Raw genomic sequence first — 57,671 nt, 5'->3', positions numbered from 1 at the left:
ACAGCCGGATCATCGCCCTGGGAGCCTGCTGGGCGGTCCTGCTGTCCGCTGCCGGTGTGCTGTGCACCCGCACCGCGCTGCGGAGGCTGGTGATCGCCGGTGGCTGAGACCCTGGCCGGGCTGCGGAAGTCCGCCGGAATCGCGCTGCTCGCCACCCGGATGAACTTCAGGAGCCAGCTGGTGCACCCCGGCGAGGTCGTGCTCGCCAACGTCGGAGCCCTGGTCCAGGCAGTCTCCGGAGCGGCCGTCTTCATGCTGGCACTCTCCGCGTCGGGCGGCATCCACGGCTGGACGCTCGCCGAGTGGGCGGCGCTGACGGGATTCACCACGGTCGCCCGCGCGCTGTGGAACACCGTCTTCTTCGGCACCCTGGACATCCCTGACATGGTGCGCAGCGGAGAGCTCGACCACTACCTGGTGCGTCCGACGAGTCCACTGGCGCTGATCCTGTTCTCGAAGGTCGACACGGACGTCTGGATCGAGATCGTCGTCGGCGCGGGCATGCTGGGCGGCGCCCTCCACTTCAGCGGGGCGGACCTGTCCGGACCGGTCCTGCTCTTCATCCCGCCGGCCCTGATCGGTTCCGCCCTGGTCTTCGCGGCCATGCACCTCGCCGTCACGGCCCTCTCCTTCTGGCTGCGCCAGGACGCGATGCTGAGCATGCTGATCTGGCGCCTGGACAGCTTCGCGCAACTGCCGATGAGCTTCTATCCGAGGTGGCTGCTGACCGTGTTCTCCACGGTGGTGCCGTTCGCCTTCGTCGGCTACTTCCCCTGCCTCTACATCCTCGGCAGGACCGAGTCCCCGTTCGTCTGGGCCCTGCCTCTCGCGGGCCCCTTGCTGTTCCTGCCCGCTGTCCTGCTGTGGCGACGCGGGCTCGACCGCTACGCCGGCACCGGTTCCTGAGGAAGGCCCGCGATGAACAACCGCGACGCGTTCGAGCGTGACGGATACCTTCTGGCCGACCTCTACTCCGAGGACGAGGTGGCGGTTCTGAAGAAGATGCTGTCCGGCCTCATCGACCCTCCGGCGTCCGCGCATCCCCGGCTGCACGTCCATGCCGCGTCCGCCACACCCCTGCCGCGCCTCGACCCCTACAACCCGTACGCCGTGTGGAAGATCGTCAATACGCCGCTGGCCGGGGACGACTGGTACGCGCTCATCCACGACGAGCGGGTCCTGGACGTCGTCGGCGAGCTGCTGGGGCCCGACATCAATTTCCACATGGGGTTCGCGCGGCTTCGTCCTTCCAGGCTGTCAGCCGAGGAGGGCTGGCACCGCGACCTCGACACCGATCGGCACACCCGGCCCGAGCTGGTCACGGCACTGATCTACCTGGACGACATGGACGCCGAGTCCGGCGCGACCCTCGTATGGCCGGGGAGCCACCGCCGCCACGAGCCGGTCCCCCCGGACGACGAGGTGGTGCCGGTACGGGCCCGCCCCGGGTCGGTGTTGTTCCTGCACTGCCTCACCGCGCACCGTGCCAGCAGGAACACGACGGACCGCCACCGCTCCATCCTGATCCACGAGTACAAGAGCGCGCGGGCGGTGGAGCTCACCCCCAACCAAGCGGCGTTCGGCGATCTTCCGCTGCGCAGGGCGGGCCGGATTCCGGGCGTCCCCGGGACGGTTCCCGGCGCACCCCGGGTGTGACCGGACGGGAGCCGGCCGGACCAGCGCCGGCCGGGTGTGAACGTGTGCGCGAAGAAACGAATCGGCGGCCCAACTACCCAGCCGGGAAGGAGACATTCACCTTCTTTCGTGTGATGACAGGTGATGTGACGAAGAGGGAGGGTGAGCAGGCGCACCTACAGGAGGGCTGAGAACCACATATGACCGTTGAAGCCGACCGGGAAGCCGTACAGGCACAGGCGTCCGGACAGCAGAGTCTGGCGACATCCGCCGCACGCAACCTGGCGACGACATCGAAATCCGTTCCACAGACGCAGGAGACCTCCTCCCGGTGGCTCCTCCGGATGCTGCCGTGGGTGGACGTCCGGGGTGGAACGTACCGGGTGAACCGGCGACTCAGTCACGCCGTGGGAGACGGGCGGGTGACCTTCGTACAGACCGGCGGTCAGGTCTCGGTCATCCCGGCCGAACTGGGCGAGCTCCCGGCGTTGAGGGGGTACGCCGACGAAGAGGTGCTCGGCGAGCTGGCCCGTCGCTGCGAGCAGGTGGACTTCGCGCCAGGGGCCGTGCTGGCCTCCGCGGGGGACGCGAGGGACCGCGTCCTCCTGCTGGCACACGGCCGCGTCGAGAAGGTCGGCACCGGGGCGTACGGCGGAGAGACCGTTCTCGAAGTCCTCGCCGACGGAGCCTACTTCGGTGAGCAGTCCCTGACCGAGCCGGAGGGCGCCTGGGAGTCCACCTTCCGTGCCACCACCGCGTGCACGGTGCTGGTGCTGCCCAGGAGTGACGTGGCCAACCTCGCGGAACGCGCCCCGTCACTGGGCACGCATCTGGAGACCTTCGCGGCGCTCCCCCGGCAGCGCACCAACAAGTACGGCGAGGCGGCAGTCGACCTCGCGGCCGGCCACGTGGGCGAGGCGCGCATCCCGCACACCTTCGTCGACTACGATCCCTCGCCCCGCGAGTACGAACTCTCCGTCGCGCAGACGGTACTGAAGATCCACAGCCGCGTCGCCGATCTCTACAACGACCCGATGAACCAGACCGAGCAGCAGTTGCGTCTCACACTCGAAGCGCTGCGCGAGCGCCAGGAACACGAGCTCGTCAACAACCCGGAGTTCGGGCTGCTGAGCAACTGCGACTACGCGCAACGCCTCCAGCCGCACGACGGCGTGCCGAGCCCCGACGACATGGACGAGCTGCTCTCCCGGCGCCGTGGCAACAAGTTCTTCCTGGCCCATCCCCGTGCCATCGCCGCCTTCGGCCGTGAGTGCAACAAGCGGGGACTGACGCTGGACCCGGTGGACGTCGGTGGTCATCGCATTCCCTCCTGGCGCGGCGTGCCGATCTATCCGTGCGGAAAGATCCCCGTGAGCGATGCCCGTACGACCTCGATCCTGTGCATGCGCACGGGTGAGGACGACCAGGGCGTGATCGGCCTGCGCCAGTCGGGGATCCCCGACGAGATCGAACCCAGCCTGTCGGTCCGGTTCATGGGCATCGACGAGCAGGCGCTCATCTCCTACCTCGTCACCGCCTACTACTCGGCCGCCGTCCTGGTCCCGGACGCTCTCGGTGTCCTGGAGAACGTCGAAGTGGGCCGCTGGCGCTGACCGGAGCCGACAGGCACCGGACCACTGGTCACATCCCCTCCCCGACGCGGCCGGCCTCGCGCCGTCCGCGTCCGGTCGGGCGCTCCCGGATACGGCGGACGCGCCCTGGCCCGGCTTCGGCATGCCCGAAGGCGCTGCCGCGAGCGGGCGTGCTCCCGTCCTCAGCCGAAGCGCACTCTTCAGCCGAAAGGCACTCTTCGTATGACACCAACCAGTGGTGCCGACGCCCGCCCGTGGGCACGGCACGGGTCCCCGGCCGCCCGGCTGCCGGCCCCGGGGGCTCGAACCGCCGTCCAGGCTCCTTCGCCCCCTCCCCCACCGCTCCTGCTCGAACGCCTGCTGGCCGGACCGGCCGGGCTGGGTACGTCCGCGGCCCGCCCGTTCGACTCCCCCGCCCCACCCGCGACGGCGCGGGGAGGGGGAGAGCAGGAGGGCCCACCGCCGACCGGCCGGGACCGACCCGTGGAGGGGCAGGCCACGACGGTGCGGATCCCGGCCCTGTACTGCCCCGACGCGGTGCGGGACGACCCCGCACTCGGCGAGGAGGTCAACAACCGCCTGGTCGAGTGGGCCGAGGAGACCGGCATCTTCACCGGCCGTCTCGAACGCCTGCGTTCACACCAGTTCGGGCGCCTGTTCATGCTCGCCCACCCCGACTGCGACGACCCCGACCGCGTGCTGGCCGCGGCCCGCTGCGGGCTCGCGGAATGGTCGGTGGACGACCACTGGGTCGACGAGGGCGAGGACACGGAGCCGGAGCTCCTCGGTGCACGCCTCGCCATGGCTCACGCGGTGATCGACCCCGTCCGTCTCCCCGCCCGCTACCAGGCGCAGTTCGAGGACCTCGTCCGGCGACAGCCCGTCCTGCGCGCCTTCCGGTCCAGTCTCGGCCATCTGTCCGAGTTCGCCAGCACCACCCAGGTGGCCCGGCTGCGCCACGAACTCGCCGTCATGTTCGTCGGATACGGGCAGGAGGCCCAGTGGCGCGACAGCGGGCGCAGGCCGGCGGTGTGGGAGTACCTCGTGCACCGCTACGAGAACGCCTTCTACCCGTGCATGGCGCTGATCGACCCGGTCGGCGGTTACGAGGTGCCCGCCCCTGAGCTCGCCGACCCCACGGTGCGCCGCACCTACCTCTACGCGGGCATGGCCAACGTCCTGCTCAACGACATCTATTCGATGGCCAAGGAGGACCCGGGAGACACCAACCTGCCCAACCTCATCGCCGCCGAGGAGAACTGTTCTCTCCAGGAAGCCGTCGACCGGACGGCTGCCATCCACGACGAACTCATGCACACCGTCGAGGCCGACTGCGCCGTCCTGGCAACAGCAGGCTCGCCCCAGCTGCGCCGCTACCTGGCCGGCCTGTGGGCGTGGATGGGCGGCAGCAAGCAGTGGCACGCCACCAGTGCCCGATACCAGCAAGCTCAGTGACCCCCTAGCCATATCCGTGATTCCCGTAACCAAGGAGAACGTCATGACCGTCCAGGACACCGCTGCCCACCCCCTGCGCAGCCTCTACCAGAAGTCCGTCGCCAACTACTGGAACCAGGAGCAGAACCCGGTCAACCTCCGTCTGGGCGAGGTCGACGGCATCTACCACCACCACTACGGCATCGGCGACGCGGACCGGTCCGTGCTCGAAGGCCCTGAGGAGACCCGGGAGCAGCGCCTCACGGCCGAGCTCCACCGTCTGGAGTGCGCCCAGTCCGACCTGCTGATGTCACACCTCGGCGACATCACCCCCGAGGACCGCCTCATGGACTCGGGATCGGGCCGCGGCGGCAGCAGCTTCGTCGCCCACAGCCGGTTCGGCGCGCGCGTCGACGGTGTCTCGATCTCCGAGACCCAGGTCGCCTTCGCCAACGGCCAGGCCAAGGAACGCGGTGTGGACCACAAGGTCGGCTTCCACCTCAAGAACATGCTCCACACCGGCTTCGAGAGCGACAGCTTCCAAGGCATCTGGAACAACGAGAGCACGATGTACGTGGACCTGTCGCTCCTGTTCCCCGAGTACGCCAGGCTCCTCAAGCACGGGGGGCGCTACGTCACCATCACCGGCTGCTACAACGACGCGTACGGACTGCCTTCCCGAGCCGTCAGCGAGATCAACGCCCACTACATCTGCAACATCCATCCCCGCAGCACCTACTTCAAGGAGATGGCCGCCAACCGCCTCGTGCCCGTCAGCGTCGTCGACCTCACCGCGGCCACCATCCCCTACTGGGAGCTCCGCGCCGAGTCCCCGCTGGCCACCGGCATCGAGAAGGCCTTCCTGGACGCCTACAAGGACGGCAGTTTCCAGTACCTGCTGATCGCCGCCGACAAGGTCTGACCGGCGGGTTGCCGCGGAGGGACCGGCCGTCGCGTACCCGGTGGACGGAAGCGGCCCGAGGGGCTCCGCCGCGAGACGGCGGAGCCCCTGAACCGGTCGCGCCCGGCACGGTCAGGGGTGGCGGGCGCGACCACTGAGGCACCGGATCGGGGCGCCCCGCGTCAGGGGGCGCCCCGATCGCCGCCCGGCCCTATGCCGGGGACTCCGTGCCCGTCGGCCGGCGCGACGCCGCCATCGCGTCGTCCAGGTCGGTCAGCGGGCGCAGCCGGTAGGTGTAGGAGTAGTCCTTGTCCGCGAAGAGCTTGTACTCGTCGTGCGTGTGAGCGCCCCAGCTGTCGTCGCCACCCACGCCCATCTGCCGGTGGTTCAGCCGCAGTACGACGTCGGTGCGAGGGGTCAGCTGATAGTCGTGCCGGGCTCCCGCCGACAGGTCCTCCGGGGTGAAGTGCGAGGCGTTGACCTCGAGGAGCGGTTCGCCGCAGGCGAGCAGTCCCCTGCCGCTGCTGTCCGTCAGCGCCACCCAGCGGACATCCGTCTTGTTGCCGTTCTCCTGCGGACGCACGTAGGGGGTCCACTGTCCGGAGACGGTGCCGGAGTGCAGTCCCACATCGGTGCCGTCGTTGCGGTCCCAGTGGTTCTCCTGCGGGCCCCGGCCGTAGTAGTGCAGGTGTTCCAGGCGGCCGGGCAGGAGGAGCAGTGTGCCGACCTCCGGGATGTAGGGCAGGTCGGCGGCGCCCGGATGCAGGGTGTGGTCGACCTTGATCTCGCCGTTGCCGAAGACCGTGTACGTCGTCGTGTAGGCGGACTCCTCCGCGGTGGGAAGGGTGCCGCTGACGGCGATCTCGACGGCTCGGTCGCCTAGCCCGCGCACCTCGATCCCCGTCACGTCCCGGTCGCTGCCGGCGTGGCGCCAGGTGCCGTTCCGGCCGGGCTGGCCGTTGCCGACATCGTTGTCCGTGGGGGCCCGCCAGAAGTTCGGTGCGGGGCCCGACGAGATCAGCTGGTCGCCGCCCGCTTCCCAGGAGGTGATGACACCGCTGCTCCTGTCGACGGTGACGGAGAAGTCCTCGCCCGTCACGGTCACGGAGCCGTCGCCGTCCTGATAGCTCAGCGCCCGTACGGAGTCCAGGGGCCGAGGCGTCACGGCCGGGCTGCCCGCGTCGACGGCCAGCTGCTGCCGGGCCACCTCGAATCCGGCCTCGGCCCACCGGGTGGGCTGCTTGGTGGTGAACGACAGCTGGAGGAAGTACTCGGCCCCCGGCTCCGGCTCGTCGGGCAGGGTGAAGGGGATGGTGATGTCCTTGCTGGACAGGGGGGCGATGTCGAGCTGCGCGCGGGTCAGCTTTCCGTTCTGCACCCTCCTGCCGTCGGCGACCAGGGCCCAGCCGGCGTCGAACTCACGGAGGTTCGTGAACAGGTACTCGTTGGTGACGGTGATCCGGCGGGAGCCCGCGCCCTCGCCGTCGGCGGGCGCGGCATCGATCGCCTGGAGGACCCTTTTGATCTCCGCGGCCTTGCCGGTGAGCCCCCGGTCCGCGGTGACGATGCCGTCGGCGCTGAAGCTGCCGTCGTTCGGGTTGTCGCCGAAGTCGCCGCCGTAGGCGCGGAACGTCGGCTCCGAGGGCCGGATCTCCTCGAAGCCGACGGTGGCGGAGTCGAACCAGAGGCGCACGTCGTCGTCGCCGGGACCCCGGGAGCGGGAGGCGAGCTCGGCCGCGGTCAGGGCCCTGGCGTAGACGCTCGCCCGCCGGATGGTGCCGCTGAACTCACGGGTCCCGTTGTCCGCGTCGGTGGCGAGCGCGAGCGGCGTGTTGTTGCTCCCGGGCCGCCGGGGCGCGGCCGTGGTGGCCTCGGCCCTGCCGTCCACGTACAGGGTCAGCGTGGCCGCCGCCGCGTCGTAGACGCCGGCGATGTGGTGCTCGGTGCCGGTCCAGTCCTGCGGCAGGGGCCAGCTCGCGGTCGTCCACCGGCCGCCGGAGTGGATGAAGAACTCCAGGGCGGCATCCGTCTGCTTCAGCGCGTACTGGGTGTCGCCCTTGGCGAGGATCGGCTGGTGACGGCCGGTCACCTTCTGTGTGACCCAGGCCTCCAAGGTCAGCGAGCCGGTGATGTCGAGTCCTGCGGAGCGTGCGAAGACCGTGCCCCCGTACACGCCCTCGTCGCGGTCGAAGGTGCCGCTGGGGGCAAGGATCTCCCCGCGGACCGAGCCGGGTCCGGACTCCGTGAACACCTTGCGGGTCGGCGTGGGCCAGGTGAGTGCCTGGTCGGCGAAGTCCCAGATCCAGCCGCCCTGCAGGACGTCGAAGCGGCGGATGACGTCCCAGTACTTCTTGAAGTTGCCGCTCGAGTTGCCCATCGCGTGGGAGTACTCGATGAGGACGAACGGCCGTGTGTCCGCGGTGTCTTTTGCCCTCTGCTCGACCTGGGCGGGCTTGGTGTACATCTCCGAACGGATGTCGCTGATCCCCGGGCGGTCGTCGCCCTCGTACTGGATGACACGCGAGGGGTCGTAGGACCGGATCCAGTTGTGCATGGCGACGAAGGCCGAACCGGTTCCGGCCTCGTTGCCGAGCGACCAGATGACGGCCGAGGCATGGTTCTTGTCGCGGTGGACCATGTTCCTGGCCCGGGCCACGCACGCCTCGGTCCAGTCGGCGTGGTCTCCGGGGTAGGTGTCGCGGATGCCGTGGGTCTCGAGGTTGGTCTCGTCCACCAGGTACAGGCCGTACGCGTCCGCCAGCTCCAGCCACAGCGGGTTGTTCGGGTAGTGGGAGGTGCGGACGGTGTTGAGGTTCAGCCGCTTGACGACCTCGATGTCCTTGACCATGTCCGCCCGGGTCAGCGACATGCCGTGCTCGGGGTGCATCTCGTGCCGGTTCGTACCCCGCAGGGAGACCGGCTTGCCGTTGATGCGCATCAGGCCGTCCACGATCGCGAACTCGCGGAAGCCCACCCGGTGGGACAGCGTCTCCGTGACCCTGCCCGCCGGGTCACGGAGCCTCAGTACGGCGGTGTAGAGGTGCGGGTGCTCGGCGGACCACAGCTCCGGCCTGGGCACGGCCCTGCCGGCCCGCACGGTCACGTCCTTGCCTGCCGGGGCGGCGGTGAGGTCTGCGGACTGCCGCAGCGGGCGGGCCCAGACCGGGTGCCCGTCGGCGTCGTAGAGCTGGGTCTCGACGGTGTACTTCCCCTTCCCCGCGGTGCCGCCGTCGCCGTAGGCGCGCACCGAGGCGGTGACGGACAGCTCGGCCGCGGTGTAGCCGTCGCTGAGCGGGGTGTCGAGTTTGAAGTCCCTCAGGTGCACGGTGGGCGTGGAGAAGAGGTGGACCGAGCGGAAGATCCCGCTCAGCCGGATCATGTCCTGGTCCTCCATCCAGTCCCCGTCGGAGAAGCGGTAGACCTCCACCGCGATCTGGTTGCGGCCCGGGACGAGGTGCGTCGTGATGTCGTACTCGGCGGAGGTGTAGGAGTCCTCGCGGTAGCCGACGGGTTCGCCGTTGATCCACACGTAGTGTGCGGACTTCACCCCCTCGAAGTGCAGGAAGACCTGCCGGCCCGCCCACCCCCGCGGGACGGTGAAAGTGCGGCGGTACTGGCCTACGGGGTTGTAGCGGGTGGGTGCGAAGGGCGGCTGCGCCTCTTCGCCCAGGCCGTTGGCGCCCGCCCAGGGGTAGGTGATGTTGGAGTAGATCGGGAAGTCGTAGCCGTGCAGCTGCCAGCAGGACGGTACGGGTATGGAGTCCCAGGAGCGATCGTCGAGGCCGGTCCGGTGGAAGTCGGGGTCGCGGTCGTCGGGACGGTCGGCATAGGCGAACTTCCACGTCCCGTCGAGGTCGAGCCGCCACGGTGATCGTGTCCGGTCGCAGGCCAGGGCTTCGTCGACGTTCGCGTACGGCATGAGCGTGGTGTGGGGTGGCTCGGAGCCGACGTCGAAGATCGAGATGTTGTTGTTCCACTCCGGGTAGCCGTTGGCCGGAGGGCCGCCGGCAGCCGAGGCGGCGTCGGCGTGTGCGGCCGCTCCGGCGGGCACGACGGCCGGGAGGGCGGAGAGTGCGAGCGCGCCGAAACCGGCGGCTCCGCCCTCCAGGAGCCGGCGGCGGCTGACGCTGCGGGTCGGCTGGGCCGGCTGGTGGGGGGAAGACGAGTGCTGCATGGCAGTGGACCCCTAGGGATGGCCGTACCGCGGTGCGTCGGAACGACGCAGGGCGCGTAGGCGTGTCGAGTTCCGTTCGTTGTCGACGACGTACAAGGCGGACCTCATGGCCCGGACCTGCTCCGGTAGCCGCTGTCGCCGCCCCGGCGGTATCCACTGCCGTCATACGTGGTGCTGCTGGTCGTCATGTCGATGCGGCTCCTCACGTGGGAAGTTGCCTCTTCGTCACGTTCGAAATCTCGTCCGATGTCCGAAAAACCTGCCGCGACGGTAGTGACGGGTGATCAGGGGTGTCAACGGGGCGTGCACGACGGGTGTCAGCCCTCGCCGCTCGCGGCCTTCACCCCCCGTCGACTCCCACGACGGCGGCGCCCGTCTGGGTCAGGGGCGTGGGCGTGGGGGGAGAGAGCGCCGGACGCCCGACGGCGCAGGCGAGCGCGGCGGTCCGCTGTCGTCGTCAGGTGGCCTGGTCCATCGGCCGGCCGAGTGCGGCGTCGTGCGCGACCGTGGTGACCTCGTCGCAATGGCCTTCCGGACCGGCGACAGGGGGCGCGGGTGTGCCGCTGCCCGTCGCGACCACCACCACGTGGTCCTCGGCGCTCCAGACGCGCCGCTCCTCCTTCGGCGGGTTGAGGCGGACCCCACGGTTCGTGAGCCCGCCGGAACCGTCGTGGCGGCGGTAGCCGATCGCGCATTCGCCCCGGTCGCGCGCGGCGGCGACGACGGTGGCGAAAGTGGTGTCGGCGCCCGGGCGGACGTACGAACCGGCGGAGCGCAGGCAGATGCTGCTGCCGTCCGCGGAGAACAGCTCGTCGAAGACCGGTGCCAGGTGCCGGTTCTGCGCGATCTGCGCCATGAGGAGTCCTGTCAGCTTCCCGCTGACGATGACGTCGGAGCCGGTGTTGACCGGCGCCAGGGGCCTGTTCCGGTCATCGGTGAGCTCGGTGACGACGGGAACCTCACGTCCGGTGCGGGCCTCCAGCAGCCGGAGGGCCAACAGCGTGACCAGGGTCCAGTCGTCGGGGTGGTCCGGGCCGTCCCCCCGGTCCGGACCGAGGACGACGAGGCCGTCGTACGGGCCGAGGTCGAGGCCCAGCATGGTTTCGGGCCGCGACAGGGGAGCCGACCGGAATCGCACGTCCGGCCACGTCGGGAACCCGCTCTCCGGCTGCGGCCCTCTCGGCCCGGGTACGGCACTGTCGGTGACGATCTCCAGGACGGAGCCGGGCCGGGCCGTGCGGCGCAACTGGTCGACGACGAGGGGGGCCCGGCGGTTCCACCCGAGCAGCAGCAGCCGTGTCGGGCCGTCCGGCTCGGACGGGGCCGAGACGATCACCGAGGGATCGACGAGGTGCCCGCAGTCGTCCGCCCGTGTGCTGTCGTCGTCGAGGGCGAGCATGATCAGGCGGCTACCCGGTTCGACGACGGTGTCGGCGGGCGGGTTCAGCAGCGTACGTCCGTCGGGGGTGAGCATCCCGACCACACAGGAGTCGGGGTGGCCCAGCAGGGTCGTCCCGAAGGGTTCGTGAGGGAACGCGGTGGCGTCGGCGAGATGGAACTCGTCGCCCGCGAAATCGAGGAGGTCGTGGAGGACGAGGGAGAGGCCGGGCCGGCCGACGCACTGCGCGATCAGCCGGGCGGTGACCGTGTCGGTCTCCAGCACCGTGCCCCGCGGACCGGCGGCCAGCCGCGCCGGGGCGCGGTACCGGTCGTCCCGGACCGCGGCGAGCACCGGCGGCCCGTCCGTCCCCTCACCGAGAACCGCTCCCAGCGCCAGCAGGACGCGCAACACCTCGGCGTCGGCGGCCGGTTCCGCCGACGGCAGCACCAGCACGGTGCTCGCTGTCCGCGGGCTGACGAGCGCGAGCACGTCCGGGTCGCTCGCGGGGCCGCTGCGGCAGATGATCCGGGCCCGTACGGCCAGGGGCACCCGGGCGGCCAGGACGCGCTCCATCTCGAGCTTGTCCCGGTCGGCGAGCAGCACGATGGCGCGTGGGCGCCTCGGGGCCTGGGCGGCGACCAGCTCGCTCACCACGGTGGTGACCTGGTCCGACCAGCCGAGCACGACGACGTGCCCCTGCTCCAGGACCGTCGACCGTCCCCGGCTCAGCTCCGCCATCCGTTCGGCCAGCCCGGTCGTGATCACCCCGACCAGGGTCGAGACGCAGAGCAGGGCGAGCAGCCCGAGCACGGCCGAGAGCACCAGCCGGAGCGGCGTGCCGGTGGCGGCGCCCAGCCGCAGCGTCTCCGCGCTGGTCCGCCACGCCGCCGCGAGCCGCCCCGAGAGCGAGGGGGGCGAGCCGGGGTCCGTCCACACCAGGAGCGTGCTCACCGGGACGACGACGGCGAGGCACGTGATCACCAGCCAGCCCATCAGCGTCCCGGTGGAGCGTGCCAGCGTCCGGTCGAACCGGTAGCGCGCACGGCTCCGCAGCGGCACCCGCGGCCGCTCCTTGGCTGTCTCCACTGCCACTCCCCTCGCCCGCCGCGCACGGCACTGCCCGTCCCCCGACGCACAGTGCTGGTTCCCCTACCGGGACACGCCAAGATCGGGGGCCGGTTCATCCTTTCGGGCGGCAGCAGGGGACATCACGGACACCACGGCATACTTCGACGGATCCGAAGACCGGCCGCGCTCCCCGCCGCACTTCCCTGAAGAGCGTCGACGCGCGGGCCGCCCGACCGGGGCGACGCGGCCCCGCCGGCACACGGGCGCCGGCACGTCAGGCCAGGGACAGCTGCATCAGGGTCAGGTCGAGCCAACGGCCGAATTTCGTGCCGGCCTCCGGCACCGTGCCCACGTGCCGGAACCCGAACCGTTCGTGCAGCCGGACGGACGCGGCGTTCCCGGCCTCGATACCGGCGATCAAGCTGTGGTGACCGGCCTCGCGGGCGGAGACGACGAGGGCGCCGAGCAGCGCGGAGCCGATGCCGAGCCCGTGCCGGCCCTCGCGGACGTAGACCGAGTTCTCCATGGTGTGGCGGAACCCGTCCAGCTCCCGCCATGGGGCGTACGCGCCGTACCCGGCCACCTCGCCCTCCACCTCCGCCACGTACGCCGAACCGCGCCGCAGGTGTGCGGCGAGCCAGGCGGCACCCTCGGCCGACGACAGCTGGGTGCGCGTCCACAGGGCCGTCGAGTGTTCCACCGCGTGGTTGCGGATCTCGCGGACGGCTTCCGCGTCGCCTGCGTGCGCCGGGCGCACGGTCACCGTCCCGCCCATCTCGTATATTGGATTCATGTCCAACATAGTAGATCCTCTGGTGCTCCGGATCGCGGCGCGCGTACGCGGCGAGCGGGAGCGACGCCGGTGGACGCTGGCCCGGCTCGCAGAGGTTTCCGGCGTCTCCCAGGCGATGATCAGCCGGATCGAGCGCGGCGAGAGCAGCCCCACCGCCGTCGTGCTCGGCAAGCTGTCCGCGGCCTTCCAGCTCAGCATCGCCTCCCTGGTCACGCCGACGGAAGGAACATCTGAGGACTCGACGACCGGAACGGCGGGGGTGGGCCGCCGGGCCGATGCGTCGGAGTGGCGCGACCCCGGCACCGGCTACACCCGCCGTCAGGTCAGCGGGCCGCACTTCCCCGCAGAGATCGCCGAGATCCGCCTGCCCGCGCGGACCCGCGTACCGTATCCGGCCGCCGCCTTCGCCTTCGTACGGCAGATCGTCTGGGTCCTCGACGGCCACCTGACCTTCCACGACGGCGACACGGTCCACGAACTCGACGAGGGCGACACCATCGAGCTCGGCGCACCCACCCCCCGCGTCTTCGCCAACACCACCGACGCCGAGTGCCGCTACGCCGTCATCCTCTCCCGCGGAACCCGGCCGTGACCCCTCCCCTCTCGCGAAGCGGCACACTCCTCCTCGCCGCAGTGGCCGGGACGGCTATCGCGAACAACTACGCCCTCCAGCCCGCGCTGACCACGGTCGCCGCCGACCTGGGCGCACCGATCTCCGTGATCGGTCTCGTGCCGGCCGCCGCACTCGGCGGCTGTGTGCTCGGCTTCGCCTTCCTGCTCCCGCTCACCGACCACCTGGCCCCCAACCGCCTGATCCCCGCGCAGCTCACCGCCCTTGCAGCCGCACTCACCCTGGCCGCCGCCGCACCCGGCGCGCCCGTCCTGCTGACCGCCTACGTGCTCATCGGCGCGGCGGCCGGTGTCGCGGCTCAGGCCGGCAACATCGCGGGCCGCCACGCACCGCCCGGACGCCGCGGCGCCGGGGTCGCCACCGTGGCGGCCGGGATGTCGGCGGGTATTCTGCTCAGCCGCCTGGCGGGAGGAGCACTCACGGACCTTCTCGGGTGGCGACGCATGCTGCTGGTCTTCTCGGCCCTCGCCCTGCTGGGCGCGTTCGCCGCCGCCAGGTTTCTGCCCGGCCGGCGGCCGCTCGCCCGCCGCACCTACCCCGCCACCCTCGTCTCGCTGCCCCCACTACTGCGACAGCACCCGCAGCTGCGCCGCGCGGTGGCCACCGGCGGGCTCTGGTACTTCGCCTTCAACCTCGTCTGGGTCGCACTGGCCCTGGCCCTGGCCCAGGAGCCCCACCACCTCGGCCCGACCGCCATCGGCCTGTACAGCCTTGCCGGGCTGCTCGGCTTCGCCGTGCTCCCGGTCACCGGACGCTTCACCGACCGGTACACCCCGCACGCCCTGATCCGCGCCGGCATACTGGCCGCCGCCGCCGGCGCCGCCCTGCTGGCCACCGGCCTGAACAGCCCGCCGGTCACAGCGCTCGGGCTCGCCGTCCTCGACGCGGGATGCTTCGCCGCCCAGGCCGCCAACCAGAGCCGCATCATCGCCCTCGCCCCCGAGCAGTCCGGAAGCCTCAGCAGCGTCTACCTCGTCCTGTACTTCACGATCGGCGCCGTCGGCACCTCGCTCGCCGCCCCGCTGCTCAACACCCTCGGCTGGCAGGGAATCGCCTTCACCGCCCTCGCGGCGCTCCTCACCGCCGCCGTCGTCGCACGGCCCGCACCCGTGCGGCTCACCGCGAGCTGACCCGCTCACCACGGGACAGAACCGTTGACACGGCTGCGTCCAGGGCGACAAACTCACCCCAACGAGTGAAGTAACTTTCACTGGGCGAACACGCATGGGAGTGCCCGCCGGCGAACAGGGCGGCGTCCGGGCTTCCGGGCGGATGCGCGGTCGGCCTCAGGGTGTTCATGCCCCCGCACTAAGGAGAACGAGCGGTGCACACGACGGTGGGAATCATCGGGGGCGGCCCGGCCGGGCTGCTGCTGTCGCGACTGCTCCACCGGGCGGGCGTCGACTGCGTCGTCCTGGAGAGCCGCGACAGGTCCTACGTCGAGCGACGCCAACGTGCGGGCATCCTCGAACAGTCCACCGTCGACGCCCTGCGCGAGGTCGGCGCGGCCGAAAGGCTGGATGCCGAAGGAATGGTCCACGACGGCGTGGAGCTGCGCTGGGAGGGCCGGGCGCACCGTATCGACTTCCCGTCACTCACGGGCGGTCGCCGCGTGTGGGTGTACGCCCAGACCGAGGTCGTCAAGGACCTGATAGCCCTGCAGCTGGGCGACGGAGCGGCCCTCCACTTCGGGGCCGAAGTTCGCTCGGTGGAGGGGGCGGACACCGGCCGGCCGACGATCCGCTACACACACGGCGGCCAGGACATGACCCTGACGTGCGACTACGTCGTGGGCTGCGACGGCTTCCACGGCGTGAGCCGGGGAGCCGTGCCCGAGGGCGCCAGGCGGACCTACGAGCGGGTGTACCCCTATTCATGGCTCGGCATCATGGCCGAGGTCGCGCCGTCCTGCGACGAGTTGGTCTACGCCCACTCCGCGCGCGGTTTCGCCCTGCACAGCATGCGGTCGCCCGAGGTCAGCCGCATGTATCTCCAGGTACCCAACGGGACGGACCCGGCGGACTGGCCGGACGGGCGGATCTGGGACGAGCTCGACGCCCGCTTCGCGCTCGCCGGGTGGAAGCTGGAACGTGGCCCCGTCACCTCCAAGAGCGTTCTGCCGATGCGCAGTTCGGTCACCGAGCCGATGCAGTACGGCCGCGTCTTCCTGGCCGGCGACGCCGCGCACATCGTTCCGCCCACCGGCGCCAAAGGGCTCAACCTCGCGGTGGCCGACGTCGTGGTGCTGGGCAGGGCGCTGATCCGGCAGCACAGGACCGGTGAGGCCGACCTGCTGGACGCCTATTCCGACACCCGCCTGCGCCGCGTCTGGCGCGCCGAACACTTCTCGTACTTCATGACCACGACACTGCACACCGACCCGGGCCAGAGCCCCTTCGACGCGCGGCTCCAGATCGCCCAGCTCGACCGCATCGCCACCTCGCCGCACGCCGCCGCCGAACTCGCCATGAACTACGCGGGGTTGCCGCTGCCGTGACTCCGCAGGAGCGGGGGCGGCTTACACCACTCGGCCGCCTTACGGGGCACAGGCCGGACGCCCCGCCGGGCCCCGGCCGCATGAGACCTCCCGGGCCCGCAGGCACGCGCCTGCGGGCCCGCCCGCTGTGCCCCGGCGTCAGCGAGCGCTCCTGCGCACCCCATTGACACGGGCGGAGGCCAAGGAGAAACTCGCACGGCCTCGGAGTGGAATTATTTTCACCTGGCGCACACTTACGTCCCGCTCGTGGTTGCTCCCTGTCAGCGGGACGGCCCACCCGCCACAGAGCCGTGGCAGAAAGCGAGTGCCCCAGTGACTGCCCCGACCACGTCCCCACCCGACCGCTCCTTCCGGGTCGTCGCTCCGGTCATCGCTCTGTGCTGGCTCGCCGTCTTCTTCGACGGCATGGACGTCAACATCTACGGCGCGACGATGCCGCACCTCCTGGCCGACGACGGCCTCGGTTTCACCCCCGCACTGGCGGGCTCCATCGGCAGCTGGACCACCTTCGGCATGCTGCTCGGCGCGCTGGCCGCAGGCACGCTCACCGACTGGCTCGGCCGGAAGCCACTGGTCACGGGCAGCGTGGTGCTGTTCTCGGCCGGATCCGCACTGTGCGCGATCGCTTCCGGCGCCACCGTGTTCGGCGCCGGCCGCTTCGTCTCCGGACTCGGCCTGGGCGGACTGATGCCGATCGGCCTCGCGATCGTGGCCGAGTTCGCGCCGCCGCGCCGGGCAGCCCTGGCCACCGGCCTGATGATGACCTCGTACCACGCCGGCGGCATGGCGGCCACCGGCATCGGCCTCGTCGTGGCCCCCGACCACGGCTGGCGCTGGGTCTTCTGGGCGGGCGTGCTTCCGGCGCTGATCGCGGTTCCGCTGGTGCTGAAGTGGCTTCCCGAGTCCCCGGGGGTGCTCTTCGCCCGGGGACGCGTCGAGCAGGCGTACGTCGTCGCCGACCGCTACCGGCTGGAGCGCCCGGGCGTGCAGCAGGCCCCCCGATCCGGCGCGAAGGGCCGCATGGCAGCGATCACGGCCCTGTTCGCCCCCGGCACACGCTGGGCGACCCCGCTGCTCTGGATCGCGTCGTTCGCCGGCCTTCTCCTCGTCTACGGGGTTTCCACCTGGCTGCCCGAACTGATGCGCGCCACCGGCTACTCCCTCTCCTCCTCGGTCACCTTCCTGATGGTGATCAACGCGGGTGGCATCGTGGGCATGCTGGTGGCGGGCCGCACGGCGGACAGGTTCGGTCCGGTGAAGGTCTCCGCGCTCTGGTTCGTGCTGACGGCCGTGGGCACGTTCCTCCTGAGGGCGCAGCTGCCGCTCGGCGCCGCGTACGTGGTCGTCTTCATCACCGGGATCTGGCTGTTCAGCGCCCAGGTGATGGTGTACGCCGCCACGTCCCGCGTCTACGCACCCCGTGAACGCGCCACCGGACTGGGCTGGGTGACCGGCATCGGGCGCACCGGCGCCGTGGTCGGCCCGACCCTCGGGGGCGCGGTGCTGGCCGGCGGCAACGCGGGCCTCGGCTTCACGACGTTCGCCGTGGCCGCCGTGCTCGGCGCCGTGGCGATCTCCCTGGTCCCGCTGGCCGTGAACCGGAGCCGGAGCCGCGGCACGGAGCCCTCTCCCGCCCTCACTCCGGCGACGGACTGAGGGCCGGACGGCCCCGCCCCTGTTCCCGCATCCGTACGGAGACAGGGGCGGACCCCGAACACGAGGGCCGGGCGGGCGGGCCACGGCCCGGAGTCGGTTCCGGGCGGCCGTTCAGCCCTGGTCGGCCTTGATCATGTCTGCGCACTTCTCGCCGATCATCATCGTCGTGATGCACGGGTTGACGGCGGGCAGGAACGGCATCACGGACGCGTCCGCCACGCGCAGACCCCGGACGCCCTTCACCCGCAGCTGCGGGTCGAGGGCCGCCTCCGGGTCGTCGGCGGCGCCCATCCGCACCGTGCCGGCCGGGTGGTAGACCGTGTTGTGGGTCTGCCGGATGTAGTCGAGCAGCTCCTCGTCACTTCCGGCGTCGGCCCCCGGCGCCAGTTCCCGGCCCGCCCAGGAGGCCATCGGCGCCCGGCCGACGATGTCCCTGGCGAGCCGCAGCCCGTAGGTCATCACCCGTACGTCGTGCTCGTCCGTGAAGTAGCGGGGGTCGACCCGTGGCTTGTCACGGAAGTCACGGGTGCGCAGCCGGACGGTTCCCATGGACCGGGCGCGGGTGACGTTGGGGGTGAGGCAGAAGGCGTTCTCGGAGGTCGGGTATCCGCGCCGGTAGGTGTTCATGTCGAAGGGCACGGATCCGTAGTGGAACATCAGGTCGGGGCGGTCGAGACCGGGTTCGGTGTCGGCGAAGATGCCGATCTCCCACCACTGGGTGGACGTGGTGACCATGGGCTGCCGCGCCTCCCACATGATCACGCCCTCCGGATGGTCCTGCAGGTGGGCGCCGACCGCAGGTGAGTCGACCCGGACCTCCACCCCCGTCTCGCGCAAGTGCTCCGCCGGGCCGATTCCCGAGAGCATCAGCAGTTTCGGGGCGTCGATCGACCCGCAGGACACGACCACTTCGCGCCGCGCGCCGACGGTACGCGTGTGGATGAGGTCGGGCGCCAGGTACTCGACGCCGGTACAGCGCTGTTCGGCGTCGAGGACGAGCCGCTTGGCCTGCAGTCCGGTGCGCACGTCGAGATTGGGGCGCCTGCCCAGGACGGGGTGCAGGTAGGAGACGGAGGCGGACGAACGCGTGCCGTCCGGGCGGGCGTTGATCTGGAACCAGTGCGCCCCGCGGGTGACCGTCGTTCCGGTGTTGAACGGCGTGGTGGGAATCCCGGCTTCTGCACAGGCCTCCAGCAGGGCCGCCCCGCACGGATCGTTCGGCGGGATCGTGCGGAGGGTCACCGGCCCGTTGCGCCCGTGGTGGTCACCGGGTGCGTCATTGGTCTCCAGACGCCGGTAGAGCGGGAAGCAGTCGGCGGCGCTCCAGCCCTCGCACCCGAGGGATCCCCATTCGTCCAGGTCCTCGGCCGGTGCCCAGAAGGCGATGCAGGAGTTGTGGGACGAGCAGCCGCCGAGCACCTTGGCCCGTGCGTGCCGCATGAAGCTGTTGCCGTTGGCCTGCGGCTCCACCGGATAGTCCCAGTCGTAGCCGGACTCCAGGAGCCCCATCCACCGGTCGAGCCGGAGGATGCTGTCGTCCCCCACGTCGGAGGGACCTGCCTCCAGTACGCAGACCGTGACGGAGGGGTCCTCGGACAGCCGGGCGGCGACGACCGCTCCGGCCGTGCCCCCGCCGACCACCACGTAGTCGAACTCGTCCTGCGGTCGGCTCTCAGCGGGCATCTCTGTCTCCGGAATCCTCGGGAGGGGCGGACGGGGGCGGTACGCGGCTAGGCGGTCGGCGGGGTGGGGCCCGTCGGGTCGTTCACCTCGGTGCGGTGGCTCTCCAGTACGCCGGTCCTGTGCCGCTGCACGAACCAGTAGTAGGTGAAGCCACCGACGGCGACGATGCCGATGAAGACGAACGCGCCCCAGCGCAGGTACCAGTGCTGCGGGCCCGTCGCGTTGTAGACCTCGGCGCGCGGCCAGGCGAGGTTGAGCGCCATGCCCGCCCCCCACAGCACGGCGAGGATGTTGATCGGCAGCCCGAACCGGCCCAGGGTGAAGCTCCCTTCGGCCGGGTGCCAGGCGCCTCGCAGCCGGCGGATCAGCATGGGGGCCGTGACCATCAGATAGGCCAGATAGATCATGATGACGGCGATGCTGGTGATCACCGAGAAGATCTGCGGCTGGTTGATGTTGATCACCAGGATGACGACGCCCACCACACCGATCACGACGGCGGGCACCACCGGGGTCTGGAAGCGGGGGCTGACCTTGGCCAGTACCGAACCGGCGGGGAGGTTGTTGTCCCGCGCCATGGCGAACATCAGCCGGATGCCGGCCGCCTGCACGGCGAGCACGCAGACCGTGATCGCCACGACCACGCACCACAGGAAGATCTCGCCGATGGTAGAACCGAGCGTCTCCAGCACGACGTACTGCAGGCCGCCGGTCGACAACTCCTTCGCGGCCAGGTCCGGCACGGCCAGCAGCGCGAAGAGCAGGATGAGACCGCCGATGAGGAACGACGCGATGAGCGCCCGCAGGATGGCGCGGGGTGCGTTGCGGCCCGGATTGTGCGACTCCTCGCCGAGCGACGACGCGGTGTCGAAGCCGTACATCACGTACGCCGACGCGAGTGACGCGGTGAGGAACGCGCCGAAGTAGCCGAGGGTCCGGCCCTCCCCCAGCCCGTAGGTGTCGGTAAGGACACTGCTGGGGCCGCGGGTGATGTGTGCGGCGAGGAAGACGATCAGCGCGACGGCGGCGATCAGCTCGATGAACACGCCCGCGGAGTTGATACGGGCCATGAGCTGGACGCCGAAGGCGTTGACCAGGGTGGAGAAGAGGATCAGGACCGTGCCGAGGAGAACGGCGTTCGTCGCAGCGTCGTTCTTGCCCGTGCCGTCGCCGACGAACTGGAACCAGCTGTCGATCTGCGGCAGCGTGATCTGGTAGGCGAGCGCCACGGCGGAGAGCGAGACCATGGTGGCGGTCATCATCATCCAGCCGCCGAGCCAGCCGATGTGCGGGCCGCCCATGCTCTTGGCCCAGTTGTAGATCGAGCCGGCCACCGGGTAGCGGGCGGCGAGCTCGCAGAAGCACAGGGCGACCATCAGCTGGCCGAGGAAGACCATGGGCCAGGACCACCAGTAGGCCGGCCCGCCGAAGCTGACGCCGAAGTAGAACAGCTGGAAGGTGCCGGTCAGGATCGAGATGTAGCTGATGCCTGCGGCGAAGGTGTGGAAGTTGCCCAGTGTCCGCTTGAGTTCGGGCTTGTAGCCCAGCTCGGCGAGTGGGTCGTCGTCGTGGGTGCCGTCGGCCCGGGTGCCCGGAGGCGGGGTGCTTGCCGGGTCCGCGCCAGGGGGAACGGAATCGCTCATTCGAACCACCTCTGCGGCCTCACCGCGGTGTTGCGCCAGATGTGCTTGGCCTCCTGGTACTCGGCCAGACCGGCCGGCCCCAGTTCGCGACCGACACCGGACTGCTTCATTCCGCCCCACTCGGCCTGCGGTACGTACGGATGGAAGTCGTTGATCCACACGGTCCCGGCGCGCAGCCCGGCAGCCACCCGGTGGGCGCGCTCGGCGTCCTGCGTCCAGACGGCTCCGGCCAGCCCGTAGACCGTGTCGTTGGCCAGCGCGACGGCCTCCGCCTCCTCCCGGAAGCGCTCCACCGTCAGGACCGGGCCGAAGGATTCGTCCCGCACTACGGTCATGTCCGGGGTGCACTCGTCCAGAACGGTCGGCAGGTAGTAGAAGCCGCTCTGCAGCGCGGGGTCGTCCGGTCGGGCGCCGCCGCAGCGAAGCACCGCGCCCTCCGCCAGGCCGGCGGCCACGTATGCCTCGACCTTGTCGCGGTGCGCGGCCGAGATCAGCGGCCCGCTGCGGGCGTCCGCGTCGAACGGCCCGCCGAGGCGGATGGCCTGGGCCCGCCGTACGAGCTCGTCGACGAACGCGTCGTGCAGTTCGTCCTGCACCAGCAGCCGGGCCCCTGCCGAGCAGACCTGCCCGGCGTGCAGGAACACCGCCATCAGCGCGTAGTCGACCGCGGTGTCGAACTCGGTGTCGGCGAACACGATATTGGGGTTCTTGCCGCCCAGTTCGAGGGCGATCTTCTTCACGGTGGGTGCGGCAGCCGCCATGATGAGCCGCCCGGTGACCAGGCCGCCGGTGAAGGAGACCATGTCCACGCGCGGGTCCGAACTCAGGGGCGCACCGGCGGTCGCCCCGGCCCCGAGCACCAGATTCGCCGCGCCGGGCGGCAGACCGGCCTCGGTGAGCGCCTTCATGAGGAGAATCGAGGTGTGAGGAGTGAGCTCACTCGGCTTGAGTACGAACGTGTTGCCCGCGGCGACCGCGGGGGCCACCTTCCAGGCCGTCTGCAGCAGCGGGTAGTTCCACGGCGTGATCAGCGAGCAGACGCCCACCGGTTCGTGCACGACCCTGCTGTCGATCCCACGGTCACCCGTGTCGACGACGCGGTCGGAGCTGCCCGAAGCGACCAGGTTCCCGAAGTAGCGGAAGCAGTTCGCGATGTCGTCCATGTCGTACTCGCTCTCCACGAGCCGCTTCCCCGTGTCCAGGGTCTCGGCTCTGGCGAACGCGTCCTTGTCCCGTTCGAGCAGGTCGGCGACCCGCAGCAGCAGCCGGCCGCGCTCCGCGGCGGGCGTGCGCGGCCATGGGCCCCGGTCGAACGCCTCGCGGGCCGCTGCCACCGCCGCGGCCGCGTCGCGTTCTCCGGCCTCGTCGACGACGGCGACCAGCTCCCCGTCGGCAGGGCAGCGGATCTCACGTGTTCCCCCGTCGAGGGCGGCGCTCCACCGGCCACCGATGAACAACTCAGGCATGGAGTCCCTCCGGGCCCGCACGAGTAAGGGAAAGGCGACGTAGCCGAAAGTGCCGAGCTCGACACCCAAAGTAAGGGGTAGGAGAGACGTCCGCGCGGCGAGCGCCTCGCACGACTCGGCCCTGTCACGCTCGTTCACCCGACGCCAGGCACTGCTTTCCGGCCGAAGCCGAGATTTTCCCGCCTGAACCACTTCGACATAAGACCAGGTCAGGAGGTAGTTCGCGGTTGTACCACCCATTCCTGTCCACATGTCGGACACGGCGGGCGAGGCGCGCGCACCGCCTCCGAGCTGGCCGAACGGCCATTCGGTAGGGAGCTCGCACACCGGTCGGGCCGGAAAGGACTGATCGATGTGCGGTCACTGCCCGCAGGCAGCAGACTCCCCACCGCAACCACCCCCCGAGCTCAAGGAGAAACACCAATGCTTCACATCACCCGCAGACCCCTCGCAATCACCATGATGTCCGCACTCCTCATGTCCGGCACAGCTGCGGTGGGTTCCGCCCAGGCCCTGCCCGCGCAGTCGGCGAGCCTCTACGCGCCGTCGGCCCTCGTCCTCTCGGTCGGCAAGGGCGGCGGTGACGCTCCGGTCACCGTCCAGCGGGCTGTCACCCTGAGCTGCGCGCCCCGCTCCAGCGGCACCCACCCCTCCCCGGTCGCGGCCTGCGCGGAACTGCGGAAGGTCGCGGGCGAGTTCACGCAGCTGACCACGCCGCGTCCGCAGGGCCGGTGCACACGCCAGTGGGACCCCGTCGCCCTCTCCGCGACCGGCGTGTGGCAGGGCCGCAGCGTCTCCTGGTCCGCCACCTTCGGCAATGCGTGCGAAATGCAGGCCAGCCTGGCAGAAGGACCCGTCTTCAGCTTCTGATCGGACATCCCGCCTCGTGCGGCCCGGACGGTCGGAGGGGACGCCCTTCACACAGCTCCGGCTTCCCGCACGACCCGCAGCTCCCTGCGCCCCCACCGCGAGCACGGTGGGGGCGCTCGGCGCTCCGCCCCCGTCGTACCCGGCCGGTGGACCGCCATGAGCCGGAAAGCGACGACGACCCGGCGCCGAGGCCCCTCAGCACCCACCGCGCGCCGCCCACCCGAACTATGGTGAAGCACCAGACCGAAGCCGACGAGGGGGACGCGATCGACACCGCCGAAAGGGGCCGGCACACGCTGGACCCCGCCAACGTGAGGAACGCGAAGAACACCCTCTTCGAGCTCCTGGGCCGTCAGGGAGTCTCCCCGGGTGACGCCGAGGAGCTGATCGCGCTCGTGGAAGCCGGCGCCATCGCCGACGCGCACAGCGAGGCGGAGAAGGCGGCGGGTGTCCCGGCCGGGCAGGGCGGACCGTACGCCGCCGGATGGCACGACGGGGCACGGGCCGTCGGCGACGAACTCGTCCGCGTCGCCGAGCGCGCCCTCGATCGTGCCATCGGCGATGCGGTCCGGAGCGCCGGAGGAGGCCACCACCCGGTCGGGAGGATGGACGTGGAGCGTGCGAAGGTCGCCGTGATGCCGCTCTATCTCGCCTTCAGCGACACCTCGGACCTCGATCCCGAGGTGTCCGACGAAGTCCTCACGGCGGTGCTCGGCACCATGAGCGTCGTGGGAAGGGTCCGGTACGCCGGGCGGCTGGAACAGTTCACCAGCACCCACCGGCAGCGGCTGGCCCGGCTGTACAGGCAGTACGGGCCGCGCAGCCGCATCGCCGTCCACGGCCGCTACTCGCTGCTCCACTCCCCCTCGAGCGTCGCCGTGCTGGAGCGCCTCATCAGCGCGCGGCCGGCGCTCCGGACGGAGTGGGAACACGCGGAACTCCCCCCGGCCTGGCTGGAAGGACTCTCGACGGCCTGGCACGCTTCGGAGGGTCCCGCCGGCTGACACCCGGCCACGACACGCCGCCGGGGCCCGGGCCCCGGCGGCGCACCGCCTGCCTCCGCGCCGATCGGCGCGGGGCACCCACGGTCGGTGGGGCCCCGCGCCGTCGGCCGAGCCCGGGCCTCAGCTCAGCGGTTCGATGCGGATGTTGCGGAACCGCACCTTGTTCCCGTGGTCCTGAAGACGGATCGCTCCGGCCGACGGGCCTTCCGGCGCACCCGCGCCGGTCGGTCCGTCGATCGCGACGCCGTCGTGGACCGTGCTGCCGTTCCACACCACCGTCACCCGCGCGTCGGCGGTCTTGGCGCCGCTGCCGTCGAAGCGCGCAGCGCGGAAGGTGACGTCGTAGGTCTGCCACGTCTCCGGGGCCGTGGACGCGTTGGCGTCCGGTGCCCTCTTCTGATAGATCGCCCCGGCCTCGTTCGTGTCGAGGGTGGTGTCACCGTACGAATCGAGGATCTGGAGCTCGTAGCGGTCCTGGAGGTAGATGCCGCTGTTGCCCCGGTCCTGGCCCGTCACGTCGTCCGGCAGCAGCGGCACCCTGAACTCCAGGCTCAGCTTGAAGTCCTGGTAGGCGTCCTTCGTCCGGATGTCACCGCAGCACACCTCCATCGCCCCCTCGTCGGCCAGCGGCCATTCGAGGCGTCGGCCGTCCGTGTGCTGCCACTGCTCCTGCGAGGCGGTGGTGCCGTCGAAGAGGGAGACGGCGGCGCCATGAGGGCGCACGGTGATCAGATCGAGGTTCACATGACCGATGTCACCGGGGTCGAAGCGGTACGAGATCGTGTTGGGTCCCGCATGCAGGCGGACCCGCTCGGTCTGCGTCGACCAGGCGTCCCAGGTGCCGGTCGAGGGCAGTTCCGTCTGTCCGGACTTCTCTCCGTTGACGTGGAGGGAGAGGGACTTGGTGCCCTGGAAGGGGTTGGGGCCGTTGGAGTAGCGCAGGTTCACGTCGTACTCGCCGGCCTTGGGGACCGACACGTCGAAGGTCGTGGCGGCCCGGCCCTCCGTGTTGTAGCGGTCGACGAAGCCGCTGCCCGACCAGCCGGTGTGGTCGGTGTGGATGCCGGCCGTGCCGGTGAGCCGTGCCTCCTCCGCCTCGTACAGCGTGGCCGGCGGCGGCTGCTTGCCGGGCAGGGCGTTGAGCGTGTACCAGGCCTCCGTGCTCCACAGCGCCTCGCCGGACGCGGAGGCGAAGGGGCGCGGTGAGCGCAGGTGGACGACCCTGCCGGGTTTGAGCCCGTCGAACCGCAGCCGGACCGTGCGGCCGTCGTCGGCGAGGGTCGCGGAGCGCACGGCCAGCCGTTCCTCACCGATCTTGGGCCCGCCGTAGTCGGAGGTGGGGGTGTAGCGCCACTGCTCCGCCTGGTAGCGGGATGTCAGCTGCTCCGCGGTGGCTTCGGACAGCGGCTGGGTGTACTCCAGGTCGAACCCGCCCGGGACGGCACGCATCTCCTGGATGTCGAAGGTGTTGCCGCCGTTCGGTGTGAGCTTCTGCAGACCGAACTTCAGCTTCCCCTCCTGTCCCCAGTTCCCGTCGGCGCCGAGACCACCCGCGTATATCGCCCCGTCGGGTCCCATGGTGATGCGGTTGACACCGGCTTCGAGTCCCTGCGTGTAGCGGAACACGGCCCCCTGGTACTCCCCCTTCACCTTTTCCAGGTAGGCACGCTGGAGTCCTCCGTAGGTGACGTCGCCGATCAGCATCTGGCCGGCGAACCGGCCCTCCGTCAGGTGCAGCGGTGTGCTCGGGGAGTTGGCGATCTCGTTCTGGGGCAGCCAGAGCACCGGCTGGGTGACGGGCTGGTTGTCGAACCGGCCCGACGGCTGGGTGTAGTGATTGAAGAAGCGGTCCTGCTTGATCTGGACGAGCTTCGACGCGGGCAGCCAGCCGCCCTGGTTGTCCGTGGTGAAGATGCTGCCGCCGGGGCCCCAGCCGATCCCGTTCGGGGTGCGCAGGCCACCCGCGATCGCCTGGATCCTGCCCGTCTTCTTGTTGACCTTGTACGTCGTGCCGCGGCCCTCCGTCGGCTGCGGAGTGGTGGTCGCCCCGCCGTAGTCGATGGCGACGGACAGGTTCACGTAGAAGTAGCCGTCACGGTAGAGCAGCCCGAAGGCGAATTCGTGGAAGTTCCCGCCGTACGGCCAGGTGGCGACCGTGCGGTACTCGTCGGTGACGAAGTCATCGTCCTTGTCGACGAGTTGGGTCAGCTCGTGCTTCTGAGAGACGTACAGCGACCCGTCGACGTACTTGATGCCCATCGGCTCGCGCAGCCCCTCGGCGACCTTCTTCACCGTCACCTTGTCGCGGCTGGTGTCACCGGTGACGTGATCGAGGAGGTACACCTCGCCGGTCCGGTTCTCGGAGCCACCCCAGGTGGAGAGGGCCAGGCGGCCGTCGGGCAGCCAGTCCATCCCGGTGACCTGCGGCTCGAAGCCCTCCGGTCGCAGATCGGTGAGGTCGAGATCGGGGCGCACATCGGCGAGCGGAAGGCCGTCACCGGGACTGTCCGCGCCCGACTCGCACTCCTTTCGGCCCGGCGCGGTCACCCGGACGACTCCTGCATCGGTGCTCAGCGCCTCGCTCGGCACGACACCGAAGCCGTCCGCGCCCGGCGGCCTCCACGCCAGTGTCAGCTGCTGCTCTCCACCCCGCTCGAAGTAGTCCACCTCGAACGGATGGGAACCGGCGGTGAGTTGGATGGATCCGTCCTTGGGCTCGGCCCCGTGCAGGCCGTCATGGTCGATGACCTCCCGGTCGCCGATGGTGAGCCGCGAGCCGTCGTCGCTGTTGAGGCGGAAGGTGTACGTCCCGTCGGTGGGCACGACCAGGTAGCCGGAGACCTCGGCCACGAAGTTGTCGGCGTACCCGCCGAAGTCGCCGACCGTGGACCAGTCCACGGCGGGCATCAGCTTGTCCACGTTCGGCGTCTGACCCGGTTTGAGTGTGCACAGAGTACTGAGTGGCACCTGGGTGTCGAACACGCGCAGGGTGACGCCAGGCTCCTGGGGCGGGATGTCGGCGGCGGCGGCCGGGGGGCCGGTGAGGACACCTCCGGCGAGAAGGCCCCCGACGAACAGAGTCGTGAGCCTTCTTCGGGCACGTGGGAACAGCCGTAATTGCATCGGTCCTCCAGCAGGGTGGTGGCACTCCGGTGGGGCTGTACGGATCCGTGACATGGCACTGGGCCTACGGTGGCGCCGCCACGGTAGGGGACTTCTGCTGGAGAAGTCCATACTTTGTCATCTGCCAGTTAAAAGTTCCGCCGCCCGACTGGCTGGAGACGAACGCACCGATGACCGCGTCGTCGATCCTCGCCCCCGCTCCGCCGGCAGCGATCACCGCGGCCGAGGAGCGCATGGGCGTCGATTTCCCGGTCGAGCTCCGGACGTGGCTCCAGGCATCCGGGGCCGACGACGCCCCCGAGGGTGTCGCGGAGGGGGTCGTGCCCGGCAACCGCGATCTCCTGGGACTCGCGGCCATGGAGCGGACGTACCACTTCAAGATCGGCAACCGGACGTGTTCAGGCCGGCAGGCTGATCTGGGACTGATGATCGGCGTACGCACGTGGGCTCACGGTGCCGGACGACACCACGGTCCCTCCGCCGCTTCTCCGGTGCCGGGCGCCGTCGAGGACTGCACTCCTCCGGATCTCGCACCGTGAGGTGGATCTTCGCCGACCGTCTTGCGACCCACTCCCGACGGACACCTCAGCTCTCGGGATCCGAGGGGGATCCTTCCGTGTGCGCCGCCGGGAGGGTGAAGACGAAGCGGGTACCGGGGGTGTGGCCGGTGTCCAGGGTGATCGTCCCGCCGTGGTACTCGACGATCTTCTTGCAGAGGGCGAGACCGATGCCGTTACCCGGATAGGTGTCCCGGGTGTGCAGGCGCTGGAAGATGACGAAGATCCGCTCGGCGTACTCCGGGCCGATGCCGATGCCGTTGTCGCTCACTGCGAGTTCCCAGCGGGGACCGGCGTCCTCGGCGTCGTCCGGGACGTGCACCGGGCCGTGTGCGCTGACGTGGATCCGGGGCACAATGCCCGGGGCGCGGAACTTGATGGCGTTGGAGATGAGGTTCTGCAACAGGACACCGAGCTGCGTCGGGTCCCCGTGGACCGCGGGGAGCGGGTCGTGGGTGATGACCGCACCGGTCTCCTCGATCACCATGCCCAGGGAGGTGGTGGTACGGCGCAGGACGGCCCCGAGCCCGACATCGGCGTCCTCCGCGTGCAGGCGTCCGACGCGGGAGAACGCGAGGAGATCGCTGATGAGGGTCTGCATACGGTTGGCGCCGTCGACCGCGAACGCGATGTACTGCTTGGCACGGTCGTCCAGCTGGTCCGCATAGCGGCGTTCCAGCAGCTGGCAGAAGCTGGCGACCTTGCGCAGCGGCTCCTGGAGGTCGTGGGAGGCCACGTAGGCGAACTGTTCGAGTTCTTCGTTGGAGCGGCGCAGCTCCGTGGCCTGTTCGTCCAGTTGGGCCCGCGCCCGGTCAGTGAACTCCAGTTCGCCGGCGAGGCGTCGGCGCATCCCGTCCACGTCCCTCGCCAGCGCCCGGAGGTCGGCGGGGCCGGAGGCGGCGACGGAGTGCTCGAAGCTGCCGTCCGCGACCTCCCGGACGTCCGTGCGCAGCCGGTCCAGGGGGAGCTGGACACCCCTGCGCAGCCCGGCGAAGGCGAGAGCGATGAGGGCGACCACCACGCACGCGATGGTGGTGAACACCGTGTTGCGCAAGGACCGCGCACCCTGCAGGTCCTTGCGCGACTCGTCCCGCGCGGCCTCGATGTGGGTCTGCTGCTCGGTCAGCGAGGCACGCAGAGCGTCGAACGCGGCTTTGCCCGACTCGGTGCGCCGCACGGCCGAGGCCACCGGGTCGGCCGCCTCACTGACGGGGCGGGCGGTGGTGGCCTGCCACTCCTCGGACCGCTCGCGTACCCGCGCGAGGTCGGCGGTCGCCTGCTCGTCACCCTCGGCCAGGCGCGCCAGTTCCCCGCCCGCGGCGCGCTCCTGGGCCACGCCCTCCTGGTACGGCTCGAGGAATTCGCGCTTCCCCGTCATGCCGTATCCACGGATGCCCGTCTCCTGGTTGATCAGGGCGCTCTCCATCCGCACGGAGGCGATCAGGGCGGGCGACCAGCGATCGGTGAGCCGGTTGTTCACGTCGGTGGCGTGGGCGAGGACCCAGACGCCGCACCCGGTCAGGACGAGGAGGAGCACCAGCGCCGCCGCGGAGCCGGCGCCCAGCCAGCCACGGGTGGTCCAGCCGTCCCGGGCGGACCGCGGAAGCACCGGGGTCTGCTGGACGCTGTCGGTCTGCACGTCGGGTCCACCCTCTCTGGGCCCGGTGGCGCACCGGACGGCGTCACCCTACCTGCGGGGACAACCATGGTTGTCGACGGGGTGCCCCGGCGTCTACGGTGCATCCATGGCAGTAGAGACGCAGTCGAGCCCCGAGCAGGAGGAGCTGGCCGAACGGGCACGAGTGGTCGTCGCCGAAGCGGCACGGCAGCTCACCCTCCGCACGCAGGCCCCGGATGCCGGCGACGGGGGCCCGGACGAGCCCCCGAGCGACGCACTGGCCTCTCTGCGCGCCCTGGCCCACCTCGGCCGCGCGGTGGAGGAATGCGCCGCACTGGCCGCACGGGCGGCCGCCCTGGAGGGCGCCGGCTACCCCCAGCTCGGAAGAGCCTGGGGCGTCAGCCGCCAGGGGGCCCGCAAACGCTGGCCCGGACTCGTCTTCACCACTCGCCCCGCATCACGCCCGCTACCCCACCACCAGACCCGGAGCTCGCTCATGAACGGCCTCGCCCCCCGCAGCTACACCGTCCTGCTCGTCGAGGACGACATGGCCGACGCCATGCTGATCGAGGAGGCCCTGACCGAGCACGGCATGGCGCGGGGGATCCAGCGGGCCGACGACGGGGTCGCTGCGCTGGAGTACCTCCGCGATCCGCGTACCGACCGGCCGGACCTGATCGTCCTCGACCTGAACATGCCCCGTATGAACGGCCGCGAGCTGCTGAACGTCCTCAAGAACGACAGCGATCTGTCGAGCATCCCCATCGTCGTACTGACCACGTCCGCGGCTCCGGACGACGTCGAGGACGCCTACCGCCAGCACGCCAACGCGTACGTCACCAAGCCCGTCAACCTCGACGACTTCATGGAGACGGTCCAGAGCATCGATTCCTTCTTCCTCGACACCGCCACGACGCTCCCGCCCCACCTGCGCAACGACGGCTGAGCAGGCGGGGCGGACGGGTCGGGGACCTCAGATGGTCGCCGCGTCGATCACGAACCGGTAGCGGACGTCGCTGTTCAGCACGCGCTCGTACGCCTCGTTGATCTCGGACGCGCCGATCAGTTCGATCTCCGCGCCGAATCCGTGCTCGGCGCAGAAGTCCAGCATCTCCTGGGTCTCCTGGATGCCTCCGATGCCGGAGCCCGAGAGGGACTTGCGTCCGCCGATCAGGGAGAAGAGGTTGACGGAGATGGGCTCTTCGGGCGCGCCCACGTTCACCAGCGCGCCGTCCGTCTTCAGGAGGGCGAGGTAGGCGCCGAAGTCGAGGGGCGCAGACACCGTGGACAGGATGATGTCGAACGTGCCGGCCAGCTCCTCGAAGGTCTTCGGGTCGCTGGTGGCGTAGTAGTGGTCGGCGCCGAGCTTCAGCCCGTCGTCCTGCTTGCGCAGGGACTGCGAGAGCACGGTCACCTCCGCACCGAGCGCGTGCGCGATCTTGACGCCCACGTGCCCGAGGCCGCCCATGCCGAGGACGGCGACCTTCTTGCCGGGGCCGGCCTTCCAGTGCTTCAGCGGGGAGTACGTGGTGATGCCCGCGCAGAGCAGCGGCGCGGCCTCGTCCAGCTTCAGGCCGTCGGGGATGCGGACGGTGTAGTTCTCGTCCACGACGATGTGCGTGGAGTAGCCGCCGTAGGTGGGGTCGCCGTTCTTGTCGAGGGCGTTGTACGTGCCGGTGTTGCCCTTGACGCAGTACTGCTCGAGGCCGGCCTTGCAGTTGTCGCACTCGCGGCAGGAGTCGACCATGCAGCCGACGCCCACCCGGTCGCCCACGGCGAATTTGGTGACGCCGGGGCCGGTCTCGGTGACGATGCCGGCTATCTCGTGGCCGGGCACCATCGGGAACATGCCCTCGCTCCACCCGTCGCGGGCCTGGTGGATGTCCGAGTGGCAGATGCCGGCGAACTTGATGTCGATCAGGACGTCGAACTCGCCGACCGCACGCCGCTCGATGGTGGTGCGCTCGAGCGGAGCCTTGGCGGAGGGGGCGGCGTACGCAGCGACAGTGGTCATGCGGGAATGCTCCTAAGGGAGTGGTCCTGTGCCCGGCAGCCTTCGGTCCGGGCGCAGCCTCCAGCCTGCCCCACCTCACGGCATTCACCCAGGCCACAGTTGTACCTACGTCCAGTGGTCCTACTACTGGCGGGGACAGGATGGTGTGCGTACGACCGTGGATACTGGACACATGGAGGAGCAGCAGCCTGTACCCGAACGCCGGTCGGCCGGCACCCGCGGCCCCGGTCCCGCCCCGGGGCACGCCATCGACCGGCGCGCCGAGCTCAGCGAGTTCCTGCGCAGCCGGCGCGCCCGCCTGAAGCCGGAGGACGTGGGCCTGCCCGACTTCGGGCGCCACCGCCGGGTCCCGGGGCTGCGCCGCGAGGAGCTGGCCCAGCTGGCCGGAGTGTCCGTGGCCTACTACACACGCCTCGAGCAGGGCAACGGACAGAACGTCTCCGGCGAGGTGCTGGGCGCGATCGCGTCCGCACTGCGGCTGACGGACGCCGAGCAGGCGCATCTCACCCACCTCGCGAAGCCGAAGCAGCACCGGAAGAAGCCGTCGGTGCGGCAGCAGCGGGTGCGCGGGGCCCTCTGCCGGCTGCTCGACACCATGGACGGGGTTCCCGCCTACCTCGTCGGGCGGCGATCGGAGATCCTGGCCTGGAACCGGATGGCCGCCGCGGTCTTCGGCGACTGGTCGCAGCTGCCGCCGCAGGAGCGGAACTGGGCACGGCTGGTCTTCCTGAACCCGGACTACCAGGCGCTGTACATGGACTGGGACCAGAAGGCGTCGGACATCGTCAGCTACCTGCGGATGGACGCGGGCTGCCACCCCGACGACCCCCGTCTCTCCGCGCTCGTCGGTGAGCTGTCCGTGAAGAGCGAGGAGTTCCGGCGGCTGTGGGCGCGGCACGACGTCAAGGAGAAGAGCCACGGCGTCAAGCGGCTGCACCACCCGCTGGTCGGTGAACTGTCGCTCTCCTTCGAGACGTTCACCCTGCCCGACGACGCGGAACAGTCGGTGGTCGCCTATCACGCGGAGCCGGACTCCGCGTCCGCCGAGGCGCTCCGGCTGCTGGCGAGCTGGGGCACGGACGCCACACGAGCGGGCTCGTCCGCTCCCGAGTTGCAGTAGGCGCGGTCGCGCCCGGCAGTGATCGGATCGGCCGTATGAGGCCCTGGACCAGCCTGTACGCTGCGAGGATGCAGCCGTCCGCCTCTTCCTCCTCCTCGCGGTCCGGCCAGTCCGCGGCCCCCGCCCAGCGTGGGCTCCTGACGGAGCGGATCGCACGGGACCTCGAGCACGACATCCGGTCCGGTGACATCCCCGTCGGGACGAAGCTCCCCTCCGAGCGCGAGCTCGCGGCTCAGTTCGGCGCCAGCAGGAACGTAGTACGGGAAGTCCTGCGGCGGCTGGAGGCCCAGCACCTGATCGAGGTCGCACCGGGTCGCGGCTCGTTCGTCCGTGAGCAGAGCTCGGGGCAGGCGCGGGGCTACGACGCGCTGTACCGGGCCGGCCGGCCGACCGTCCGGCAGCTGATCGAGGCCCGGCTGCCGCTCGAGGTCGAGACGGTGCGGCTGGCGACCGAGCGCGCGACGGACGAGGACATCGAGGTGATGAGGGCGGCCCGCGACGCCCTCGAGTCGGCGACCGACGTCGTCGTCAAGGCCCGGGCCGACATGGCCTTTCACGACGCCGTCGCCGAGGCGAGCAGGAATCCGGTCCTGCGGATCATGCTCTCGTCGATCAGCGGGATGATGTTCGAGATGATGCTGCGCTCCAACTCCGACCCCTCGATCGGCGAGCCCGGTGTTCCGCACCACCCGGAGATCTTCGAGGCCATCGAGGCGCGCGACGTGGACCTGGCCGGTGAGCGGATGCGGGAGCACCTGATGCTCGGGCTGCGCACGTACGGCAAGGACCTCGACGTCCAGGTCGACATCATGGCGCGCAACCACATCGAAGCGCTGCTGGACGAGACCGGGAACCGGTAGGACGGCGGTGCCGGGACGGGCGAGGAGCCCGTCGTGACCGGCCTACCGGGGACGACCGGCGCCCCGCGACTCGGCGGGGTACACCGGCGCTCCACGAATCCGAGCCCTGCAGGGGCTGTTCGGTGCGCCTTCCTCCTGCTAACGTCCGTCTGGTTCAACTGGTCCTACCAGTTGGGCCAGACGGATCGGAGCTCTCACGGAGGCCACGCGCCTCCGGTGAGCGTGACGCACGACAGCGCAGAGAGACGAGGACGACGATGTCCACGAGCAGCCAGCTCCTCAGCCGGCGCTCCTTCGGCAGGCTGGCGGCAGGGGTCGCGGGAGCCGCCGGTATGGGAGCGCTCGGCGCGTGTACGACCAGGGGCGGGCGGCCGTCGGCCGACACCCCCTTGCGGATCATGGCGATCAACCACGTGTGGTCCCAGGCGATCCGGCGCCGGACCGAGGAGTTCGAGGAGCGTATCGGGCGGCGGGTCTCCATGACCCTGCTCACCGCGGACCAGCTGGCGAGCAGCTACAACGTGAAGCTCAACGCCTCGGGCACCGACGTGGACGTCATGATGGTCCGTGCGCTCCAGGAACAGCTGCTCTTCGCCCACAACGGCTGGCTGACCGACCTGAGCGACCGCGTCGCCCAGGACGAGGACTTCGCCTGGTCGGACTTCCAGAAGGCCCCCCGCGAGGCCTCCCTGACGGCGGGCAAGGTGCTGAGTGTCCCCGTGGTCACCGAGCGGCCGGCGCTGTACTACCGCAAGGACCTCGTGGAGGGCTTCGGCGGACCACCCCGCACCCTGGAGGCGCTGATGTCGGCCGCCCAGGAACTCACCGAGAAGAAGAAGGGCTTCTACGGCTTCGTCGGCCGGGGCCAGCGCAGCGGCGCCGTGTCCCAGTGGTCGAGCTTCCTCTACTCGCACGGCGGGGACTTCGTCGTACGGGGCAGGTCCGGCATCGGCACACCCGAGGCTCTCGCCGCGTACGAGTACTACGGCAGGCTCCTGTCGAGGACGGGCCCGCCCGGCGCCACCAACATGAGCCTCGAACAGGCCATGCCGATCTTCGCCCAGGGCAAGGCCGCCTTCTACATCGACGCCGACGCGATCTACAGCAGCTTCCTCGACCCGAAGGTGTCGACCGTACGCGGGACCGTAGGCTTCGCGCCCTTCCCGGCGGGACCGGCCGGAGCCCGGCCGCACAACATCCCGTCCTGGAGTCTCGGCATCAGCAAGTTCTCCCTGCTGCGCGACGACGCCTGGGAGTTCATCAAGTGGGCCGCCGGTCCCGAGGTGACCGCGGCCCTCCAGAAGGACGGCATCCCCGGAGCGCGAAGCTCGGTGTGGTCCGACCCCGAGTCCCTGGCCTCCTTCCCTCCGGACCTCGCCGAGGCCATGCGGCTCAACGCGGAACGGGGGCTGGGCTACGACAGGCCCCGCGTCCTGCAGGTCGGCCGCGCACGGGACATCGTGGGGCGTCCCCTGGTCGCGGGCATCCTCGGCAACGACGTACGGCCGGTGGCTCGTGACGCCGATGCGGAGTTCGCCGATTTCCTCGTCCGCGACAACCGCCACAAGGAGTCCTGATGTCCACCACAGAGGTCTCCCCGACCGCCCGCCCGGCTGCCGCGCCGGGCACGGGACCGTCCCCCGTGCGCCGTCCCCGCACCTTCGAACAGGCCAACCGCCGCCTGAAGTGGACGATGCTCGCCCCCGCGCTGCTGTTCGTCGGCCTGATGATCGTCTTCCCGCTGGTCTACACCATCGACCTCAGCCTCACCGACGCCTTCGGCGCGGTGAACGCGGGCAAGGGGTACGTCGGCCTGCAGAACTTCGCCGACGCCCTCGGCGACACCCGCCGGTTCTGGCCCGCCGCGCAGCGCACGCTGTTCTTCACCGTCGGCGCGGTGGTCCTGGAGACGGTGCTCGGTCTCGCCCTGGCGATGCTCATGCGCAAGCCGTTCCGCGGCATGCGGTGGGTGCGTACGGTCCTGATCATCCCGCTTCTCACCACTCCGGTGGCGATCGGCATCCTCTGGCTGCTGATCCTCGACCCCACCAACGGCATAGCCAACCATCTGCTCGCCGGAGTGGGTCTGCCCCGCCAGGAGTTCCTGGGCTCCGTGAGCCAGTCGCTGCCGACCCTCATGCTCATCGACGTCTGGCAGTGGACGCCCATGATGACCCTTCTTCTGCTCGCCGGCCTGACCACACTCCCCGAGGAGCCGGAAGAGGCGGCCCGCGTCGACGGGGCGAACGGCTGGCAGCGGTTCCGGCACGTCGTCCTGCCCATGCTCGGACCGACGCTCGCCACCGCCCTGGTCCTGCGCGCCGTGGACGCGCTCAAGACCTTCGACATCCTCTACGCCACCAAGGGCGCGGGCGGCGGCTCGGACTTCGAGGTGGAGACCCTCAACGTCTACGCCTACGGGCTCACCTTCGACTACCAGGAGTACGGCCTGGCCGCCGCCGTCCTGGTCCTGTTCACGCTCTTCATCATCGGCGTCGTGGTGCTGCTGCGCCGCCGGGGCGGAAGGAAGACCGCATGAGTGCCACCGTCACCCCCGTACCCGTCCGGGCACACCTGCGCCGGCGCACAGCCCTCTCGTGGCTGCGCGGCATCACCATCGCAGTCGTGACGCTCGTCTTCGCGCTGCCCCTGGTATGGATGTTCGCCGCGGCCTTCAAGACCAACGTCCAGGTGACCGATCCGTCGGTCGGGCTGTGGTTCAGCCCCACTCTGGAGAACTTCCGCAGCATCGTGGAGGCCGGACAGATCCTGCGGTCGATGGGCAACTCCCTGCTGGTCGGCGTGGTCTCGACCGTGCTCTCCGCCGTCATCGCGGTGCCCGCCGCCTGGGCGGTCGGACGGTTCGACATGCGCCGCACCGGATCACTGATCCTGGTCGCCCGCATCGTGCCGGCCATCTCGCTGCTCGTCCCCTGGTACTACCTGTTCGCGCGGATGGGCCTCGTCGGCTCCTACACCGTGCTGATCCTCAGCCAGATGTTCGTCTCCGTCCCGCTCATCATGTGGATCATGATCAGCTTCTTCGCCGGCCTGCCGGTGGAGCTGGAGGAGGCGGCGCGCACCGACGGTCTGAGCGCGTTCGGAGCCTTCTGGCGCATCTCGCTGCCGCTCGCGGCCCCCGGTACGGCGACAGCCTCCCTCCTCGCCTTCGTCTTCAGCTGGAACAACTTCATGTTCGCGCTGATCTTCGCCGACGACCGCACCCAGACGGTCCCGGTGACCCTCTTCAACTTCATCTCGTACGCGAGCACCGACTGGGGCGGGCTGATGGCCGCGGCGACGCTCATCACCGTCCCCGTCGTCCTCGCCGCCGTCCTCGGACAGAAGTACCTGGTGGCCGGTCTGACCTCCGGCGCCACCAAGGGCTGAACGCCCCTCACCACCGCATTCGGAAGAAAGTACCCCCATGAAAATTGTCGACGCGAAGGTCCTCGTCACCAGCCCCGGCCGCAACTTCGTCACCCTCAAACTGACGACCGACGAGGGGATCACCGGCCTCGGCGACGCCACGCTCAACGGCCGGGAACTGGCCGTGGTCAGTTACCTCGAGGACCACGTCGCACCCCTCCTCATCGGCCTCGACCCGCACCGCGTCGAGGACACCTGGCAGTCCCTGTACAGGGGTGCGTACTGGCGGCGCGGGCCGGTGACGATGGCGGCGATCGCCGCCGTCGACGTCGCGCTGTGGGACATCAAGGCGAAGGCCGCGGGACTCCCCCTCTACCAGCTCCTCGGCGGCGCCAGCCGCACCCGGGTGGGGACCTACGGCCACGCCAACGGCCGTGACATCCCCGAGCTCCTCGACTCCGTCCGGGCCCGCCTCGCCGAGGGCTACCCCGCCGTCCGCGTACAGACCGGCATCCCCGGGCTGAAAGCCGTCTACGGCGTGTCGAGCACGGACGACGACGGCTCCCCCGTCCTGCACCAGCAGGCCCGGCCCCTGGTCGAGGACTGGGACACCGATGCCTATCTGCGTCACATGCCGTCCGTGCTGGAGGCCGTGCGCGCCGAGTTCGGCCCCGACCTGCCCCTCCTCCACGACGCGCACCACCGGCTCACCCCCATCCAGGCCGCCCGCCTCGGCAAGGACCTGGAGCCGTACCGCCTGTTCTGGCTCGAGGACTGCACGCCCGCGGAGAACCAGGAGGCTCTGCGCCTGGTCCGCCGCCACACCACCACTCCCCTGGCCGTCGGCGAGGTCTTCAACACGGTCTACGACTACCAGTCCCTGATCACCGAGCAGTTGATCGACTACGTGCGTTCCGCGGTGACCCACTTCGGGGGCGTCACCCCGCTGCGCAAGCTCTTCGACTTCGCCGCGCAGTACCAGATCAAGAGCGCGATCCACGGACCGGAGGACATCTCCCCGGTCGGCATGGCGGCCGCCGTCCACCTCGACCTCGCCGTGCACAACTTCGGCATCCAGGAGTACTCGGGCCACACCCCGCTCACGAACGAGGTGTTCCGCCACGCGTACACCTTCGAGGACGGCCACCTCCACCCGGGCGAGGCTCCGGGCATCGGGGTCGAGCTGGACGAGGACCTGGCGGCCGCGCATCCCTACGAGGCGGCCTACCTCCCGGTCAACCGCCTGCACGACGGGACGGTCCACGACTGGTGACCTGCCCGGCGGCGAGCTGTCCGGCGGAGAGCGGGTAGCGCTCCCCGCCGCCGTCCGCGTCCGTCTTCCGCGGCCCCGAGCCTGTGCCGGGCGGTCTCCGGGCCTTCGTCACGCACGACGCGGAAGGCGGTGCAGTCGCACGTCGATGCGCGCGTCCACGACCTCGGCGGTCATGTAGGTGCAGTACGGCTGCCGGCGCCTGTCGGTCGGCGAGCCCGGATTGAGCAGGCGCAGTCCGCCGGGGGCGGTGGTGTCCCAGGGGATGTGGCTGTGGCCGAACACCAGGACGTCGAGATCGGGGTAGCGGTCCGCGCACCGCTTCTCCCGCCCCTGCGACGCCCCCGTCTCGTGCACGATGCCGAGACGGAGCCCCTCGCACTCCACGCGGGCGAACGCGGTGAGCCTGGATCTCAGCTCGGGCCCGTCGTTGTTGCCGAAGACGCCGACGAGGCGTCGCGAGCGGGCCTCGAACAGGTCCAGGGTCGCCACGTCCACCCAGTCCCCGGCGTGGAGGACGGCATCGGCCGCGTCCATGTCCGCGAGGAGGCGCGCGGGCAGTTGCGCGGCCCGCTTGGGAAGGTGCGTATCCGATGTCAGCAGCAAGCGCACGGTCACACTCCGGGGACACGGTCAGCGACAGGAATGTGCCGCTCGTCGGGCCACTTTAGGCGTGGCCCGACCGCTAGGGACGCACCTCCCGCCGGTCGGGCCCCGCCCGTTCCCCTGTACGCACCATGGACAACTCCTCTACCTGCCGCTACCTTCAGCGATTGTTTGACAACGATGTCATTCCCTCTTCTCCCAAGGAGCAGTGATCGCGGATGGTGTCCCGGAGAACTCTTTTGCAAGCAGGCGGAGCAGCCCTGGCAGCCGGCGGGCTCGGGATCTCCCTGCCTCATCGGGCCGACGCGGCCCCGGCCGGACCGGCCGTCCCTCTGCTGCCGTCATTCGGCCGTCCCACCCGGCTCGACGTGGCGGACGTCCAATCCCTCGACGGCCACGACCAGCTGCTGCTGACGACTCTTCAGGGCGTGGTCAACCGTCGGCGCCCACGCCTCTACTTCAACTTCGACGCGAACGACGTCGACCTCCGCTGGCTGCCCGGCACCGGCGCGTCGGTCACCCGCCACGACAACGCCCTCGACCTCGTCGCGCTCTACCGCAACGAAACGCGCGGCGCGATTCTGCACGACCCCGACGTCCCCGACTCGGTGAACGTGGCGACGACCCTGGCCGGTCTGGAGAACGCCGTCGCCGCCACCGCCGAACAGGCTCGTGAGCACCGCCTGAGGACCGTCGTCGACCTGCGGGGGCGCTTCGACGCGAACGACGTGGTCGGCACCTACCGCTGGCAGCTGGACCATCTCTTCCCGCGCTGCACCCACACGCTGCTGGCAGGGCTGCCGCCCACACGTACCGTCCGGGCGGAAGGCGTGCGGTGGGGCGAGATCGCCCGGGAGACCGCACGCGTCCGCGACGCGTCGAACCGGCGGATCCGCACTTTCGACCTGAGCGCGGAGCTGTCCGACGGCGACGGTGTCTACCTGCGCTTCCAGGACTCCTTCGGCGAGGACGGCTGGGGAGCGTCGGTGGGTTCGGTCAAGGTGACGGCCGACGACGGACGGGTGATCGCGGCCTTCTCTCCCGGTACGGCCGACGAGGTGCCCCACCTCTTCGACGGCTCCAGCTCCTCGATCGGCGACAACGCCAACCGGTTCTGTGACGGCGACGGGTACTTCATCTACCACTTCGCTCCGCCGCCCGGCACGCGCCGGCTTCTGGTCGAGGTCGACCTGTGGAACCAGTATCTCGTTTCCGCCACCGCCACCGCACCCACCAGGGTGGAGCCGTTCCCCTACTTCCGGGACTACGTCGTCGCGGGCCGGGCCATGGTCGTGTGGCTGCCGCCGTCCGGCGGGACCGGCACGCTCCTCGATGAGATCTTCGGGCGGGTAGAACCCACCACCCCCTACGCGGGCTGGTTCTCCAACGACGTCGCGGGAGAGTGGGGAGGAGTCGACCGCGCGTCCCGGCACGCCGTCGAAGTGGTGCCCGCGGACTTCTACATGAACGGCACCGTGCACGCCGGCATCCCCGCGAAGATCTCGGACAAGGTCCGGTCGAGGCCGAAGGCCGCGCTCCGCAACCGCGTCTACCTCACCCTCACCGTCGGCGAGGGGGACAACATCCAGTACTGCCAGCGCCGCATGCGGACCATCTGGGACCACCCCGAGCGGGGCCGCGTACCCGTCAACTGGACCGTCAGCCCGCTGCTCGCGGACATCGGCCCCGCGCTGCTGGCGCACTACCAGGCCACCGCCACCGACAACGACCTGCTGATAGCAGGCCCTTCCGGCGCCGGCTACACGTATCCCGGTGCCTGGCCCGAGGACGCCCTGGACGCGTACACCGACCTCACCGGACGCTTTCTGCGCCGTACCGGCATGGACCTCGTCTACGCGTACAACCCCCGCAACGCGGCGGGCGACGGATGGGTCCCGTTCGAGGAACGCGTCGTCCGCTCCTACCGGGAGCACACCCCGCTGCGCGGGATCATCCAGTCCTGGGAGACCGGAGACCTGCTGACCCGCCCGGCCGGGATGCCTGTGATCGGCAACTTCTACCCGCAGGGGAAGGCCGCGGAGTACCGGGACGGCCTGCTCCGGCACATCGAGGGCTGGGACGGTACCGCGCCGCTGTTCATCGCCGGCGCGGTCAACGCCTGGAGCTGGACTCCCGGTGACATCGCCGAACTCGGCACACTGCTGGAGGACCCGTTCGAAATCGTCCGCGGCGACACCTTCTTCGACCTGGTGAACCGGGCGGGACAAAGCTCCTGATACCGGGCCTGAGGCCCTGCGGGACCGGTCCGCGCCTTCCAGGGGGCTGATCTCGCGGGGCAGTCGGCCGCACCGGCCGCACTCCGGCAGCCCCTGGCGCACTGCCCTCTCCGGTGTGGACGATCAGCGACTCGTCCACACCGGCAGCGGTGGCGTAGGCCGTGCGGGCCGGAAGGACCTGGAGCGGCTGTGTGTCGAAGAACAGCCGGCGCTCGACGCCGAGGAGCGAGGCTGGGGCCGCGAGGTCGAACGACACCGACGCCTTGCCGAGCACATCCGCAACCTGCTGGACGAACGCGGCGAACCCCACGCGGAGATGCCTGGACGACCCGAGCCGAAATATCCCGATCTTGTGGGAGCGCGCACAGCTACCCTGTCGCGCATGGCGATACGACAGCGGACGTGGCGGAACGTGGACGGCGAGCGCATCGAGGGCACCTGGCGGCACGCCTTCATCCACAACGGCGGAACCTACTTCCTCACCGACCTGCTGATCTACGCCGACGGAATGGTCGACTGCTGGGGGTTGGAGACCCTGGAGGGCTTCGCCGGCAAGCTCGCCTCCGGATGGGTCGCCACCGACCTGCCCGAAGGCGCCCAGGCATCGGCCCACCACCTCGCCTCGTGGAAGTTCGCCGAGCCGAAGACCTGGCTGACCCCCGAGATGCTGCTCGGCGAGGTCCGAGACGACATCGACAACCTCAACGGCCGCCCGGACTCGATGCGGCGCTGCCTCACTGCCGTCGACGCCTTCCGGGAGCAGCCGACCGAGGCCAACCGGACCGCCGTCGGCAAAGCCTACGAGGCCATTCCGGAACACCTGCGGAGATACGCCCTGGGCGACATGGACCGCAAGGACTTCCCCCTGAGGGTGATCGTGACCGGCCCGGGGAACCAGATCGAGCTGTGGAACGGAAACACCGTCGAGGTAAGCGCCGAGATGCACGAATCCGCCTTGGAGTACTTCGCGGAGCGCGAGCAACTGCGCAAGCAGCACGAGACGAAGACACCCGCCGACGGCCCGACCGAACCGGTCGAGAACAGCATCCAGCTCCACCAGGTCGTCTTCCCTCGCGGTTGGCCCGAGGACCCGGGCACCCACGTGCTGCGCAACGAGTTCCCCGCGCCGATCGCCGTGGGCGGTCGGACCTACCCCACGGTTGCGCACGCCTACTGGGCATTGGCGGTCGCCGATGAACACCGACGGGCCGAGATCCTCGGCGCGGAACGACCGTATGACGCACGGAAGCTCGCCGAGGCTTCCACCCTGCGTGACGACTGGCCTCGCGTTCGGGTCGCCGTCATGACGCGCCTGCTGCGCGCGAAGTTCCAGCAACACCCCGAGTTCGCCAAGACGCTTACGACCACAGGCGCCACCCGATTGATCTACACCGAGATCGAATCGAACTTCTGGGGGCAGCGGGGGCTCGAAGGCCGGAACTGGATGGGCCGACTGCTGGAGCTGACCCGCTCCGAACTCGTCGCAGCCGAGCTGGACATCTGGCAATGACCGACCGCAGCACCCCGGCGCAGGTCGACTTGATCGAGTGACGCACGACCGGCTGAATCCGCACCCGTGATCACCGAAGTCTCCGGACAGACCGTGCACATCCGCGGTCCGACACCGGGAGAGCCCGCGACGCCGCGCACCGATCCCGCCCAACACCGTCCGGTTGCTCCCGATGTCAGGCAGGATATCCATGCAGCTCGTGCGTCCCAGATCACTAAGGAGCCGTCATGTCCGAGACCTTCCGCCTGGATCCGGAGAAGACCGCACTCGTCCTGATCGAGTACCAGAACGACTTCACCAGCGAGGGCGGGGCGCTCAACGGCGCTGTGGCGGGAGTGATGGAGAAGACCGCCATGCTCGCGAACACCGTCACGCTGGCCGGAGCCGCGCGCGCCGCGGGCGTCACGATCATGCACGCGCCCATCACCTTCGCCCCCGGCTACGGCGAGCTGTCCCGGCACCCGTACGGCATCCTCAAGGGCGTCGTCGAGGGGTCGGCATTCGTGAAGGACACCTGGGGCGCCGCGATCGTGGACGACCTCGCCCCTGCCCAGGGTGACATCGTGATCGAGGGCAAGCGCGGCCTCGACACCTTCGCGAGCACGAACCTCGACTTCATCCTGAGGAACAAGGGGATCGACACGATCATCCTCGGCGGCTTCCTCACCAACTGCTGTGTCGAGTCGACGATGCGCACCGGGTACGAGAACGGTTACCGCGTCATCACGCTGCCGGACTGCGTCGCCGCCACTTCCCAGGAGGAGCACGAGAACGCACTCACCTACGACTACCCGATGTTCTCCACGCCCATGACATCGGCCGAGGTCATGGCCTGCCTCTGACCGCGGAGCCGTCCGCCGCCGGGCCGCGGCGGCCGCCTCATTCGGACAGTTCCTGCTCGGCCCAGATGGTCTTGCCGCTCAGTCCGTACCTGCTTCCCCACCGGCGGCTGAGCTGGGCCACCAGGAACAGCCCACGGCCCCCTTCGTCGGTGGTGCGGGCGCGGCGCATGCGGGGCTGGGTGTTGCTCGGGTCGGTGACTTCGCAGAGCAGGACACCGTCGCGGATCAGGCGCAGGCCTACGGGGCCGCCCCCGTACCGAACGGCGTTGGTGACCAGTTCGCTGACGATCAGTTCGGTCACGAAGGCGTGGTCGTCGAGTCTCCATTCGGCCAGCTTCCCGGTCGCCGCGGCTCGTGCGGAGGCCACCGCGGCCGGGTCGGCCGGGAATTCCCAGCTGGCCACGGCGTCCTCCTCCAGTGCGGAGGTACGCGCGAGGAGGAGGGCGGCGTCGTCGGGCTGCGGTGGCCCTGCGGTGCCGGACATCAGGGCCCGAGCGAGCGAGGGAAGGTCGTCCTTGCTGCGCCGGAGCCCCGTCAGGCGATCCGCCAGGTCCTGCGTGGAGCCGTCGATGTCGGAGCCGTACCGCTGGAGCAGGCCGTCGGTGTACAGGGCGATGATGCTGCCCGGGGGTACGGCGACGGTGGTCGTCTCGAAGGGCAGGCCGCCGACACCGAGCGGTGGTCCCGGCCGTACGGCCACCGGCACGGCACGGCCGTTCGCCAGGGCCAGGAGGGGTGGCGGGTGCCCCGCCGCGGCCATCGTGCAGCGCCCGGTGACCGGATCGTGCACGGCCACCAGACAGGTGGCGCCGACCATGTCGTGGTGCGCGGGATCCGCCTCGTCGGCCAGCCGGGTCACCAGGTCGTCGAGATGCGTCAGCAGTTCGTCGGGCGCCAGTTCCAGGTCCGCCAGCGTCTGCACGGCGGTGCGCAGTCGTCCCATGGTGGCTGTCGCGTGCAGTCCGTGACCTGTCACGTCTCCGACGACGAGGGCGGTACGGAGCGAGGGGAGTTCGATCGCGTCGAACCAGTCACCGCCGATCTCGGCTCCGCCTCCGGCGGGCACGTACGCGCCAGCCGTCTCCATCACCCGGGTGGACATGTACGTCTGCGGCAGCAGGCGTTGCTGGAGTGCGGCCGCGGCACGGTGCTCGCGTGCGTAGCGGCGGGCGTTGTCCACGCCGAGGGCCACATGGGCCGCGATTTCGGTGAAGAGGGCAACGTCCTCCTCGTCGAACGGCTCGATCCGGTCGATGCGCCAGGCGACCACCACTCCCAGCACGAGGCCGCGCGCGAAGAGCGGGGCCACGATCATCGAGTGACCACCGTCGGGTGCCGCGAGTCGCACATGGGCCGGATCGGCCAGGCCCCGCTCCAGGGCAGCCCGGCCGATCACCGTCGTACCGCCTTCTTGGAGTTCACGGACCACGGGCAGGTCGGGGAAGGGCGGCACCGCTTCGCCGAGCTGGAGCATTTCGGGAGGCCACGGGCCGTTCGCGATGCGGCACGTCGCCCGGCGCAGGTGGAGATCGCCCCCACCGAAGGTCTTCGGCGGTTCGTCTCCGGTGAGGACGGCGTCGGCCAGATCGACCCACGCGAGATCGGCGAAGTCGGGTACCAGCAGGTCGACGATCTCCTGCGCCGTCCTGTTGATGTCGAGCGTGCCTCCGATCGCCGCCGACGCGCGATGGCGCAGCTCCCGCCGCCGTTCGGCCTGCCAGTGTTTCGTGGCGTCGGTGAACAGGACGGCGACACCTGTGGGCCGCCCCTGAGCGTCCTCGGTCCGTACGGCGGACACGGACAACGACCAGTCGCCGTGCGGGGCCCGGGCGGACCGCACCCGCTGCTCACGTGCGGCGAAGGGCACGCCCGTCTCCAGCACGTCCCGCAGCGATTCTTCGACGGCGGCCGCGTCGGCCGGGTGCATCACGTCGGCCAGACGAGTGCCCGGAGGAAGTGCCGGTCCGGCGAACGCGCCGTCCTTCAGGTTGGTCCGCACCACCGTCAGGTCGGCGTCCCGGAGGACGATGCCGATGCGGTCCTGGCCGAGCAGCGCCCGCGCCAGGGCTTCGTCCCACCCGGGCCCGGACACCTGGTCCGGCGCGGTGGCCAGGATCAGTGTCGGCGCGGAACCACCCAGGCTTTCGGAGCGGTAACACACCCTGACGACCTCTCCGGAGCCGCACAGCAGCCTGGCGTCGCCGCTGTCCGGCAGCCCGCCGGGAGCAGCGGCACGGGGCTCGGCGAGGAGCCGGAGGACGGAACGGCCGACGACGTCAGCAGCCGGTCGCCCCAGGAGATCCTCCGCGGTGCGGGACAAGCCGGTCACGACACCACGACGATCGATCAGCACGGCCGCCACCTCGGCCGGCGAATCGCAGTCGCCCGTCCTGCCCACTGCCATGATGTCGTCACCGCCTCCCATCGGGTCGGTGAACCCATGATGTCGCGACGCCGGGCACTTCGCCTTCCTGCGGCGCTGCGGCCCGCGCCCGGGAAGGCGACCGGCCATCGGTCTGGAACTCAAGTATAGATTACATGTACTGAGATTCCACATGGAGGTCCTGGCATTGCCGAGCACTCGGTGCCGCCCTGCTTCCGAAGCGTCGGCCACAGCTGTCGCTCCGGACTCCGGCACTCGCGCAGCCACGACTCCGGACCGCTGGAAGCCTGCTGGACCGGTACTCGAATACACCGTAAATTAAAAGGTATGCCAAGTAGCGGAGAATTCTCTGTTCCCCAGGAGATCGTCGACGCCACTCTGCGCGCCGCGGACGCACGAGGCGTGCCCGCGGCGGACGTGACCTTGCGCGACATCGCCCTGGAGGCCGGAATCTCCCGCAGCACGCTGCTGCGCCGGCTGGGCGGCACCCGGCACGCCCTGGACGAGGCGCTGCGCGCCGCCGGGGTGGAGCCGGGAGGACGAAAGCCGGTGAGGGAACGTGCCATCGAGGCCACGGCGACCCTGATCAGCAGGCAGGGACTGGGGACGGTGACCTTCGAGCGCGTGGCAGCCTCGGCCGGGTGCTCCGTACCGAGTCTCTACGCGACGTTCGGCGGCCGGGACGAGCTTCTGCGCGCGGTGTTCGAGCGCCACAGCCCCATCGTCGACGTCGAGACGTTCCTGGCCGGCCCCCGCGGCGACCTGGAGGACACCGTCCGGCAGCTCTACCGGCTGCTGGCCGGCGCCCTCGAGCGGGAACCACGCGTCCTGCCGGCCCTCCTGGCGGAGGTCTTCGCCCGCCCCGGTGACGAGAACGTCCAGATGGTCTTCCGGACCGTCACCCCCCGCCTGCTGGCCGGCCTCGGCGCATGGCTCTCCGGAGAAGCCGCCGCCGGCCGTATCCGTGACATGCCGCCGTTGCTGCTCACACAACAGATGACCAGCCCCATCTTCCTGCACTTCCTGCTGCGCCCCGTGACGAGCCGGGTCGCCGCGGCAGACCTGCCCACGGTGGACGAGACCATCGAGGGGTTCACCCAGGCCTTCCTCCGGGCCGTGGCCCCGCCTTCGCTTTCGCCCGAGAACAAGGCCTGACTCGCCCCGCCCGGTCGACGGGACGGCCCCCGGTCCCCGGTCCCCTCGACGCCTCGGAACGGCGTCGGCAACCCGGCGATCCCCCACCTGTCGACGGAAGTCGGTTCCCCGTCGGGCCGTTGCTCCCAGCCCGTGCAGGAAGGTGTCGACAACGACGTCGGCGGCGGTGATCCCGCCCGCCGCCGACGTCGCCGGCCGGCAGCCGGGCGACCAGGACGGTCACGACACGTGGCGAACCGGCTGCTTCAGCGCGGAGCCGTCCCGGCAGCGGCCTGTTCGGCACCCGGCCGGAGGTCGCACCGTGCGGGGCCACGCGTGCCGTCCGTGCCCCGCAGCGTCACCGTCGCTGCGCCCTGGGCGCTCTTCGCGAACGCCGCCGTGCAGATGAGTTGCCACTCGGCGGGCCGGGTGAGCGCGTCGAGCGGGGTGGCCAGCGTGACTTCCACCGCGTTGTCGGACACCTCTGTCGTCGCCGCATCCGGCAGCGACGCATCGTTGAGGAGGCCCGCCCGCCGCTCCGCCTCGTTCGGGCCTGCCAGCAGCGCGGTGACGGTCTTCTCCGTGGCAGGCGGAGTGGCCTCCTCACCGCTGTCCGGGCCCTGCTGTTCACCGGCGGACACACTGTCGCCGACGATCCGGGGAACGGGCACCAGCACGGCGTCCGGGGAGAGGAAGAACAGAAGCATCCGCACCTGACGGGCGGGGAGTACGTCGACGGTCGCGGCGCTTCCCGCACCGATGACGTCCGTCTCCTGGATGCCGCAGGCCGCGAGGGGGAAACAGGCCGCGAGCAGGGCCGCTGTGCGCAGGCGCGCCCTCATGCCGGCGTCCTCTCCGTGTCGTGGTCGCGTGGCGGATCCGCCCATGCCTCTACCTGGCCGGTGCGGGGTTCGCTCATGCCGTCGCCCCGCCGGTCGTGCGGGGTTCGCTCATGCCGTCGCCCCGCTCGTGCCCGGTGCGCCCGCCCAGGGGGATCTCGACCGTGAAGACGGCACCGCCGTCCGGTCCGTTCCCGGCGTGGACGGTGCCGCTGTGCAGTCGGACGTTCTCCTGGGTGATCGCCAGACCGAGACCGCTGCCCGCCGACCGCGTACGGGCCGCGTCGGCCTTGTAGAAGCGGTCGAATATGTGGGGCAGCACCTCCGGCCGTATGCCGGGCCCGCTGTCGGAGACTTCGACGACCAGTGTGCCCGTCCCGTCGGCGGTCGTCCGCGTGCGCAGGCGGACCGTTACCGGCTCCGAGCCGTGCCGCAGTGCGTTGCCGACCAGATTGGCGACGACGACGTCGAACCGGCGTGGATCGAGACGGGCCCGGATCCCGTCCGGCATTTCCGTGCGGACCCGGTCGTCCCAGCGCCGGTGCAGAAGGGTCCTGCCGATGGTCTCCGCGACGTCGATCTCGTCGGTGTTCAGCTCGGCCGCACGCGCGTCGAAGCGGGAGATCTCCATCAGGTCCTCCACCAGCACCGCCAGTTTGACGGTCTCCGCACTGATCAGCCTGACGGCCCGTGCCGTATCCGGGTCGAGGCCGTCCGCGTCCTCGTCGAGCACCTCGGTGACGGCGAGCATTCCGGCAAGCGGGGTGCGCAGTTCGTGCGAGACGTCGGAGGCGAACCGGCGGGCGCGGGCCTCCGCCCGTCGCAGTTCGCCGACCGACTTCTCGAGCTCCCCCGCCGACTCGTTGAACGTACGTGCCAGGTCCGCCAGTTCGTCGCCCCCGGAGACCTTGATCCGTGCGTCGAGCCGGCCACTGCCTATCGAGCGGGCCGCTTTCCGCAGCTCACGGACCGGGCGCAGCACGCTGCGCGCGGCGATCAGCGCCGGTACCAGCGCGATGGCGAGTCCGGGCAGAGCGCCGTCGCGCGCGGCGGTCACCAGGGCCTCGACATTGGCCTGCTCCTCGTCCATCCGCATCACGGCGAACAGGACGAGCCCTGTCGGCAGCGTGCCGACCCCGCTGGTCCTCGTCAGGACAGGCACCGCGATCGTCAGATACGGCGCACCGTCCTTCACGACCCTCTCGAAACTGGCGTGCGACGTCGTCAGGGCGGTGCGGCGCAGCTCGGGGGTGATCACGGTGGAGGTGGGGCTGGTGCTCGACGAGACGCGCAGCGAGCCGTACTCGGCGAAGACGATCCACGGGTGCGGCTTCGCCTTGCTCGCGAGGACGAACAGCAGCTCGCGCAGGGTCACCGGGTCGACGGGGAGCGAGGGTGCGAGCGTCTCCACCTGTTCACGGAAGGACACGACCGCGGTGTCCTGGGCGCTGACGAGGACGGCGCTGCGCGCTTCACGGTAGGTGAGTGCCGCGGTCGTGCCCGCGCTGACGGCGGCGACCAGCAAGAACGCGAGGACGAGGCGCGTGCGCAACCCGAAGGTGGCGATCCGGCGCACGCGTCTCGCCGGGGCGGCGTTCACAAGGGTCCGAAGCGGTAGCCGAAGCCCCGCAGGGTCTGTATGTAGCGAGGGCTGCCCGGGGTGTCCTCGATCTTGTTGCGCAGTCTGCGGACACAGGCGTCGACGAGACGGGCGTCGCCGTGGTAGCTGTGCTCCCAGACGTGCTCGAGCAGTTGCTGCCGGCTGAACACCTGTTCCGGCGCGGCCGTCAGGTGGAGGAGCAGTTTCATCTCGGAGGGCGCCAGGGCCACGCGCTCGCCCGACTTGGCGATCGTGAGGCCGGCGCGGTCGACGGCGAGGTCTCCGTGGAACTCGACGGCCGGCCGGCCTCCGCCCGGGGGCTCCATCCTGCGCAGCACCGCGCGGATGCGGGCCTCGATCACCTCGGTGCGGGCCGGTTTGACGATGTAGTCGTCGGCTCCGGCTTCGAGGCCGATGACGACGTCGAAGTCGTCGCCGCGTGCGGTGAGCATGATGATGGGCAGCTGGCTGTCCTCCCGCACCCGGCGGCAGACCTGCACACCGTTCATCCCGGGCAGCATCAGGTCCAAGAGAAGCAGGTCGGGCCGGAACTCGCGGAGCGCGGTCAGTCCGGCCTCCCCGGTGGCGACCGCGCGGACCTCGTGGCCGCGGCGGCGCAGTCCCAGCTCGACGCCTTCGCGCACCGAGGGGTCGTCTTCGATCAGGAGCACGCGGGGCATATGCGGGGCGTCCCTGGGGATCGTGGTGAACGGGTCAGGAAAAGTAACGCTCTTGAAGGGCTTCACGGTTCCGCGGGCGTCAGCGCCGCAGGCGGATCCGGGCGAACGCGCCGGTGACGAGAGCGTCGACCTCGGTGAGACGCAGCGGGCGGGCGAGCAGGAGAAAGACCGCTGCGACGGTGAGTGAGCCGGCTCCGGCGGCGACGGCCGGCCCGGCGGTTGCCGACACCTGGGCTGCGCCGAGGCCGAGCAGAGTGGCGGGCACGGCTGCGGCGAGCAGCCTGGCCTGAGCGGCGAGGGTGGCGGAGCTCCACAGCCGTGGGCGGGTCGGTGCGGTGCCGGACGGGCCCGCGGGGGCCTTGCCGGGCGTCAGCCGACGGTGCAGCACCAGCGCGGTCACGGCCCAGCCCGCGAACAGCGCGAGCGAGTAGCCCCCCGCCATGCCGGTAACCGCCCAGCGCGCAGGCAGGAGTTGGTACGCCGTCCACGACAGCGCCGCGTTGAGACCCGCGATCATCAGGTTCAGCAGAAACGGGGTGCGCGTGTCGGACAGGGCGTAGAAGGAGCGGGACAGCACGTACTGGCCGGAGAAGGCGATCAGCCCGGGAGCGAAGGCCATCAGGATCCCGGCGAGTACGGCGATGTCCTCCGGTCCCGTCCTGCCGTGCTGGAAGACGAGCGCCGTCGCGGGGTGCGCGAGGGCCAGCAGCGCACACGCGGCGGGCACGATCAAGGCTCCGCTCGTGCGCAGTGCGTACCCCGCGTCCCGCCGGACCGCCGCGGTGTCGCCGTCGGCCGCGGACCGGCTCATCCGCGGCATCAGCGCCGTCACGAGGGAGACCGTGACGATGCCGTGCGGCACCATCCACAGCGTGTACGCGTTGTTGTACGCACTGAACCCGGCGCCCTCGATGTGCTCGGCGGCGGCACGGGCACCCGCGGAGGTCGCGAGGCGGGTGGTGACCCAGTAGGCGGCCTGGTTGCTGAGCACCAGCAGCACCAGCCAGCCCGCGGAACGCAGTGGCCGGGTCAGGCCGCTGCCGCGCCAGTCGAACCGGGGCCGGTAGCGGAACCCCGCCGCCCGCAGCGACGGCAGCAGGGCGAGTGCCTGGACGACGATGCCGGCCGTGGTGCCCCACCCGAGCAGCGCCCGCTCCCCCGTCGTCAGGTCACCGCCCGCACCGGTCGCCAGGTACAGGCAGAACACGGCGATGACCACGACGTTGTTGAGGACCGGCGTCCACATCATGGCGCCGAAGCGACCCCGTGCGTTGAGCACCTGCCCGAGCAGGGTGAACAGACCCAGGAAGAAGATCTGCGGCAGGCAGTACCGGGCGAACGCGACCGTCATCGCGTGCTGCTCCGGGGGGTAGTCCGAGTAGAGCCCGACGATCGCCGGCGCCGCCCACACCGCCGTTCCCGTCAGCACGAGCAGGGCCAGCACGCACAGGGTGAGCAACCGGTCGGTGAAGGCGGTGCCCCCGTCCGCGTGCTCCTTGGCCGCCCTGACGAGCTCAGGGACGAAGACCGCGTTGAGGGCGCCACCGAGCAGCAGGATGTAGACGATGGTGGGAGCCGTGTTGCCCACCGCGTACCCGTCGGCGACCATCCCCAGGCCGAGCGCCGCGGCGACGACCGCGGACCGCAGGAACCCGGTGGCGCGCGAGACGACCGACCCGGCTGCCATGATCGCGCCACTGCGCAGTGCGGAGGACTGCTTCGGTACGGGCTCGGCCTCGGCGGTGGTCATCGTCGCGCCAGGTAGGTCTGGAACGCACGGTACAGCGCGTGATTGGCCGTGCCGTCCAACGGTCTCTCCCACTCCCCCAGGGTTTCGACGACCTCGCCGCCGGTACCGAGCTTCCAGCGCAGCAGCCCGTACGAGCGGTCATCCGGGTCGAGGGTGGAGGGTACCCCGCGCATGTCGTAGACGTCTGCGCCGAGTGCGTGCGCATCGAGCAGCATGCGCCACTGCAGCAGATTGGAGGGCCGGACCTCACGACGGTGGTCGGCGGAGGCGCCGGTCTGGTACCAGATCCGGCGGCCGAAGCGGATCATGGTGTGGGCAGCGAGGATCTCACCCTCGTGACGGGCGAGGTAGAGCCGCATACGGCCCGGCTCCTCCGCGTTGAGGACGGCGTACTGGCGCTCGTAGTACTCCGGAGACCGGCCGAGGCGGAAGCCGTCGCGCTCCTCGGTGATGCGCAGCAGCCGGTAGAACTCGGGCAGGTCCGCCGCGCTGCCGACGACCACTTCGACGCCCGACTTCTGCGCCCTGCGGACGTTGCGCCGCCACTCCTGGTTGAGCCCTGCCCACAGGTCTTCCGTGGTGCGCCCGGCGAGCGGTATCCGGAAGACGTGGCGCGGCTGCGCATCCTCGTCGTCCTCGCCACCACACCGCTTCCAGCCCCGGGCCCGGAGCCGTTCAGCGACGGCTGTGCCCAGCGGATCCACCTCGCTCGCGAGGACGTCGGAGAGCCTGCGGCCGGGCCCGGTGGCCGACTTGAGACGTGGCCCGCTCCAGCGGCGGTATGCCGGTGAGGGCCCGATCCGTACGGCGAACACTCCGGACGCGCGCAGATGCCTCAGCAGCGGGTCGAGCCAGCCGTCGATGCCCGGGTCGGCCCAGTCGGCGACCGGCCCTTCCGGCAGATACGCGAAGTACTTCCGGGTTCCCGGGAGTTGCCGCAGCAGGACGAGCGCGACACCGGTCAGCCCCCCGGCTGCCGGGTCCGGCCCCCACCCCACCAGCTGGGAGAGCCAGCCGTTCTTGACGTGCGCCCAGGAGGGGCACTGCAGAAAAGCTGCGCCCAGGCCGGAACCCGCATCGGAGAGCAGGAACGAGCGGTACGTATCGGCGGTGATGAGCCCAAGCGGTGTTTCCTGGCCGCGGGCAGCCGTCACGAGCATCAATGACACCGTGTGAGCCTTTCTGTGGGGACGCACAGGATGCTCACAGCCGTCCGTGACCGCTCCGCGCGGTGAATGTGACCGGACGATGACCGTTGCTCTGCAGTCGTCGTCACATGGACACAGCCCCGCCCACCTGGGCTTTCCCGGTTCTACAGTCATGTGCATCCCATCCGAACCACCATGGACGGAGGCTCCGTTGAGCCATATACGTGTGCGCGTCGCGGCGGTAGCGGCACTGCTGGCACCGCTCGCGGCCTGTTCGCCCGGAGCCGGCTCCGGCGCCGCTGCAGGCGCCGGGAGCGGCGGTACCGGCACGGCGGAGGACCGCCCCGCAACAGTGACCGTGACGCCGGAGGGCAACGGTGTACGGGCCGGCGGCACGGTCGAGGTCACCGCGACGGGCGGCAGGATCACTTCGGTCGGTGTCACCGACGACGAGGGCCGCGCGCTCGCCGGGCAGATCGCCGCCGACGGGTCGACGTGGGCCTCGAAGCGCAAGGCGGCCCCCGGCACCTCCTACACGGTCACCGCGAAGACGACGACCGAGGCCGGAACGGAGAGCACCGTCACGTCCGTCTTCGCCACGGCCGAGGCCGACAAGGTCAACAAGGTCGACTGGCGGCCGGGCACGAAGGCGACCGTCGGCATCGCCCAGCCGATCTCGCTGGTCTTCGACAACCCGGTCACCGACAAGGCGGCCGTCGAGCGGCAGTTGCATCTGACCACGTCCGATGCCACCGAGGGTTCCTGGGCCTGGCTGGAGGACTGGTCAGGCCGTGACCGGATCGACTGGCGCCCCGAGGAGTACTGGAAGCCCGGCACGAAGGTCTCGCTCAGCGCCGAACTGAACGGCACGGACTCCGGCGACGGCGGCTGGTTCGTCCGCGACTACTCCACCGGATTCACCATCGGCGAGAGCCGGATCGTCAAGGTCGACCTCGACCGCAAACAGCTCACCCTGGAACGGAACGGGCAGACGGTCCGGACCATTCCCGTCTCCGGCGGCACCCCGGGCGGCGACAAGAGATCCTGGCGTGGAACCGCCGTCCTGATCGCCAAGGAGGGCACGGTCAACATGAACTCCGAGACCGTCGGTCTCGGGGACGCCTACGACAAGATGGTCGACAACTCCATGCGGCTGACCTGGTCCGGCATGTACGCGCACGCGGCGCCGTGGAACAGCAGGTGGTTCGGCAATGCGAACGTGAGCTCCGGCTGCATCGGCATGAGCAACACGGACGCCGCCTGGCTCTACGACCGGGTCAGGCCCGGCGACCCGTTCGAGGTCAAGGGCGAGGACACCAAGGGTGTCGTCGCCCCGGGCAACGGCTTCGGCGACTGGAACGTGCCATGGGCCGCGTGGCAGGCGAAGAGCGCGCTGCACTGACACCGGGACGGGTTCCCTGCTCCCTCGTCCACATCGCGAACATGCGCGGACTCCACCACCGAGGCGGCCGTTCCGCGGCAGCGGTACCGGCCGAGCACGGCGTGGTGGGTCGCACCGATGATTTCTGCGCTGTCCGGCTGTCTACCTCTTCGAAAGCCCGAGAGCATCACAGCGCCGAGGAAGAGTGAGCACCATGAAGTACATGATTCAGATGAACGTTCCTGCGGCCCAGTGGGACACCATCATGTCGTCCTACTCCACGGCCGACATGGAAGCCATGTTCGCCCACATGAACGCCCTCAACGATGACATCAGTTCTGCGGGTGAATGGGTCGACGGGCAGGGCCTCGGCGGCCCCTCACTGGTCAAGACGGTGAGGGCCGGAGACGACGGGCGCCCCCAGGTGGCCGACGGACCGGCTCGGGCGGAACAGAACATCCTGGCCGGGTACTGGGTGGTCGACGTCAAGAGCGAGGAGCGGGCCCTGGAGATCGCCGCACGGGCGTCCGCGTGCCCCGGCCCGGGCGGGAAGCCCGGCAGCGACCCGGTCGAAGTACACCCGATCCCCGAGGGCCCGCCGGAGGCCTGATCCGGCGGGCATCTCGAAGGGGCGCGGAGCGGTTCGTACCTGAACGTGGTCGGCGCGTGGTCAGATCTCCCGGCGGCATGGATCACCCGACGCGTGCGCTGTCCAGAGGGCCGGTCCGCCTCGTCGCAGCCGGTCAGAGGGTGACGGCGCGCAGCACGATCAGAGCGACGGAGGCCATGGTGAGGATCACCGCCGGAAGCGCGCCCCTGCGGTCACCGACGCGCAGGTGAGAGGCGACCGCCCCGGCGAAATAGAGCGTCAGGCCTGTCGCGGCAGCGATTCCGACGGGCCCCCACCAGAGTCCGGCGATCGCACCGGCCGCGCCCGCGATCTGAGCGCCGATCAGGAGAGCCATCATCCTCTGCGGCACGCCGAGGGTGGACATCTGCTCGGTGATGTGCGGCGTCCGCAGGGACTTGGCTCCGGCCGAGACCAGGAGAACCGCGGACATGAACACGGTGACGACAACAAGGGAGACAGACACGGCTGAACCTCAATCATGCGAGATGCGAGAAAGGGGCGTGCGCACCTCGACGACGATAGGCGGCTGCCAGGTACCTTCAGGTAACTTTCGGGGCATGAGCCTGCGCCCCGGGATTGCCTTCCTCGCCGACTGCCCCGCACTCCTCGCGATGGAGATCATCGCCAGCAAGTGGTCCATGGTCACGCTCTTCGCGCTGACCGACGGCCCGTTGCGCCACGGCGAACTGGTCGAGCTGAGCGGGGGCATCTCGCGCAAGGTACTGACCCAGACGCTGCGCCGGCTCCAGGCCAACGGACTCGTCGAGCGGCACGCGTACGCCGAGGCACCGCCGCGTGTGGAGTACAGCCTGACCGATCTCGGGCGAACCCTGGAGGAGCCCATCAGGATGCTCACCGCATGGGCGCGGGAGAACGGCGAGGCGGTCGTCACCTTCCGGGAAGCCGCCGGGGCGGCCAGGATCACCGAGGCGGAATCAGGCCCCCGGTGACGGCCCCTCCTGTCGATGAGAATCTGAAGCGTTTCTGATCAACAGATGCGCGAAAAGAGGTGAGGTGGAAGACCGTCACCCCTCGTCCCTCCGCACTGCAGCCCTTGACGCTCAAGGGCCGGCCCCACCGATACCTCCACGCGGATCGGCCGGATCGACGGCAGCCCCGCGGGCGGCGTCGAGCAGCGAAATTCGGGCCGTGATGCGTTTGCCGAGCGGTTCGTGCTCGAAAACCAGGTCCTCGGCGACGGCTTCGACGATCTCCAGCCCGTGCTGGCCCGTCCTGCCCGGATCTGCGGCATGGGCCGTGGGAATCATGGGCGAGCTGTCCCGTACGACTACATCGACGTGCCCGGCGCTGATCCGTAGCTCCATGTGAGCCGGTCCGGGGGCGTATTTACGGACGTTGGTCACCAGCTCGCTGACAACCAGCTGAGTGAGGTCCCTCGCCCGAGGTGTCACAGCGAGGTGATGGACGGCGCGGGCGCGGTCGAGGAAATCAAGAGCGTGGTGGCGGGCTTCTGCGATGGAACCGTCGTGATTGCCCAGGGTGAAGTCGGCGCGCATCAGCTGCTCACCGGCTCGGCTGCGGCCTTCCCGGTCGGTATTGACTTTCACTGGCCTCGCCGCTTCCCCACTCACCCACGCCGGTATCTGCCGCGGCACGTCGTGTGCCGACAAGGCGAGGTCCCGCATGTTCCCCGCGTGCTTCCCGCCCCCATGTGGCGGGCGGATTCCCCCTGCACGACCGTACTCCGGGGGCCAGCTTAGATGCAGGCGAGGAGACTGCACCCATCACCAAGGAAACGCGTCGGTCGGTGACCGTCAGGTGAGCGGGCTGCCGCAACAGACAGGAGGGCCCGGGCGGAGCAATGTTCCGGGCTCCGGCGCCATGGGTTTCCTCCTCGCGGCTCACCGCTCCCCCCAACTCTGCAACCAGAGGCGCACTCTCGATGTGCCCCCGTCCGCCTGAGGTCATGAAGCTGCCACGGATCACAGCTGTGGGACAGCCACGGACTCGTGAAGCCCGTCACGGTCGGACGTGGGGCGGGCTGTCGGCACCGAGCCGCCGGCGGGCTCAGCAGCGGAGCGGGCGGGCTCGGTGGCGGTCAGGATGAGAATGGCCTGGTCATCGTCCATGGCACTTCCCGCGGTGAACTCCTGGACAGCGAGGGAGAGCATCTCCAGGACGGCGGAGGCGCGCTGCGGTGCTGGAGTGAGGGCCTGGGTGAGGCGGTCGTCGCCGAACTGCTCCCCAGCAAGGTTGCGGGCCTCGGTGATGCCGTCGGTGTAGAGGGCCAGGCTTTCACCAGGGGCGAGGTGGAGGTGGCAGGTGCCGAGGTGGGGAACGGGCAGGATGCCCAGAAGAGTTCCGTCAGCCCGGACCGGTCGGCTCCCGGCTGTGCTGAGGTGCACCGGGAGTGTGTGGCCGGCGCGGACGAGGTCGATGTCGAGCCCGGATTCGGTGGCGGTGAAGTGACCGTAGACGAGGGTGACGAATCCCGTTCCGTGTTCGTCGGGCCGATTGATCAGGGCACGGTTGACGGCGTGGACCACGGCTTCGGGGCCGGGCAGAAGGGGGGCGACGGCTCGGGCCGTGTGTCGCACGAGGGCGGTGGTG

General features: G+C 70.3%; 46 protein-coding genes (2 of these 46 running past the window's edge). 27 read left to right on the top strand and 19 right to left on the bottom strand.

What is annotated here, in order from left to right; all coding sequences use genetic code 11:
• The 6 genes from ACFUNE_RS04535 to ACFUNE_RS04510 all read left to right on the top strand — a co-directional run.
• Window positions 1–107, top strand: the end of a protein-coding gene (locus tag ACFUNE_RS04535) for a hypothetical protein (protein ID WP_383562142.1). It extends 709 nt beyond the left edge of the window; 107 of the gene's 816 nt are visible here — the last part of the coding sequence; its start codon lies off the left edge, out of view; the stop codon is at window positions 105–107.
• Entirely contained in the window at window positions 100–906 is an 807-nt protein-coding gene (locus tag ACFUNE_RS04530; RefSeq protein WP_383562140.1) for an ABC transporter permease, read from the top strand. The genes ACFUNE_RS04535 and ACFUNE_RS04530 overlap by 8 nt, the downstream gene beginning before the upstream one ends.
• A 12-nt stretch (window positions 907–918) precedes the next feature.
• Complete coding sequence (locus tag ACFUNE_RS04525) at window positions 919–1,656, top strand: phytanoyl-CoA dioxygenase family protein (RefSeq protein WP_383562138.1); 738 nt, start codon at window positions 919–921, stop codon at window positions 1,654–1,656.
• 179 nt (window positions 1,657–1,835) lie between these two features.
• Window positions 1,836–3,248, top strand: coding sequence for a family 2B encapsulin nanocompartment shell protein (locus ACFUNE_RS04520; protein WP_383562136.1), 1,413 nt, complete (start codon window positions 1,836–1,838; stop codon window positions 3,246–3,248).
• 264 nt (window positions 3,249–3,512) lie between these two features.
• Window positions 3,513–4,682 (top strand): family 2 encapsulin nanocompartment cargo protein terpene cyclase, encoded by a 1,170-nt coding sequence (locus ACFUNE_RS04515; protein ID WP_383563022.1) that lies wholly within the window; start codon window positions 3,513–3,515, stop codon window positions 4,680–4,682.
• Window positions 4,683–4,725: 43 nt separating this feature from the next.
• A complete protein-coding gene (locus ACFUNE_RS04510; RefSeq protein ID WP_383562134.1) occupies window positions 4,726–5,583 on the top strand; it encodes a geranyl diphosphate 2-C-methyltransferase in 858 nt (285 codons plus the stop codon).
• Window positions 5,584–5,773: 190 nt separating this feature from the next.
• Here the strand turns inward: ACFUNE_RS04510 and ACFUNE_RS04505 are convergent, their stop codons facing one another.
• From ACFUNE_RS04505 to ACFUNE_RS04495, 3 genes are all read right to left on the bottom strand, one after another.
• On the bottom strand, window positions 5,774–9,736 hold the full coding sequence (locus ACFUNE_RS04505; protein ID WP_383562132.1) for a glycoside hydrolase family 2 TIM barrel-domain containing protein: 3,963 nt from the start codon (window positions 9,734–9,736) through the stop codon (window positions 5,774–5,776).
• A 457-nt stretch (window positions 9,737–10,193) separates the two neighbouring features.
• On the bottom strand, window positions 10,194–12,203 hold the full coding sequence (locus tag ACFUNE_RS04500; RefSeq protein WP_383562130.1) for an NAD-binding lipoprotein: 2,010 nt from the start codon (window positions 12,201–12,203) through the stop codon (window positions 10,194–10,196).
• Window positions 12,204–12,459: 256 nt separating this feature from the next.
• Window positions 12,460–12,978 carry a GNAT family N-acetyltransferase gene (locus tag ACFUNE_RS04495; RefSeq protein WP_383562128.1) on the bottom strand — a complete coding sequence of 173 codons (519 nt, stop codon included), beginning with the start codon at window positions 12,976–12,978 and terminating at the stop codon, window positions 12,460–12,462.
• On the opposite strand from ACFUNE_RS04495, the gene ACFUNE_RS04490 reads away from it, so the two are divergent.
• The 4 genes from ACFUNE_RS04490 to ACFUNE_RS04475 all read left to right on the top strand — a co-directional run bounded on the left by ACFUNE_RS04490 (window position 12,977) and on the right by ACFUNE_RS04475 (window position 17,762).
• Complete coding sequence (locus ACFUNE_RS04490) at window positions 12,977–13,570, top strand: helix-turn-helix domain-containing protein (protein WP_383562126.1); 594 nt, start codon at window positions 12,977–12,979, stop codon at window positions 13,568–13,570. The genes ACFUNE_RS04495 and ACFUNE_RS04490 overlap by 2 nt on opposite strands.
• On the top strand, window positions 13,567–14,739 hold the full coding sequence (locus ACFUNE_RS04485; RefSeq protein WP_383562124.1) for an MFS transporter: 1,173 nt from the start codon (window positions 13,567–13,569) through the stop codon (window positions 14,737–14,739). Before ACFUNE_RS04490 ends, ACFUNE_RS04485 begins: the two co-directional genes overlap by 4 nt.
• A gap of 194 nt (window positions 14,740–14,933) precedes the next feature.
• Window positions 14,934–16,106 carry a 4-hydroxybenzoate 3-monooxygenase gene (locus ACFUNE_RS04480; RefSeq protein WP_383562122.1) on the top strand — a complete coding sequence of 391 codons (1,173 nt, stop codon included), beginning with the start codon at window positions 14,934–14,936 and terminating at the stop codon, window positions 16,104–16,106.
• Between the two features lie 312 nt (window positions 16,107–16,418).
• On the top strand, window positions 16,419–17,762 hold the full coding sequence (locus tag ACFUNE_RS04475) for an MFS transporter (protein WP_383562121.1): 1,344 nt from the start codon (window positions 16,419–16,421) through the stop codon (window positions 17,760–17,762).
• Between the two features lie 111 nt (window positions 17,763–17,873).
• Here ACFUNE_RS04475 and ACFUNE_RS04470 read toward each other — a convergent pair whose 3' ends face one another.
• The 3 genes from ACFUNE_RS04470 to ACFUNE_RS04460 are packed head-to-tail and all read right to left on the bottom strand — an operon-like array spanning window position 17,874 to window position 22,554.
• A complete protein-coding gene (locus tag ACFUNE_RS04470; RefSeq protein ID WP_383562119.1) occupies window positions 17,874–19,445 on the bottom strand; it encodes a GMC family oxidoreductase in 1,572 nt (523 codons plus the stop codon).
• Between the two features lie 47 nt (window positions 19,446–19,492).
• Complete coding sequence (locus ACFUNE_RS04465; RefSeq protein WP_383562117.1) at window positions 19,493–21,088, bottom strand: APC family permease; 1,596 nt, start codon at window positions 21,086–21,088, stop codon at window positions 19,493–19,495.
• Window positions 21,085–22,554 (bottom strand): aldehyde dehydrogenase family protein, encoded by a 1,470-nt coding sequence (locus ACFUNE_RS04460; protein ID WP_383562116.1) that lies wholly within the window; start codon window positions 22,552–22,554, stop codon window positions 21,085–21,087. The genes ACFUNE_RS04465 and ACFUNE_RS04460 overlap by 4 nt, the downstream gene beginning before the upstream one ends.
• Before the next feature lie 423 nt (window positions 22,555–22,977).
• Here ACFUNE_RS04460 and ACFUNE_RS04455 point away from each other — a divergent pair, with 423 nt between their 5' ends.
• Both ACFUNE_RS04455 and ACFUNE_RS04450 read left to right on the top strand, forming a co-directional pair.
• Entirely contained in the window at window positions 22,978–23,424 is a 447-nt protein-coding gene (locus ACFUNE_RS04455) for a subtilase-type protease inhibitor (protein WP_383562114.1), read from the top strand.
• Window positions 23,425–23,651: 227 nt separating this feature from the next.
• Window positions 23,652–24,428 carry a hypothetical protein gene (locus ACFUNE_RS04450; protein ID WP_383562112.1) on the top strand — a complete coding sequence of 259 codons (777 nt, stop codon included), beginning with the start codon at window positions 23,652–23,654 and terminating at the stop codon, window positions 24,426–24,428.
• A 120-nt stretch (window positions 24,429–24,548) separates the two neighbouring features.
• On the opposite strand, the gene ACFUNE_RS04445 is transcribed toward ACFUNE_RS04450, so the two are convergent.
• Window positions 24,549–27,551 carry a family 16 glycoside hydrolase gene (locus ACFUNE_RS04445; protein ID WP_383562110.1) on the bottom strand — a complete coding sequence of 1,001 codons (3,003 nt, stop codon included), beginning with the start codon at window positions 27,549–27,551 and terminating at the stop codon, window positions 24,549–24,551.
• A 170-nt stretch (window positions 27,552–27,721) separates the two neighbouring features.
• Between ACFUNE_RS04445 and ACFUNE_RS04440 the strand changes: the two genes are divergently transcribed.
• Window positions 27,722–28,090, top strand: a complete 369-nt coding sequence (locus ACFUNE_RS04440) for an SMI1/KNR4 family protein (protein WP_383562108.1) — start codon at window positions 27,722–27,724, stop codon at window positions 28,088–28,090.
• A 46-nt stretch (window positions 28,091–28,136) separates the two neighbouring features.
• On the opposite strand, the gene ACFUNE_RS04435 is transcribed toward ACFUNE_RS04440, so the two are convergent.
• Entirely contained in the window at window positions 28,137–29,747 is a 1,611-nt protein-coding gene (locus tag ACFUNE_RS04435) for an ATP-binding protein (protein WP_383562106.1), read from the bottom strand.
• A gap of 106 nt (window positions 29,748–29,853) precedes the next feature.
• On the opposite strand from ACFUNE_RS04435, the gene ACFUNE_RS04430 reads away from it, so the two are divergent.
• A complete protein-coding gene (locus tag ACFUNE_RS04430) occupies window positions 29,854–30,672 on the top strand; it encodes a response regulator (RefSeq protein WP_383562104.1) in 819 nt (272 codons plus the stop codon).
• Window positions 30,673–30,699: 27 nt separating this feature from the next.
• On the opposite strand, the gene ACFUNE_RS04425 is transcribed toward ACFUNE_RS04430, so the two are convergent.
• The gene (locus ACFUNE_RS04425) at window positions 30,700–31,740 is read right to left on the bottom strand and encodes an NAD(P)-dependent alcohol dehydrogenase (RefSeq protein WP_383562102.1); all 1,041 of its coding nucleotides are present in this window, start codon (window positions 31,738–31,740) and stop codon (window positions 30,700–30,702) included.
• A 172-nt stretch (window positions 31,741–31,912) separates the two neighbouring features.
• Here ACFUNE_RS04425 and ACFUNE_RS04420 point away from each other — a divergent pair, with 172 nt between their 5' ends.
• The 6 genes from ACFUNE_RS04420 (at window position 31,913) to manD (ending at window position 38,362) form a co-directional block, all read left to right on the top strand.
• Complete coding sequence (locus ACFUNE_RS04420) at window positions 31,913–32,860, top strand: helix-turn-helix domain-containing protein (protein ID WP_383562100.1); 948 nt, start codon at window positions 31,913–31,915, stop codon at window positions 32,858–32,860.
• Between the two features lie 68 nt (window positions 32,861–32,928).
• Window positions 32,929–33,720: a FadR/GntR family transcriptional regulator gene (locus ACFUNE_RS04415; RefSeq protein ID WP_383562098.1), complete on the top strand. Its 792-nt coding sequence runs from the start codon at window positions 32,929–32,931 to the stop codon at window positions 33,718–33,720.
• A 257-nt stretch (window positions 33,721–33,977) separates the two neighbouring features.
• Window positions 33,978–35,297 (top strand): ABC transporter substrate-binding protein, encoded by a 1,320-nt coding sequence (locus ACFUNE_RS04410; RefSeq protein WP_383562096.1) that lies wholly within the window; start codon window positions 33,978–33,980, stop codon window positions 35,295–35,297.
• Window positions 35,297–36,259, top strand: coding sequence for a carbohydrate ABC transporter permease (locus tag ACFUNE_RS04405; RefSeq protein WP_383562094.1), 963 nt, complete (start codon window positions 35,297–35,299; stop codon window positions 36,257–36,259). The genes ACFUNE_RS04410 and ACFUNE_RS04405 overlap by 1 nt, the downstream gene beginning before the upstream one ends.
• The gene (locus ACFUNE_RS04400; RefSeq protein ID WP_383562092.1) at window positions 36,256–37,110 is read left to right on the top strand and encodes a carbohydrate ABC transporter permease; all 855 of its coding nucleotides are present in this window, start codon (window positions 36,256–36,258) and stop codon (window positions 37,108–37,110) included. Before ACFUNE_RS04405 ends, ACFUNE_RS04400 begins: the two co-directional genes overlap by 4 nt.
• Window positions 37,111–37,147: 37 nt before the next feature.
• A complete protein-coding gene (gene manD / locus ACFUNE_RS04395) occupies window positions 37,148–38,362 on the top strand; it encodes a D-mannonate dehydratase ManD (RefSeq protein WP_383562090.1) in 1,215 nt (404 codons plus the stop codon).
• A 108-nt stretch (window positions 38,363–38,470) separates the two neighbouring features.
• Here the strand turns inward: manD and ACFUNE_RS04390 are convergent, their stop codons facing one another.
• The gene (locus tag ACFUNE_RS04390) at window positions 38,471–38,971 is read right to left on the bottom strand and encodes a metallophosphoesterase family protein (protein ID WP_383562088.1); all 501 of its coding nucleotides are present in this window, start codon (window positions 38,969–38,971) and stop codon (window positions 38,471–38,473) included.
• A 362-nt stretch (window positions 38,972–39,333) separates the two neighbouring features.
• Here ACFUNE_RS04390 and ACFUNE_RS04385 point away from each other — a divergent pair, with 362 nt between their 5' ends.
• From ACFUNE_RS04385 to ACFUNE_RS04375, 3 genes are all read left to right on the top strand, one after another.
• The gene (locus ACFUNE_RS04385; protein ID WP_383562087.1) at window positions 39,334–41,202 is read left to right on the top strand and encodes a GxGYxYP domain-containing protein; all 1,869 of its coding nucleotides are present in this window, start codon (window positions 39,334–39,336) and stop codon (window positions 41,200–41,202) included.
• A 115-nt stretch (window positions 41,203–41,317) separates the two neighbouring features.
• Window positions 41,318–42,712 (top strand): NADAR family protein, encoded by a 1,395-nt coding sequence (locus tag ACFUNE_RS04380; RefSeq protein WP_383562085.1) that lies wholly within the window; start codon window positions 41,318–41,320, stop codon window positions 42,710–42,712.
• A gap of 227 nt (window positions 42,713–42,939) precedes the next feature.
• On the top strand, window positions 42,940–43,554 hold the full coding sequence (locus tag ACFUNE_RS04375) for a cysteine hydrolase family protein (RefSeq protein WP_383562083.1): 615 nt from the start codon (window positions 42,940–42,942) through the stop codon (window positions 43,552–43,554).
• 37 nt (window positions 43,555–43,591) lie between these two features.
• Here the strand turns inward: ACFUNE_RS04375 and ACFUNE_RS04370 are convergent, their stop codons facing one another.
• Window positions 43,592–45,958, bottom strand: coding sequence for a SpoIIE family protein phosphatase (locus tag ACFUNE_RS04370; RefSeq protein ID WP_383562081.1), 2,367 nt, complete (start codon window positions 45,956–45,958; stop codon window positions 43,592–43,594).
• Between the two features lie 306 nt (window positions 45,959–46,264).
• Here ACFUNE_RS04370 and ACFUNE_RS04365 point away from each other — a divergent pair, with 306 nt between their 5' ends.
• Window positions 46,265–47,092, top strand: a complete 828-nt coding sequence (locus tag ACFUNE_RS04365) for a TetR/AcrR family transcriptional regulator (RefSeq protein WP_383562079.1) — start codon at window positions 46,265–46,267, stop codon at window positions 47,090–47,092.
• 245 nt (window positions 47,093–47,337) lie between these two features.
• Here the strand turns inward: ACFUNE_RS04365 and ACFUNE_RS04360 are convergent, their stop codons facing one another.
• The 5 genes from ACFUNE_RS04360 to ACFUNE_RS04340 all read right to left on the bottom strand — a co-directional run bounded on the left by ACFUNE_RS04360 (window position 47,338) and on the right by ACFUNE_RS04340 (window position 53,100).
• Window positions 47,338–47,913 carry a hypothetical protein gene (locus tag ACFUNE_RS04360; protein ID WP_383562077.1) on the bottom strand — a complete coding sequence of 192 codons (576 nt, stop codon included), beginning with the start codon at window positions 47,911–47,913 and terminating at the stop codon, window positions 47,338–47,340.
• Between the two features lie 73 nt (window positions 47,914–47,986).
• Entirely contained in the window at window positions 47,987–49,510 is a 1,524-nt protein-coding gene (locus ACFUNE_RS04355) for an ATP-binding protein (RefSeq protein ID WP_383562075.1), read from the bottom strand.
• Window positions 49,507–50,190: a response regulator gene (locus ACFUNE_RS04350; protein ID WP_383562073.1), complete on the bottom strand. Its 684-nt coding sequence runs from the start codon at window positions 50,188–50,190 to the stop codon at window positions 49,507–49,509. The genes ACFUNE_RS04355 and ACFUNE_RS04350 overlap by 4 nt, the downstream gene beginning before the upstream one ends.
• 79 nt (window positions 50,191–50,269) lie before the next feature.
• Window positions 50,270–51,940, bottom strand: coding sequence for a murein biosynthesis integral membrane protein MurJ (gene murJ / locus ACFUNE_RS04345; RefSeq protein WP_383562071.1), 1,671 nt, complete (start codon window positions 51,938–51,940; stop codon window positions 50,270–50,272).
• Window positions 51,937–53,100, bottom strand: coding sequence for a lipid II:glycine glycyltransferase FemX (locus ACFUNE_RS04340; RefSeq protein WP_383562069.1), 1,164 nt, complete (start codon window positions 53,098–53,100; stop codon window positions 51,937–51,939). Before ACFUNE_RS04340 ends, murJ begins: the two co-directional genes overlap by 4 nt.
• Window positions 53,101–53,260: 160 nt before the next feature.
• Between ACFUNE_RS04340 and ACFUNE_RS04335 the strand changes: the two genes are divergently transcribed.
• Window positions 53,261–54,490: an Ig-like domain-containing protein gene (locus ACFUNE_RS04335; protein ID WP_383563019.1), complete on the top strand. Its 1,230-nt coding sequence runs from the start codon at window positions 53,261–53,263 to the stop codon at window positions 54,488–54,490.
• A 193-nt stretch (window positions 54,491–54,683) separates the two neighbouring features.
• Entirely contained in the window at window positions 54,684–55,079 is a 396-nt protein-coding gene (locus ACFUNE_RS04330; RefSeq protein ID WP_383562067.1) for a YciI family protein, read from the top strand.
• Between the two features lie 133 nt (window positions 55,080–55,212).
• Here the strand turns inward: ACFUNE_RS04330 and ACFUNE_RS04325 are convergent, their stop codons facing one another.
• Window positions 55,213–55,563: a DoxX family protein gene (locus tag ACFUNE_RS04325; protein WP_383562065.1), complete on the bottom strand. Its 351-nt coding sequence runs from the start codon at window positions 55,561–55,563 to the stop codon at window positions 55,213–55,215.
• A 94-nt stretch (window positions 55,564–55,657) separates the two neighbouring features.
• Here ACFUNE_RS04325 and ACFUNE_RS04320 point away from each other — a divergent pair, with 94 nt between their 5' ends.
• On the top strand, window positions 55,658–56,050 hold the full coding sequence (locus ACFUNE_RS04320) for a winged helix-turn-helix transcriptional regulator (RefSeq protein WP_383562062.1): 393 nt from the start codon (window positions 55,658–55,660) through the stop codon (window positions 56,048–56,050).
• Window positions 56,051–56,161: 111 nt separating this feature from the next.
• On the opposite strand, the gene ACFUNE_RS04315 is transcribed toward ACFUNE_RS04320, so the two are convergent.
• Window positions 56,162–56,617 (bottom strand): ATP-binding protein, encoded by a 456-nt coding sequence (locus ACFUNE_RS04315; RefSeq protein ID WP_383563016.1) that lies wholly within the window; start codon window positions 56,615–56,617, stop codon window positions 56,162–56,164.
• Window positions 56,618–57,043: 426 nt separating this feature from the next.
• Window positions 57,044–57,671, bottom strand: the end of a protein-coding gene (locus tag ACFUNE_RS04310) for a SpoIIE family protein phosphatase (RefSeq protein WP_383562060.1). The gene runs 1,667 nt beyond the window's last position; only the last 628 of its 2,295 coding nucleotides appear in the window; the start codon falls outside the window, past its right edge; the stop codon is at window positions 57,044–57,046.

Origin of the sequence: Streptomyces sp. NPDC057287 (genome assembly GCF_042667905.1) — a bacterium.
Lineage (GTDB): Bacteria > Actinomycetota > Actinomycetes > Streptomycetales > Streptomycetaceae > Streptomyces.
Note: the sequence above shows the minus strand (reverse complement) of the source record. Positions and strands in the feature narration are given on the sequence as shown.

Excerpts from the sequence above, each read along its gene's own strand:
- ACFUNE_RS04430 (WP_383562104.1), top strand. The coding sequence starts at position 29,854 with ATGGCAGTAGAGACGCAGTCGAGCCCCGAGCAGGAGGAGCTGGCCGAA.
- ACFUNE_RS04375 (WP_383562083.1), top strand. The coding sequence starts at position 42,940 with ATGTCCGAGACCTTCCGCCTGGATCCGGAGAAGACCGCACTCGTCCTG.
- ACFUNE_RS04350 (WP_383562073.1), bottom strand. The coding sequence starts at position 50,190 with ATGCCCCGCGTGCTCCTGATCGAAGACGACCCCTCGGTGCGCGAAGGC.
- ACFUNE_RS04520 (WP_383562136.1), top strand. The coding sequence starts at position 1,836 with ATGACCGTTGAAGCCGACCGGGAAGCCGTACAGGCACAGGCGTCCGGA.
- manD (WP_383562090.1), top strand. The coding sequence starts at position 37,148 with ATGAAAATTGTCGACGCGAAGGTCCTCGTCACCAGCCCCGGCCGCAAC.
- ACFUNE_RS04365 (WP_383562079.1), top strand. The coding sequence starts at position 46,265 with ATGCCAAGTAGCGGAGAATTCTCTGTTCCCCAGGAGATCGTCGACGCC.
- ACFUNE_RS04470 (WP_383562119.1), bottom strand. The coding sequence starts at position 19,445 with ATGCCCGCTGAGAGCCGACCGCAGGACGAGTTCGACTACGTGGTGGTC.
- ACFUNE_RS04490 (WP_383562126.1), top strand. The coding sequence starts at position 12,977 with ATGTCCAACATAGTAGATCCTCTGGTGCTCCGGATCGCGGCGCGCGTA.
- ACFUNE_RS04420 (WP_383562100.1), top strand. The coding sequence starts at position 31,913 with ATGGAGGAGCAGCAGCCTGTACCCGAACGCCGGTCGGCCGGCACCCGC.
- ACFUNE_RS04440 (WP_383562108.1), top strand. The coding sequence starts at position 27,722 with ATGACCGCGTCGTCGATCCTCGCCCCCGCTCCGCCGGCAGCGATCACC.
- ACFUNE_RS04495 (WP_383562128.1), bottom strand. The coding sequence starts at position 12,978 with ATGAATCCAATATACGAGATGGGCGGGACGGTGACCGTGCGCCCGGCG.
- ACFUNE_RS04445 (WP_383562110.1), bottom strand. The coding sequence starts at position 27,551 with ATGCAATTACGGCTGTTCCCACGTGCCCGAAGAAGGCTCACGACTCTG.
- ACFUNE_RS04505 (WP_383562132.1), bottom strand. The coding sequence starts at position 9,736 with ATGCAGCACTCGTCTTCCCCCCACCAGCCGGCCCAGCCGACCCGCAGC.
- ACFUNE_RS04410 (WP_383562096.1), top strand. The coding sequence starts at position 33,978 with ATGTCCACGAGCAGCCAGCTCCTCAGCCGGCGCTCCTTCGGCAGGCTG.
- ACFUNE_RS04510 (WP_383562134.1), top strand. The coding sequence starts at position 4,726 with ATGACCGTCCAGGACACCGCTGCCCACCCCCTGCGCAGCCTCTACCAG.
- ACFUNE_RS04320 (WP_383562062.1), top strand. The coding sequence starts at position 55,658 with ATGAGCCTGCGCCCCGGGATTGCCTTCCTCGCCGACTGCCCCGCACTC.
- ACFUNE_RS04315 (WP_383563016.1), bottom strand. The coding sequence starts at position 56,617 with ATGCGCGCCGACTTCACCCTGGGCAATCACGACGGTTCCATCGCAGAA.
- ACFUNE_RS04450 (WP_383562112.1), top strand. The coding sequence starts at position 23,652 with ATGGTGAAGCACCAGACCGAAGCCGACGAGGGGGACGCGATCGACACC.
- ACFUNE_RS04335 (WP_383563019.1), top strand. The coding sequence starts at position 53,261 with ATGTGCATCCCATCCGAACCACCATGGACGGAGGCTCCGTTGAGCCAT.
- ACFUNE_RS04455 (WP_383562114.1), top strand. The coding sequence starts at position 22,978 with ATGCTTCACATCACCCGCAGACCCCTCGCAATCACCATGATGTCCGCA.
- ACFUNE_RS04415 (WP_383562098.1), top strand. The coding sequence starts at position 32,929 with ATGCAGCCGTCCGCCTCTTCCTCCTCCTCGCGGTCCGGCCAGTCCGCG.
- ACFUNE_RS04370 (WP_383562081.1), bottom strand. The coding sequence starts at position 45,958 with ATGGCAGTGGGCAGGACGGGCGACTGCGATTCGCCGGCCGAGGTGGCG.
- ACFUNE_RS04405 (WP_383562094.1), top strand. The coding sequence starts at position 35,297 with ATGTCCACCACAGAGGTCTCCCCGACCGCCCGCCCGGCTGCCGCGCCG.
- ACFUNE_RS04465 (WP_383562117.1), bottom strand. The coding sequence starts at position 21,088 with ATGAGCGATTCCGTTCCCCCTGGCGCGGACCCGGCAAGCACCCCGCCT.
- ACFUNE_RS04425 (WP_383562102.1), bottom strand. The coding sequence starts at position 31,740 with ATGACCACTGTCGCTGCGTACGCCGCCCCCTCCGCCAAGGCTCCGCTC.
- ACFUNE_RS04340 (WP_383562069.1), bottom strand. The coding sequence starts at position 53,100 with ATGCTCGTGACGGCTGCCCGCGGCCAGGAAACACCGCTTGGGCTCATC.
- ACFUNE_RS04330 (WP_383562067.1), top strand. The coding sequence starts at position 54,684 with ATGAAGTACATGATTCAGATGAACGTTCCTGCGGCCCAGTGGGACACC.
- ACFUNE_RS04400 (WP_383562092.1), top strand. The coding sequence starts at position 36,256 with ATGAGTGCCACCGTCACCCCCGTACCCGTCCGGGCACACCTGCGCCGG.
- ACFUNE_RS04525 (WP_383562138.1), top strand. The coding sequence starts at position 919 with ATGAACAACCGCGACGCGTTCGAGCGTGACGGATACCTTCTGGCCGAC.
- ACFUNE_RS04460 (WP_383562116.1), bottom strand. The coding sequence starts at position 22,554 with ATGCCTGAGTTGTTCATCGGTGGCCGGTGGAGCGCCGCCCTCGACGGG.
- murJ (WP_383562071.1), bottom strand. The coding sequence starts at position 51,940 with ATGACCACCGCCGAGGCCGAGCCCGTACCGAAGCAGTCCTCCGCACTG.
- ACFUNE_RS04360 (WP_383562077.1), bottom strand. The coding sequence starts at position 47,913 with ATGAGGGCGCGCCTGCGCACAGCGGCCCTGCTCGCGGCCTGTTTCCCC.